Origin of the sequence: Snodgrassella sp. B3882 (assembly GCF_026535915.1) — a bacterium.
GTDB lineage: Bacteria > Pseudomonadota > Gammaproteobacteria > Burkholderiales > Neisseriaceae > Snodgrassella.
Genome location: NZ_JAFNPF010000001.1, coordinates 1 through 57671, shown reverse-complemented (window position 1 = coordinate 57671; position 57671 = coordinate 1). Strand labels below are relative to the sequence as shown.

The following is a 57671-nucleotide window of genomic DNA, read 5'->3' as shown; positions in this document are numbered from 1 at the left end:
CCAGAATCACGCCACTGGTCACAAAATACACCAGCACATACACCATCATATTCGCGACCGACATAACCGTATCGCGTACAGCCAGAGCAGTCTGCATCACCTTGGCTGACACCCGTCCGGCAAATTCATCCTGATAAAAGCCCATACTCTGACCGAGCATCAGCCGGTGAAAGTTCCAGCGCAAACGCATCGGGAAAGCGCCCTGCAAAGTCTGAAACTGCACGTTAGAAGACAAAAACGACCAGAAAATACTGAAAATCATCACTGCGGCCATTAAAAGCAATTCATGCCCTTTATCCGGCCATAATTGTGCAGGCGAATAAGTACCAAGCCAGTCAACAACTGAGCCCAGAAAACGGAAAACCAGAGCTTCCAGAATACCGGTTCCGACTGTCATGATTACCATCAATAACAACCAGCCTCGGGTACCGTCTAAACAACTCCAGATAAACGGCAACACCCCTTTTTTTGGTGGTTGTGGCAATGCTTCCGGATAAGCATCTATACGGCTTTCAAACCAGGAAAAAAAACGGTCAAGAAACATAACTTAAACTTTCTCGTAGGTCACACAGGTACTTAGGCAGCCAATATGCCTGATACAAGAATATGATAAAAGGAATCATTATACAACTTCTGACAAGTAAAACAGTTCGGACACGAGAATGTGATAAAATAAGCGCGGTACATCAGCATACCAGACAGTCGCTGTGCACTGCTTCAGTACATAGAGGAAAGTCCGGGCTCCACAGAGCAGAATGCCGGCTAACGGCCGGGCGCCGTGAGGCGACGGAAAGTGGCGCAGAAAGCATGACCGCCGATGGCTGTGATTACACAGCACAGGTAAGGGTGAAATGGTGCGGTAAGAGCGCACCGTACCGTTGGTAACAACGCGTAGCAGGCTAAACCCCATTCGGAGCAAGACCAAACAGGATGCCTTGAAGCTGCTCGCCGAGCATCCGGGTAGGTTGCTTGAGCGCTATAGTAATGTAGCGCCCAGATGAATGACTGTCCAAGACAGAACCCGGCTTATCGGTTGCCTGATGTACCTTTCCTGCATTTAATCTAGCCGCTCATTCAAGTTTTGCACAATAACAGGCACTTATCCAGACATTTGATTATTTGATGTCAACAGCTATTCTGTCACCGTATTGTCACCAACCATCAATAGAGATCTTTATCTGTGTCAATATCCCTGCTCAGTATATTGACATACGCCTGGGCTGCCGGAACAGTTGGCGCTTATTGAAATCAATCAGTCATGCCCTGTGTGGGGATACGATTGCAACAATTTGGCTCGCGCAGTTACCTCTGCCATGATTTGACGAGAATAAACCACTCTGCATCTAGTGATAATAAAAACTCAATCTCTCTCGACGGCAAAAGGTGTAGTACATTAGGTCATCGTTTGCCAATATTCGTAAAATAGTTTAAATTTAGAATAACTTATCTATCCCCTCAAAAACAGCATACTATAAGGTGTAATCGATAATGTGGCCAACTCCGATTCGAAGCATAAAAAACATGGCAGTATACCTACTTTTGGTTTTGCCATTCTTCAGCTACGCTAATTGCAGTAAACTGATTAACGATTTAACACTTAAATATCATCCTAATGTTTCTGATAAAGATTTTAGCTTCGAAGATTGTAAGGTTTGGCCTGAAGATCCATCTAAAACTATTGTGGTACTGGCAATCAGCAAAGACCAGGATATTAATTATGCCGGTTTTGATTTAGATGTTATTTTAGTCAATAATAAGAATAACAAAGTCATTGCACGCAACTTTGAAAAAAAAGCCATCACCAGTGATGCCATCAATTTTACTGGGTTAAGTATCGATACGGCACGCTATTATCCTACTGCTCAGTCAAGAGCTTTCGGCATCCGTCTAAACCGCTCAAACAATTCGGGGTATTTTCCCTACGAAGAACAGAATCTTAACTTATATCATTTCCACAATAATAAACTCACCCGCATCCTCTCCATGCTGAAGGTATATCTTTCTGGCGGGGAAGCGAATGATGGATGCATAGGTGAATTCAATAAAATAGAGAGTATCTTATCCATGAGTGCAAAAAAAACTAACGATTTTGCCGATATTAATGTGACAGATAAACGAACTAAAATCAAAATCATCAACTCTGAAATACCAAATGAGTGTGAAGATAAAATAATTAAACTCAAACCAAGAAAATTTACTTTGCGTTACAATGGTCAAAAATATGTGATTCCTAAAATTAACGATAGATAAAGTTATATTGATGCCATGCCAGTCATGCCCTGTGTGGGGATACGATTGCAACAATTTGGCTCGCGCAGTCACCTCTGTCATGATTTGATGAGAATAAACCACTTTTCATCGAGTGATAATAAAAACTCACTCTCTCGACAGCAAAAGGTGTAGTACATTAGGTCATCGTTTGCCAATATTCGTAAAATAGTTTAAATTTATAATAACTTATCTATCCTAATCTATATCCCCTCAAAAACAGCATACAGTAAGGCTTGAGCAATGATGTGGCCAACTCAGATTCGAAGCATAAAAAAACATGGCCGTATACTTTAGAAAAGCATTTTTAAAATTACAAGGATAAAACAATGAGTAGTACAAATGAATACTATCAATTTTCCAATAAATTTAATCTTGGTTCAACTATCTTGTTGACTTTGATTGGTATTTTTGTGGCTATTATACTCGGCGTAGTATATGCCATAATTTCTCATTTTTCTCCATTAATTCTTATTGATATCGGTCTTCTTGTGGGGATGTATTCTTTGATAGTCGTACTGCAAACTCATTTATCTCAAATAGCGAAGATCCGTAACGTTAAAATCAATATTTTAATGACTTTTTTAATCTGTTTGTTTGCCTATTATTCAAATTTGGTTACGTTCGAAGTTTTATTATTCGACACTAACTATCTGTCAAATTGGATTTCACTATTTTTATCGCCTATTGATACCATAACTATATTAATAAATGAAATTATACCTTATCGTGAAATCACCATTACAAAAGGTAGCTCAGAAGGTTCAATTTCAGGGTTGGGATTAGCTGGCGTTTATCTGGTTGAATTCATAGGCTTTCTTTGCCCAATTTTAGCGGCTTTATCTATAGAAGACGCCTTTTGTGAAGATTGCCAAACTTGGTACAAAAAATATTTTTTCTATTCTTTGTCCAATGAAGAATTAGAAAACAATATACATAGTAGCCGTGTAGGTAGTTATGCCGATGCATTAGCCAATGTAGAACTTCAAAAAGATATTCGGGATTTGCTCGTTCAAAAGACTGACGATCAAATGCCTATGCTAAATTATGAATACTGCCAATGTCCAAAATGTCAACATAAAAGTATTTTAACCATTACAAAAAAAATGTTAAAACAAACGAAAAAAGGGCCTGAAGTTGAAGATGTGAGTGATGGAATACTTGTCAATCAAGCTTATATTGACAATCAAACAGATCAGCTATTTTCAACAAAAATCTAGCATATAAACAATTAATTATTCTCTTTTAAATCAGGTACTCTCAAGAGTACCTGAAAACCATTATTTTAAAATAAAGTCTACTTTCTTTTGGATTTTCCATTTTTCAGCTACGCTGATTGCTGTAAATTGATAAAAGATTTAACACTTAAGTATCTATGTTAAAACTTCTTTGATGATCGTTACTATATCGTCGTTTTTAACTCAGATAAAATTCATAGAACAGAAGTACTAATAGACAGAACCAATGGGGAAATAGTTAAATCAGAAACACTTACATTCTCAGAATTTAGAATGAGAACATTAAAATATAAAGAAGAATATAGAAAAAAAATCAGTAGCCAAAGATAAAGATACTTCTCCTATTTATAAAACCTACAAGGGCAAAAACGATTATTTATTTAAGCAACAATATATGAGCTATTTTAATTATCACGCCAAAGCCAAGCAGCTAATCAAAGATGGTTTTCTCATTCGCTACGAATTTGTAGACAACTGGAACGGCATTAAACCGGCATTGGTATTGTATTTCACCAATTCCAAGCCGATGCCGATCCGAGAATATCGCTGGGAGGAGTATTTACCTTTGCTGCCATCTTTAGATTAAAATCATTGTGCCAACCTGATCTCGCTACCAATGAGTGTGAATCATTTTGTTGTCTACAACATTTATTACTCATATCAGCTCAACTGTAACCATTTTGGTGCAAAGATAATCATCTATACAGGATATAAGAGAATTGCAAGGATTGGGTAAATCAAATAACAAACTAAAAGAAAAGTTTTAATTGCATTAGGTTTCGTCACTTCTCCAAAACTAATGGAAGATATTTATTCCTTTTTCATCTACCAGAAAACTCTGACGCATTAGCGGTAATAATAAAAAAATATTTAACTGAATAATATTTTGAGAACAAGATAAACAAAAAGGTGGCTAGCTCGGATCAGATCAAAATGGGCCACCTTTCGATTGCAACAGCAGTCAATATTCAGCTGGGTTTCTTACTTCTTCAATATTGTCTTCTGTCCCCATCATCAAACTGAGATTCACGATTACTTGGGCGCATAATCTGCACCAAAATATTGCTGGCTGATTTTAGCCAATTTACCATTTTGGATAATTTTCTTGATTCCCTGATTGATGTCCTGCGTCAGCTCAGCACCCTGATTGCCTTTACTGACCAGCAAATAACTGTATGGCGAGCCAATACGATCATTATCTTCCTTACTTAATTCAATCACCTTGAGTTTCAACTGATATTGCTTGATAAATTGTTCCAGCATCGCCCGATCTATAAGCTGAAAATCATATTTGCCATTGGCGACATTTTGCAGCACTGGCAGCAGATCGGCTTCACTGTATTGAATATTAACTGGATTATCCTGATTACTTTGATTGAAGTTTTCCAAAGCCGTGGTGTAATTCAATCCAGGTGGTGTTTCTGTGGATTTACCTTTTAAATCCTGAAAACTTTTGATACTCTGATCGTCCTCTCTCACCGCAATCACATATTGATTGACAAAAATCGGATCGGTATAAAAGTACTTTTCCTTACGCTGTTCATTCATGGCAAAATTATTGGCGCCAACCTGATAACGATCTGAGTCCAGTCCGGCCAATACTGAAGGAAATTCAGTGATTTCAAAACTAATACTGTACTGCGGCAATTCAGCAAAAATCGCTTTGGCCACATCGATATCATAGCCGCTCAATTCCCCCTGATTATTAACCGTCACAAATGGGCTGGGTGAACCAGAAGTGGCAATCACCACATGTTTTTTGCCATCCGTTTCAACCTGTTTTTGCTGTGCATCACAGCCACTAACCATTAATATTGCGCTCAACAACAATGTATATATGCGTCGGATATGCATGATTTCTCCTTAATTACATCTCATAATTTTTGCTTTGAACACCTAAATAAAACCCATTTCGCGCATGGCTGCATGGTGATCATCGCCATAAAGCACCAACCCCGTTTTCATTAAGCTAAATCCCAGCCGTTGATAAAATTGCACCGTTTGCGGATGGGTATAAAGAATGATATTGCAATGTTTTACCTGATCCACCAGCTTTTCAATAATCAGACGACCATATTGCTGTCCATGTAAATGTTCCGCCAGTGCCACATTATAAATAGCGGCCTGACACACGCCGTCTGACAGTGCCCGCCCAACGCCCACAACCTGTTTTTGCTGCAATAGAAAAACCACCGCATAACTGCGGCTAAACACCAGTTGCTGCGTTTCTGCATCTAAATCACTCAAGCCGTAAAACTGCAAAAGTTCTGCTACCTGCTGCCAATTAATATCCTGACAATGTTGCTGCACAATAATATCCATCTCTCACCTCCATTTTTAATGGTTATATCTGATAATCGGCAGCTGATAAGCCATGGTAGCGCGCTAAAAAAGCCTTGGTACGCTGATGTTTAGGATGAACAAATACCTCCTCAGGTGTGCCATCTTCAATAATTTGTCCTTGATCCAGAAACAGCACCCGCGTAGCAATCTCATACACAAAACTCATTTCATGCGAGACCAGAATCATGGTATTTCCGGCTATAGCGGCTTGCTTAATGGTGGCCAATACCTCGCCAACCAACTCTGGATCCAAGGCCGAGGTTGGCTCGTCTAACAGCAACACTTTTGGATCCATCGCTAAGGCTCTGGCAATGGCTACCCGCTGCTGTTGTCCGCCAGACAATTGTTTCGGATAATGCCCAACCCGATCTTCCAACCCGACCTGACGCAGTTTTGCCAAAGCAATCTCCTGCGCCTCTTGGTGCTGATATTTTTTCACCACCAGCAATCCTTCCATGACATTTTCCAATGCCGTTTTTTGCTGAAAAAGATTAAATTGCTGGAACACCATTGCTGATTGCTGGCGAAATTGCACCAGTTCATTCTTTTTCACTCGTCGCGCATCTATCTGCACCTGATTTATGCTGATCAACCCTTGCTGAGGTTGCTCCAGTAAGTTGAGACAGCGTAATAAGGTTGATTTTCCTGCTCCGGATGCACCAATAATTGCAACAATTTCATGTTGTTTAACCGAAAAATTCAGTTGCTTTAGTACTTGATGTTGCTGATAAGCAAGACTGAGGTCATGCACATGAATCATATAAGCTTACCTTTACGATAACTGGGTATCCCCGGGCTATCTGGAATCGCCATGCGCTTTTCCCAGTATCTAACGCCCAGTTCGATGATGACCGTTAGCAGCCAATAAATTAAAGCCAGTGATATATAAACTTCAAAATAGCGATAATTATTGCCAGCCAAAATTTTGCCTCTGGCGGTCATCTCGACAACTGAACAGACAAACGCCAGCGATGTACCTTTCAACAGACCGATCAGTGCATTGCCCAAATTCGGTAATGCCATTACAAAAGCTTCTGGAATCACAATGCGCCGTAATACTTGCGTATAAGTCATGCCCAGTGATTGCGCCGCCTCAATCTGTCCTTTACTCACTGATTGCAAAGCAGCGCGTAACGTTTCCGAATTGTAGGCAGCCTCGTTAAGCGAAAAAGCCACCAGCACAAACAGCAGCGACGGTATGGCGTTGATATTGAAACTGGTGTGGCAGAATTCATTCAGATAGCGCAACAATACCGGCACACCGTAATAACTCAGATAAAGCTGTACCAATAATGGCGTGCCCCTGACAAAGGAAACAAACAACGTAGTTAACTGATAGAGCACCGCAACACGATTGATCCTGATGATGGCCAGCACTAACCCCAGCATCACCCCCAACACCATCGCCAGTACAGTGATCAACAATGTCACCGGCAGATAAGCCAACAAGGCTGGGATTTGAGTAAAAATTAATTTGATATCAATGATATTTGCCATCTTGACCTACCTTGCTGTGACCGCCTCATAACTGAAACTGCTTATCGCGTTGATGGGCAGTCTGCCAGATACTGACATCAGGACCTAAAGGCAGAATGTCATAAGGATTATTGCCATGACTGCCTAACCAATAACCCTGTTTAATCGCCTGAAAATCAGTACTTTCCGCAAAGGCCGGCATCTGATAGAGCTCACGAGCATATGCCCATAAATTAGGAAAATCGGTTAGCCGGTTGCGATTGGTTTTAAAAACCGAATAGTAGGCAACATCAAACCGTGCCAAAGTGACATACAAGCGGATATCCGCATCAGTTAGCTGATCACCAAACAGATAACGCGAACGACTTAACCGCTCTTCGAGCTGGTCGAGCCGGTTAAATACCAGATGATAAGCATCTTCATATGCCTGCTGTGATTGCGCAAAGCCCGCTTTATAAACCCCATTATTCAGCTCATCAAACAAAACCTGATTAAATTGCCGAATATCCTCGCGTAAATGCTCTGGAAATAAATCTGGAGCTTGGGGTTTATGCAATGGTTTAAACACCGTTTCCCAGTAATAAGTCAGATTGAAATAATCATTATTCACCACCTTACCCTGCTTAATATCCACCACAGCCGGCACCGTAGCGCGTCCGCTATACTCTGGATCGGAGCGGGCATAAATTTCTGGCAGATAGCGGATACCTAATACCGGATCAACCCCATTCGGATCCAAGGAAAATTCCCAACCATTGGCCGTTCGCACCGGACTGGCTTGACCAATACTGATCACCTCCTCCAGCCCCAGCAATTTAATGGCAATCACCGAACGATGCGCCCATGGGCACACCGCTGACCACAACAATCGATATCGTCCTGCTTCTACAGGTAACATGCCAGCGTCATTACCAAATGGTGTCGTAAAATGATTCTGCTGCCGGTTAAATTTTCCATCTTCCCCAATTTCTTTAACGTCCTCAGACGTGACAATTTTGCCTATAGACATACCTTCATTCCTTCTTATTAGACTTATTAATTAATGAAACTAAACTTTTCTTAGCTCAATCTATCACTAATTATTTGGTTCATTAAATACCAAAAAAACATATTGATATAATTGCCACTTATATAATGTTTTGGTGTTTCAATAGCTTATGCAGAAGAAAATATAGATGAAGGTTTTGCTGAGCAAAAGTTGCAATGCAGAGAAAACGCAAAGACAGATTTTAGACAGACCATAGACAAAATAAAGACAAACTCAGGTAACAACTATCATGCAAATCAGATGATGCAGCGCGAGGGGTGCTTTAAACCATAAGCATGATTTGCACAAGATCATCAATAAATAATGTTATTTTACACAATGATTTACCTCTGCACTGCTTTTCATTCTTTACATTATTACCTCTTTTATGTCAGGCTTAGCCATTCGGTTATTTGCTCAACTTTTTTAATATGCACACCCGCCAATTTTTATCTTTATACGGTTCGATTTTTTTCTTGTTTTCTGGCTATGGTCTGTTTCTAAATTCCGCCGGGGTCAAGCTTACCCAGATGGGCGTCAATAATATCACCATCGGGATTTTGAATGCTGCTTTCTTTATTGGCGGTACCGTATCCGCCATCGTTTCTCACCGCATTATTTCCCGCGTCGGGCATATTCGCAGCTTCAGTGTATTTGGCTCACTCTTTGCCATGGCTGCCTTAGCGCACCTCATGGTCGAACAATTATGGATGTGGGGAATATTACGTGCTGTGCTGGGTTTCTGTCATTACAGCTTACTGATGGTAGTAGAAAGCTGGTTCACCGCGCGCAGTGTGCCACAAACCCGTGCCAAAATTTTGGCTATCTATGAAGTCATCTATTACGCGTCTTCTGCCACCAGCGTGCTGTTGCTCAGCTTGAACATGTCCAGTAACAACATCTTTACTCTGGCCGCCATTTTGGTCATCACCGCTACATTACCGGTTGGATTGACCAAAATGCAGCAACCGGATATTCCCAGCCGCGAACGCATCAGCCTCCCCCATGTCTTATCCATCCTGCCACTGGCATGGATGTCCTGCTTTATGGCCGGTATCTTCATCAACGGTTTCTTTACCATGGGCTCAGTATTTATGCTGCGTCTGGGGTATAGCCTGCCTAAAGTATCGCTATTTTTAGGTTCTGCCATGATAGGTGGCTTCACCATCCAGCTATTTATAGCTTGGCTATCTAATACCTTTGGTCGAGCCCGTACTATCTTCGGCTGCGCCACCGTAGCAGCAATTGCCGCTGTCACCGGCATGATTTTACTCATCGTCCTGCCGGATAATATTTGGGCACAATGTGTGATTGCACTGGCTATCGGCTGCAGCGGGTTCCCACTGTATGCACTTGGATTGGCGCGCGCCAATGATGTTTTACCAACCAATATGAATACTGTAGAAGTTAACCGCTGTCTGTTATTTGTGTATGGTCTTGGCTCACTGGTGGCACCACTAATCATGGGCTTATTGATGCAACTGTTTAATCATTACGGCTTTTACAGCGTTTATGCCATTATTGCCACCATTCTGGCGGTTTATGCGTTTATGCAGCCTTCGGTGCCGATCACCGAACGCAGCATCTATGTTCCCGTATCCGGCAATGTAGGTCCCATGACCGCAGAACTGGATCCGCGCAACAATGAAGAAACCGATAAACCTTTTGACGTCCACCGTGCAGAACAGCATATTCAGCACGCCCAACATGAGGCAGAAGTTGGCCCGCAGCACACCGATAAAACCGAAGAATAAGCACAGTTGTTTATACTGCTGCTACTGCAATGTTGTTTAAAACATGAGCAACATCGGTTCAGATAGCAAATGAAAATATGTCTGCCATGCATGTGATGCAGCATGCATGGCAGATTATCTGGCATCAATGACTCATATTCAGTGATTAGCCGATTAATCCGCACCAAGGTTTAAAAAACCAAACATGATAAAATAAACAATCAGTAATTGGTTCATCCTAAATACACCGTTACTGACCACGAATACCGTTTATCATCCATTGCATATGGGGAAACATTGATGATCGCTTTGATCCAACGCGTTAAACAAGCCAGCGTTACCGTAGACGAACAAATTATCGGACAGATTAATCATGGACTGCTCATTTTACTTGGAGTAGAACAAAGTGATGATGAACAGTCAGCCAAACGTTTGTGCGACAAAGTCCTTAACTATCGAATATTCAGTGACCATGCTGGAAAAATGAATTTGAATGTACAGCAAGCACAAGGTGAGGTGCTGGTGGTATCTCAATTTACTTTAGCCGCCGATACCAACAAAGGTACTCGCCCAAGCTTCAGTAAAGGCGCTAAACCAGAAGAAGCCAACAGACTATATGAATTTTTTGTAGATCAATGCCGGCAACAGATCCATACTGAGACCGGTCAATTCGCTGCGGAAATGCAAGTGGCATTAATCAACGATGGACCAGTTACTTTCTGGTTGCAAGCTTAATTATTAAGCAGCAATAAATATTGCATTAGCATAATAAAACCACATTAATCTCACTTTTTTTGTCCGACACAACAAACCTAGTACCGATTAATTGCGGTATGTTGTACGTATTAAAATTAAAATAAGACTCTTTTCTGCTCAACCCATCGTGTAGGTTGATTAACATTGCTCCATACCGTTGAATGGCATATGGGTCAGCAGATGCAGGTAATCAGTCACGATGGCGCCAATAATGACATGGCATAATCATGCTGCTTAAGATCACTTTATGCTGGCTTACACCCTAAATATTTCGGTGGCGGCCGTGTTTAACTATTTGAAAGCACCGTCAGATAAAATCAGTCTACAGTACCCTCTATAGCGGATGTTTGCATGAAACAATCATTGAACCTCTAGTCTAAAATACCGCCTAATCATCTATGTAAATAATACCGCGTTGATACTATGGTTTACATTTCAGCGCCGGCATGCAGCATCTTGCCTTAGCGCTTTAATCCATTTGGATGGACGACGTCCCCAAGCCATACAAGGTTTTTCAATATAATAATAAGTTAAGCAACAAACAAGTAACAAAAGCAACAAAACGGCCGTGCTGCATACAGTGTATTGGGTACGGGATAAGGTTAATTGTTGAAGTTGGATATATTTATTTAAGCCAAACCAGGCAATTCCATGGAGCAAATAAATGCTGTAACTGGCAGCGCCTAAACGCACAAATGCTTTTGCGCGTAATAAACCAAAAATATCTCCACCCATGGCAATCAAGATAAATAATATCGCCATGACCGGCAAATAAACCATATTGTAGATATCGTCGGCAGCGGCAAACATAAATAAAATGGCCAGCACAATACCTAAATCACATCCCTTTTTGGAAATAACAATTTTTGGGGCTAACTCTTTGGCTACAGCGCCAATAGTAAAAAATGAAATTAACACAGACCAGAAACCGCGATGAAGCGAAACAAAATAGATGCAGATGAATAAAATAGCCAGAGCAAGCTTAATAATACCTATCTTATCGCGAATCAGAAAAAGAACCGGTAAAGAGAAATAAAATGCCCACTCCCAGAATAATGTCCATGTCACCCCAGCATTAATCAAGTAAGAATCAGGGAAGCCAAATAAAGTGGGTTTTTGACCAATAATCCCCAGATCAAACCATAAATAAATTTGATTTAATGTGGATTGAATATCCAAAGTCTGAATATGGTTTCTTTGTAAATAAAACGCAATAACAATACAACATATCGATGATAATAAAAATATTGGTGCAATGCGATAAAAACGCTTTTGATAAAACAGTAGCCATGATTTTGGCTGCACACTTGCAAAAAGATATCCGGAAATCATAAAGAAAAGCGCAACCCCAAAAGACCCCATTTTAATGAAGACCGGATATTCTGCTATCGATTCCCACGACCACACTTTGCCTTGAAAATAAGCGTAGCTATATGGATAGTGAGAAAATACCACTAATAAAGCCAAAAAACAGCGTAAACCATCCAAATGTTCATCTCTAAATTTGGCATTGCTTTTATGATCTAAAAATTGAAACAGTCTGGTTCTGAATAGGACCCAAATTAAACAGAGCAGCGCCAACACCCATAACATTAATTTATGTTGAACTAACATGTGTAAACATTCATTTTGTATAATAACTCTTTGTATTGTAAACTATAATTAATTTTTTTGACAAAATTTAAATTATTTTTCTGTTAAATGAGTTATTCACAAAATTCAACCCCACAAATATCGACTATTTGTAGGGTTGGTGTATAGCGCAAGGTATTTAAAATTTCATGCCAATGGAAGGGAACGAAGTACGCATAATTTCATGCAGTTTTTCAGCCGAAGCCGCCATCAATGCCTGTTCACGGGCATTTAAAGGGATTTCAATCACCTGTCGGATGCCTTGACGATCCAAAACGGCAGGGGTACCGATAAAAATATCCTTAATGCCATACTGACCATTAAGATACGCTGAAACAGGCAACACCACACCTTCATCATTGAGTAAGGCCTTACATAAGCGGGCCAGTGCCGTACCAATACCGTAATAAGTGGCCCCCTTCAAACGAATAATTTCATAAGCAGCATTAACCACATCATTCTGAATATTGTCTAGTTTTTCCTGAGTAATGGCACTATTGGTTTTCATCCATTCATCCATGGTTTTCCCGCCCACACTCAGATGCGACCAGCCAGCAAAACCAGAATCACCATGCTCGCCCAGCATGTAGCCATTCACGCTATTCGGACTGACATCGAGTAGCGCCGCTACCTGTTTGCACAGTCGGGATGAGTCTAGAGACGTGCCGGAACCAATCACCCGCTCAACCGGAAATCCAGACAATTTCCATGTTAAATAGGTCAAAATATCTACCGGATTAGAGGCGAGCAGAAAAATACCATTAAAACCAGATTCCATCACTTGAGTCACAATGCTTTTGGTAATTTGCAAATTGCGACTAATCAAATCAATCCGACTTTCTCCAGGCTTTTGCGCTGCTCCGGCCGTCAGCACCACAATATCCGCATCTGCCGCATCCTTATAATCACCTGCATAAATTTTTTTCGGATCAGTAAAGCGCAGCGCGTCAGTTAAATCCAATGCGTTGCCCTCTGCCCGATCTCTGGCCACATCAACAATCACCAGTTCCTGACCTACCCCCAGCAGAGTACTGGCGTAAGCAAAAGTTGCACCGACAGCACCGGTACCAATCAGTACAATTTTATGATGGTTTTTAGTATTCGTAGACTGTGACATCATCAACCTCATTTCTTAGCTTTGTAGAAGAAATCTAATCTAATTTATGCTAAAAATTGTACCAAAACAAATTAAATTATTTAAATTCAACTTCTTAATTTACAATATTTAATTTATCTTTATCATTAATAAACACTTTATCGGCATAGAAATTCCATTTTAAAGATTCTGCGTTGATGAAGCACAAAATGCACCTGTGAATGATTGACTAACTGGCCTAGCCCATTAAGTAGAATCAGCCTGAGGGAGCATCGAGATTTATTTCTGCATTGAATCAGCCCATCCAATTTCGATTTATTTCTGCAATATCAACATTTTTTTGGCATATTCATTAATAACGTTTATGCTGTTATGGTTTTCCTAACGATCTTCACTTCATCCCACCACTGCATACACATCTATTTCTCCCGATTTGCACTTTTTTATTAGCCATGGATCAATGCCCATTTCCGATAAATCGCTTGCTTCACCTCTTGCTGTGCTGCCAGTATTAAACCCGCATAGCTAGATACTGTTTGCATGTTAGACCAATTATGGATTAATGAGTGACCCATCATCGCGATATTAATCAAAGGATATTGATAAAAAAATGATGGTGATTAGTTTGAGAAAGTTTTGAAATTTCACGCGGAGTGAATTTAATACCTCATTTAAGCACCATTGGCTTGATGCTCAATCATTGAGGCAGTGATCAGCTTCAAGCACGGATCATCATTATTACTCAATTCAGCTATATTAGGTATTTTCTGATTGGCGCATGATGAGTCACTATTGACGACAAAACCGCTCTTGTGCTGTTTGGTTTGAGATCATTAATCGAGGCATACTTGCCTGTAGCGGAATGGATGATGAGCCATAGTTTGAACAGATTTTAGTTCCAACAATATCGCCTTGTTTTAAGGAGCAAAGCTTTATACTGATGGCTTGCTGAGACAGTGTAGATAGCCATTTTGCTGCCTAAAACTGTCTCAGCTTATCTATCCATGGATAGCGGTATTCAGGCTGTTTATGATCAGGCAGATTGATGTTCAGCTTGAGCAGTCTGAGCATAATTGGCTAATCCAATTTCTTCAATCAGATCCAGCTGTGTACCAAGCCAGTCCAGATACTCTTCATTGATGTGTTTTTGTTTTTCCAGTAAATCACGAGACACGAAATCCAGTTGTGCCTCACACACAGCAATGGCATCAGTTAAGGCTAGATGTTTGGCTTGCTCGGCTTGCTGATCACACTGCAGAATTTCTACAATATTTTCACCAACCAAAATTTTGCCGTATTCTTGTAAGTTGGGTAAGCCTTCTAGCAATAAAATGCGTTCGATCAAATCATCAGCCGTTTTCATGTCACGAATAGATTGTTTATACATGACTGCGCCCAGTTTACCGAATCCCCAATTTTTCAGAATACGAGCATGTAAAAAGTACTGATTGATTGAAACCAGTAACAGACCCAGATTTTTATTTAAAGCCTGTAAGGCCAGACGATCTCCCTGCATGGTCTATCCTTTCACAATTGGCTTTGCAAATAATTTTCCAAACCCATAACCTCAATTTGGTGCAATTGCTGTTCCAACCAATGGGCATGATCTTCTTCCGTATCCTGTAATTGTGTCACCAGAAATTGGCGGGTGACATAATCTTGTTCTTGTTCACACAATTTAATCGCTTGTTTGATATTTTCTCTGACCGCCAATTCGGTATCTAAATCATTTTGTAACATGCTGACTACATCGGTACCCACATTGATTGCTTCCGGTACAACAATTGGTCGACCATTTAACATCAGAATGCGATGTATAAATTGATGCGCATGCTCTGTTTCTTCCTGCATTTCGTGGTCAATGTGCTGATAAAGCTTCATATAACCCATATCTTCAAACATGCGCGAATGGGCAAAATACTGATCTCGCGCTGCCAGTTCCCCGGCGAGCAGTTTATTTAAACAATCGATGACAACTTTTTTGCCTTCCATGATCTTTCCCTTTTTAAAAACTGAAATAGACTACCTATTCAGCTTGTTTGTGCCATACTCAAATAATGAAATGGTCGATTATCTGCCCGTTGGTCTCTGTTTGAGCATATTGAAAGCAGATAATATTAAAATAAGCTATTTTTAAATTGTATGCCGACCGAATCAGGCTATTCAGTTACTGTTTCGATCGAATTTCTAAACTAGTTGTCCTGCTGAGCCAAGCGTTTATACCCCAAATGGTTCAATACATCGGCGTTAACCGCTTATTGATACTGAAATTTTGTGCCATGTTTTCTCTGTATCTTTCAGAACATAACTTGAATTTAGTTTATTTATACTACCATAAAAATATTCTTCTAATTCAATAGTTTAAATTATAATAAAAACAATTATCATCCTGATTTAGCTTTGAGTTAGCCCTTATTATATAAAGCTAAACAAAATCAAATTATTACAATAGGAATGATAATTAGTATTTGTTATCATAGACTTGAACCGATTTTCATTTATCGTGAATTAATCTTTTTTAACGTTTATTAACTTTATCAATGGTTATTTGCTGACAGAATCCTACTGCGCTGACATGATGACGTACGGGTGTGCATGCTATTGAACTTTAGTCAGGTAAGGAAGATATTTGATTCATCTTTGGGTTTATAGTTTACCTATAGCCATCATTATCTGCATCACCACCACAATAACAATATTAATCAGCGCAATGGTGATAGGTAACAACCATAACCAGCTCTTTTTTGCTCGGGTAAAATAGCCAAAATACGATGCGATTAAGACTATTACATTACATAGGGCATAAAAATGAAGGAGAACAACGCCAACAGGAGCATCAGGTGGAGCCTCTCTATTCATCCAAAGGTAAAATATCAATCCCAATATTTGTACTATTAATATCGTAGTGGGAATGAGAAGTTTATTCATATAAGTTGGCTGATTACTCATGTTCGGGTCGTGGTCATCCTTATGCGACCATTTTTCTCAGTCAGAAGCCAGAAGTTAAGCATTTAAAATGAGCTTATACTCCAATGCTTGTCATACCTTTGCTTTAAAAGTGATGTTCCTATCACTTAACCTTCCCCAATTTTATACTAAAATTATCAACTATTTAAGCACTTTTTCTTTCTGTGTATCAGCTTCTTTCTTAGCATGGCCATATGGAGCATGTTTTTATCAAGACCAGCCTATTTTTAATTTATTCTTTTACTCACTAGAGCGTAAAAAAGCCTGCACTGAATAAATCAGGTTACCGATACTTAGCAGCCTTGTTCTTTTGTTGATTACACTGGGCTTATTCTAAGCACCGGATCAACTCTGATAAATGGGTATAGTTGATTTGAGTTTAGAAGACACAATAAAAAACTGAATTCTGGATGAAATAGAATTCAGTTGATCAAATTGACTGAAATGCTGTGACAAATACCACTAGCCGAGCAGCAATTTGATTTGACTCAGATAATATTGATTATGTGCGTTACAGGACGATACCGCCTGTTATGCCATATACCTGTGCAGTGACATAGCTGGAATCCTCAGACATCAGGAATACATAGGTTGATGCCAATTCAGCCGGTTGTCCCGCACGACCTAACACAGATTCACTCTGACCAAATTTAGGAATTGCTTCTGGTGGCTGACCGCCAGTGATTTCCAAAGCTGTCCAGATTGGACCCGGAGCAACTGAATTGACGCGAATACCTTTGGCAGCCAGTTGTTTGGCCAAAGCTTGAGTGAATGCCACAATCGCCGCTTTGGTAGAAGCATAATCGACCAGATTAGGACTGGGTTCATAAGCTTGAACGGAGCTAGTGGTCACAATGGTGGCGCCTTCAGGTAAATGCGGCATTGCTGCTTGGATCACCCAGAATAAAGAGAACACATTAATTTCAAATGTTTTTCTTAGCTGCTCTGTTGAAATATCGCAGAATCGTTCTACCGCAGTTTGTTTGCCGGCCACCAAGGTGAGGCCATCAAGACCACCAAGTTCTTTGTGCGCTTTTTCTACGAGTTGTTTACAGAAATGTTCGCTGCTTAAATCACCCGGAATACAAACCACTTTGCGACCAGCTTGTTTAACCAGTTCGGCAACCTGTTTGGCATCTTCCTCTTCTTCTGGCAAATAAGTTAAAGCAACATCGGCTCCTTCACGCGCATAGGCAATGGCGGCGGCACGACCAATACCAGAATCCGCACCGGTCACCAATATTTTTCGTCCGTGCAGACGTTCATGTCCTTGATAGCTTTTTTCGCCACAGTCAGGCACCGGATCCATTTTGCATTGCAAGCCTGGCGCAGGTTGGTGTTGCTTGGAAAAATCTGCATGATAATATTTGGTTCTTGGATTTTCTAAACTTTGATGTTTCATATACATCTCCTTGCTTAACAGTGTGTTATATTTTTAAAACAGCAAAATCATCATACGACAGAAAATTTTCCAAGCAAAGCAAATTCACCTCATTTAATGACAAATGAGTGGTTAAAGTTTATTAATTTCATTGGCTTAGATATTATTAAACAAATTATGACATTTAATAATAAAAAGCAACTGAATTGATCGATAATATGCAAACAAGTTACAAAAATTAATCAAATACAATAATCATTAAAATTTATAATTGTAGGAAGCTCCGAATATATGCGCATAGGAACGATAGTTTGCTTCACCCAATACATTACTGGAGACATGCATGCCTTGATCCTGTTGCCGCATATGTGTTCTTTGAATATGCAGATAGGTGTAAGACAAAGCCCATGACTGATGCTTATCCACATCGTATTTCATGCCTGCGCCAAATAACCAGCGATTGCCATCCGGTATCGTAGACAGGCGCGTAGATGAGCTACGCACAGGAGATTGATCGTAATTTACCCCAAAACGCCATTGTAATTGCGAATTTTGCTGATAGGACGCGCCCACACCTACCGCTAGCGTATCACGCCAGTTGGTGAAAATATGGGTGGTATCGGAGGTGATGCCATGATGCTGGTCAATAGATTTATTATTTTCAAATTTAATATCCAGATCATGTAACCGGGAAGAACGTGTCCAACTCACGTTACCAAACACCTTCCATTGTGGATTCACTGTCCACATACCATGTAATGACACCACTTCTGGTGTGGTTATCTGTACGCCAGCAGCTTCGATTGGCTTATAACCAAACTGATCAAACAATGGGGCATATTTCTTGGCATAGGCACCCACCGGTTGCCAGCGAGCTGTACCGCGCAAGTGATGGTTAATTTTAGAACGGTAGCTTAAACCAACGCGCACATCCGGATTGATGTCCCATAACCAACCGGCATTGAAGCCGTAGCCCCAATCATTGCCTTTGACCGTTCCACGAGCATCAAACCCACCCGGGGCAGTCTGATGCAATATTGAGGTCGGCACACCGGCAATTGAACTTCCGACAGGGGTGAAGTCTGCATATTTTTGAATTTCCGCATGCAGGTATTGGGCGATTAACCCAACGCCGAAACGATGATGTTCATTTAATTTATAGGCCACTGTCGGATTGATGTCGATGGCTTTGACATTGGTTTTATTCACGTTATAGCGCATCACTGAATGACTGCTGTCGTTGGTTTTAGCAGCATAGGGAATATATAGACCCAGCCCTACTCCCCATTTTTCATTTAATCGGTGGGAAAAATATGCCTGAGGCACAGCCTGAACAGTATTGGAAATATTGCCACTTTGCGGTCCTTGTACGGCAGAGCCATCGCTAAAGGTGCCACGGGCATGGTTGTAATTGATGTCAGGTTTAATTAAAAACAAGTTTCCATTAATTTGCGTCCCCTCAAGATAAGCCAGACCGGCGGGATTTAGGACAATGGTGGTAGGATCTGCCGCTTCAGCTGCCGCGGCATTACCGGTTGATACAGCGGTCACCGATTGCAATCCTAGATGATAACCAGAAGCATACGCCGGAGCAGTTACCACCCAAACACCCAATTCAATCAAACACAGCTTTATCATAGCTGTTAAAGTTTTTGCCATTCTCTTGATTCTCAATATTCAGAAAATAAAAAATGACCATTCAGGTCTGAGACAATCAGAAATATATTTAATAAATCTGAAAATAGTAAAATTCGAGCTTTTATTCTAACTTAAAAAGACCTGTTCAGCGTATTATTATTCTTACAATTGTTCAGATAAATGAATTTATACAAATAGAAATACAACATAATTATGCATTTGAGGTGCCAAATAAGGAAATCTTATTTTTTTATCCAAAATTTTCTCATTTCAATTAAGCAGCATAATTTCCTTATTTAAATCAGTTTATTAAAAAATATTTTGCTTTAATAATGGCATCATTGGCGCTTAAAGTATTACATTAATTCAATTTAAATAATGATTAATAAAATGTGCTGTTTTTAGCTCACCTCATTAGCTATGCGGTAGATATGTGTTGACTTTAATGATGTGGCCAAAGAATCTTTATCGGATCCGATTTCAATATATTTATGAATTAAAATCAGCACATTCTTTTGCTCGACTTTGCTCTTTTTAATGCTTTTTAGGTAATTTAGTAAATTTGATTGCCAATAACCACGTATTGATTCATTTTTTAGCTACCGACTAAAAATGATGAATAATCAATCGCAATTAGATAATAACTTCCATTACAGGCATATGTTATTGGTATTCAGTATATTTGATGTTCAGCTAGTGTTAATGCCGTTTGAAACTCTGATTTGCGCTACATCATAGCAGTGGTTACACTTGAGACATTGTTATTGTCATCTTTCGAAAAAATGTTTCGCCGACTATTACGAACTTGGCCTATATATTTTCTGTGGTTTGATTTGGTCTATGGTTTTGTTTTGAATCTGATTGCCAGTATCAATCTGGATCATGCTCCTTTACCGACTAGTGGCTTACCGGTAGCGCCGGATATTGCCTTCAGTTGGCTGCAAGTCATCACTAACGGCGGAATGGTGTTGGTCATCAGCGTAGCTCTGTTTGTTTTGCTTCAATTAAATCGTGCGGTGATGGAACAAAAACCTTGGCCGTTTTCTCCGCTGAGAGTGGCGGCAATGATGATTATTCTGGTATTTAGTCTTCCAGCATGGTGGCAATGGGTTTGCGCTTTATGGGATTTAATGCATGGAAAATTGGTGGTAGATTGGAATAATCTTCGCTATTTGATTGTCGCTATTCTTTTGCTTTATCCGGGTTTATTATGTGTTTGGTTATTATTTGCCCGCCGGCGCCAGCCACAGCCGCCCACGCCCATTTTAGCCAACGAACTTAGCCATCATGGTAGCGACAGCGCCCATTGATAAATTCATCATTGCTTTGCTAAGTTGAGTTGGTTGCAGCCTGACGTCGACTTTAAGCAAAAAAATGAGCAATATTTTATCTATTCTTTCTAACCTAATATTTCGGCATACTGATTTGATCGTTATGTTGCGCTTTATTTGCTTTTGGCTGCTCATGATGGCGTTAGTTGGGCCGTGATTAGCCTATCAAAGGCAAAGAAATTTAGCTGCAAATATCCAATATAAACAATCAGATCACTATGCAGCAATTAAAAAAGTGCGCTGCTATTGCCCAACGGCTTTCAGATATTACCTCAAGCTATGCTGATCACAAAAAACAACCCATTTGTCCATCATTGAACATAATCGCCTGAACCATGTTCATGTCGTTTCTTCACAAGAGTCGCATAGGTTAGGTCGGGTACAAATGCGGATAAATCGTTGTGCGGATTTAAAAGCCCAGACGAGTTGCCAGCAATTGATGGAAAACAAACATTCACTGCGATGGATAAAGGGATAACAGATTCAGATGTTGAATCTGTTACTAAACCAATTAATGGTGGACTTAATCATATTGTAGCAAGAAAAAAATATACTAAACGGATCAAAGAATAGATAACATCGGATAAACAATGTTCTAATGGATAAGATAGAGAGATGAAAAATAAAATTATTTACTTTTTTATTGTTGTATTACTATCTAGTTGTAGTAATAAACAATTAAATACAGATAATGTGGAAGTTAGTTTCTTGAATGAAAAAAAGAATATTTATGAAACGGCTAAACCCATGTCACCCATCATAAAAGATGATTCCGAGAATACTTATATTTTAGATACGTTCAATGTTTTGTCTCATAAGTTAATTCTCCAATCCAAAGTTTATTTAAATCAACGAAATATCTATGAAAGAGAATTTGAAATCTCATTGATAAATAAATTGGATTATGTCATTGTCGAAATCCAAAACAGAATAGGCGTAAGCGCCTATCAACTATTTATTCGACAAAGAAATAATAAATTGGAAATTTTCCAACAAACTGGTTGGGATAGTATAGTCTTTACCATGGAAAGAGCAAAAGATGACTATAGTGCTGAAAGAGCGAATTTGATCTGCTTAAGTCAAGAGATAAAACCAATAAATGGCATCATAAAAATCCCTGATGATTTAAATTTTACCAATGAAAATACCAAAGACTGCTTTGCCTGCCCACAACAATATACTACTGAAGAATGTTTACAAACAAAACAATCGGGTGAAAAAATTTCGTTGGGAAAATAACTGATTATTGAATCATCAAACTAAAACGCAATGAAATCTATTTTAATCATATTGAACTTTTAATAATAGGATGTGCTCATCGCAACATTGCAGCTATTGATTCATTATCTGATAAAAGCGTTTGTAACAAACTTTTGATAAACTGAATTAATCAAGAATTTATTTTTTTTAGAAAGAGGTTAATTTAAATATAAAGGAACCGTTAAATTAATAGAAGATGAGGGTAATACCTCTTTGCAGATGGATTCACAAAGGACTTGATAAAAAAGATGCCAATGTTATACAGAATTATATTAATGCATTGCATGAATTCAAATTTTCAGAATGTGAGACAAGGTATTTATCCTTTATAAAGCCATAGTAAGCGAATCAAATTTGAAAAATAAGAGCTAAGAGATAGCACACATTTCTAATCCCTTATTAAGCAACAGTAAGTTAACAAAATTTGAGAAAATTAGAAAAAAATAAGAATAAATATGGTTGTTCAGGAGCAGTGAAATCTGTGGTGAAATCTGACCATTCGATTTTCAATAGCTAAATCAGGTAGAATATATGCCAGAATTTCGATTGCGGTTTTATTTTGCATGAATACACAATCCATCACTGAGCTGTTAAACCCTATTTCCATCCCGGACAGTACACGCACGCTGGGTACGGAAAAAGCTATCGATTCGGTGCGATGTGCTGAAGATGGCGTGCATCTGTCTTTGGTTTTTCCCTATCCAGTAGCGCATTTGATCGATCAGATACAACAACAGATAGACGCTGCGATAACGGCACAATTCGGTAATACACCGTTGTTTATCGATGTTCAGGTTAATGTTGCCCAACACAAGGTACAGCCGGGTGTACAAACTATTGCTGGGGTAAAAAATATTATTGCGGTTGCTTCTGGTAAAGGTGGCGTAGGCAAATCCACAACCAGCGCTAATTTGGCAATGGCCTTAAGCCGTATGGGTGCCCGTGTTGGTGTGCTCGATGCTGATATTTATGGTCCGAGTCAACCGACTATGTTGGGTGTCGCTGTGCATGAACCACGTCAACAAGATGGGAAACTGATTCCGGTTATGGCGGCTGGTGAAATTCAGGTTATGTCTGTTGGTTTTCTGGTTGATACTGATCAGGCCGTAATCTGGCGCGGTCCGATGGTCAGTCAGGCTTTGCAACAACTGTTATTTCAAAGCCAGTGGGACGACGTAGATTATTTAATCATTGATTTACCCCCAGGCACAGGCGATATTCAGCTGACTTTGGCACAGAAAATACCTGTCACCGGCGCAATCGTGGTGACCACTCCGCAGGATATAGCCCTGATTGATGCTCGCAAGGCAGTGAATATGTTTCAGAAGGTCAACATTCCTATCTTTGGCGTGCTGGAAAATATGTCGATACATATTTGTTCTGAGTGCGGTCATAGCGAAGCCATATTTGGGCAGGATGGTGGTCAACATCTGGCCGACAAACTGGGCGTACCCTTACTCGGTCAACTCCCCTTAACGCTTGGGGTGCGACAAGCCATGGATAAAGGTCATGTTAGCGAATTATTTAATCAACAACCTGCCATTGCCCACCTTTATCAACAAGCCGCATGGCAACTGGTGCAAGCCATTTCGGACACGGGCAAGGATTTCAGCCGGCGTTTTCCAAAAATCGTGGTTGAATAAATTTTTCTATCCATTGATTTGACATGAATAACTCCATGTTATCATTAACCCATCCCTGTAAGAATGTTCAGTTGATCACAGGTAAGCAAGCTCAACAGCCACTAGATCATATCATGCCGATACAATACAGCTCTCTACCACAATCTTTCCCATGTCAGCAGCCTTACGTGCATTTGTCCGTAGCAAATTATCTGCTGTCTGAATTATTTTGCTAATGACGTTACATGAACACATCCTTCTGGCCTCTCCTGGCTTTGCTTGCTGACGGTTTGCCACATCCGGTTCAAAAACTGGCCAAAGCCCTCAATAAAAAAGTGTCACAGCTCAATGCAGCATGGCAAGACATGCCTGCGCATATCAAAAGTTTGCTGCATCAGCAAAATGGCATTTGGCAATTAAGCAAGCCTTTATCGATAATTCCAGAGCAGATTTTCAGCGATAGTGCTCGCCAATATGGTTTTGCGCCCACTTTATTTTTACAGACGCATTCAACCAATACTTTTCTGCTTGATCAGGCGCGGCAAACAAAGGATGTGATGCCCGCTCAGGTATGTATGGCTTATCAGCAAACCGCCGGCCGCGGTCGTCAGGGTAAAACTTGGCACAATCGTGTCGGCGAATGCCTAATGTTTAGTTTAAGCTGGTCGTTTCAACGATCACAGTCTGAATTGGGTGGCTTGGCACTGGTGGTCGCGCTGGCAATCAGTCAGAGCTTAGCTGAATTGGGTGTGGCTGTTCAAATCAAATGGCCAAATGATTTGATGCTCCAGCACAACAAACTTGGTGGCATTCTGATTGAGACGGTGAGCAAACAAAACCAAACCATCGCCATTATCGGTATCGGATTGAATTTCACCATCCCCGAACAGATCTGCAACGCCTCTGCTATCCTGCCACAAACACCAAAAATACAGGCCAGCCAGATATTTAATGGCATTATGCATAAACTGAGCCAGTATTTACCACGATTTAATCAAAATGGTTTAGAGAGTTTTTTACCGCAATATAATCGCTTGCATCGTGACCACGGACAACTGGTTCATCTATATCACGATGGCAAAATCATTACCGAGGGAACCGTTACCGGCATTGCCACATCTGGAGCGATTATTTTAGAAACTGCTGACGGCGAACAGGAATTTGTTACTGGTGAAATCAGCTTACGCTCTGGTCGTGCCACCACGCGCAGCCAACTTATTGCACAACAACGTTATCTTTTGCTGGATGCAGGTAACAGTAAACTTAAATGGGCATGGGTCGAAAACGGTTTTATTTTGCATTATGGTAAAGCGGCGTATTATGACTTGCAGCCTTTACTCAAAGACTGGGCACAATATGGCTCTGGCGTAGAGCGCATTATCGGCTGTGCTGTCTGTGGTGAAGCTCGCTTACAACAGGTTGCCTCCATCTTACCTCTGCCGATTATGTGGCTGCCTTCGATGCCAGAAGCGTTAGGCATTGTTAATCATTATCGCAATCCTACTGAGCATGGCGCCGATCGCTGGTTCAACATTCTGGGGAGTCGCCGCTACACGCAACAAGCATGTGTTGTTGTCAGCTGTGGTACTGCCGTCACAGTAGATGCGTTAACTGATACTAACCACTATCTCGGTGGCAGTATTTTGCCGGGCTTTCATTTAATGAAAGAAGCTTTATCCAAACGCACCGCTAACCTAAACCGACCGCTGGGTAAGCCTTACGCGTTCGCCACCACCACACCGAATGCGCTGGCTAGTGGTATTATGGATGCTGTCTGTGGAGCCATAGTATTGATGCATGAACGCCTGCAACAAAAGGTTGGAATGGATAAACCCGTCGACATCATTATCACTGGAGGAGGAGCGAATAAAGTCGCTCAGGCCTTGCCACATTCTTTTGTCTTAGACAATCGGATTGAAATTGTGGATAATTTAGTGCTTTATGGTTTAATCAACTGGGTTGAATACGCATGAAATGGCTATTTGCAATATTAGTCGCATTGAATATCGTGGTTTTCGGCTGCATGGTAGCAGGTAAACTTGTACACCCTCCTACAGCGGCATCTACAGCTATGGCCAGCAGTGAAGTGGAAATTGCCGCCCCAGCAACTCCTGATATCAGCGTGCGTAATCCCAATGTAGTTAATACCCCCGCTAGCAATCAGGTTGACAATCCGTCAACTCCACCAAAAGTTGTGAACAAACCTGAACCTCCTTCCATTACTCCTCAGCCAAAACCTGAGCGTAAGCCTGATCCAGATTCAAGTACTCAGGTCGCCACGACTACGCCGGCTACATCGCCTAATGCCAATTGCAGTGCCACTGTAACCTTACCGGAAAATGATTTTCACCGCATTAAGGGTTTGCTCCGCCAATGGCCGTATTCGACCAAACGTTTTGTCGAACAGGTTACGCCAAGTGCCAAACCTAATCCGGTGACCAAACCTACCCGTTATATGGTGGCTTTGAACAATATTGATGAAGAAACCAGCAAACGTTTGCAGGAAAGTGGGTTTGATCATGGTTCAGCCCAAGGCAAAGTGAGTCTGGGAATATTTAACCGCCGTGAAGACGCAGAAGCTTTAATGGCTCGCGCCAAAATGAAAGGCTTCACTAATGTATACGTTAACACGCTGGAAAGCAGTCATAGTGAAACCTCAGCGAATGCCCCTACCAGCGTTGCCAAAATACGGGTTACTTTCTCTGGTGTAGACAATACCGCCATACAGGACATCAACAAAATTACCGGTCGCTATGGACAAATACAGCGAATCGGTACCTGTCGTTAACGTTGACCTCACTTCTAAACGTTAAATCATGAGCACCCGCGCGGTAATCCTGAAAAATATTTCTGCCAATCTGCTGTTACAGATCGTGACCGCAGTTGGCGGATTTATTTTACCCCCGCTGATTATTGTCACCTACGGCTCAGCAACCAACGGTATGCTGGCGTCGATCAAACAATTTATCGCCTATCTAACTTTGCTCGAAGCCGGTATTGGCGCCGCCGCTATCGTTGCGCTTTATCAGGCTTTGACCTCGCAAGACACCCAACTGCGTAATCGTATTCTCAACGCTACCCAACGCTTTTATCGCATTTCCGGCAGTCTTTTTGCTATTGGATTATTGATACTGGCTATCCTGTTTGCGTGGCTGACACAAAAGCAAATCAGTGCCACCCTCACTTTTTATATGGTCTTGGTGATGGGTGCCGTTAACATTATGGATTTCTTCTTTTTCGGTAGTTATCGTGCTTTACTGACTGCCGATCAGAAAACTTATATCATATCTAGCGTTCAGGCTGCCAGCATTCTGCTGAACATTGTTGTTTGTTATTATTTGATTCAATCCGGTTATAGCATTCTCACCGTACAAATCGCCTCCAGTGTCATACTGATCAGTAAATTTTGCATTTATCGCGGTTATGTCAAACATCAATACCCAGATTTAAAACAGCCAGCTGCAGATAACGAACCTTATCATCTACATCAGACTTGGGATGCCATGACGCATCAACTGACTGGTCTGCTGATATTCAGTTCACCACTGGTTCTGATCACCCTATTTTTATCATTAAAAGACGCCAGTATCTATGCTGTCTATGCCCTTATTTTTGGCGCCATCAAAATGGCGCTGCAATCGATATCTCAAGGCATGCAAGCGATTTTTGGCCACAGCCTGAAAACTGATTTTGACCACACCAAACAAAATTTCTGCCGTTATAACCGTCTTTTTATGTGCTTTCTGGGCTGGGTTTATACCTGTACCGGTTTACTGCTGGCACCATTTATTCAGCTTTATACCGTCAACATGACTGATGCCAACTACCACCAGCCTGTACTGGCCATATTGTTTTTATTGGTAGGCATCATCGAAAACAGTCGTATACCTTCCATGATCATGATCATGGCCGCTGGACGCTACAAACAAACCAAGCCACAAGCCTTAATCGAAGCTGGCATTAATCTTGTCTGCTCAATCTGCTTTATCCAGCTTTGGGGCATAAGCGGCATTTTACTGGCTGCATTGCTATCATTTGTATATCGCAGTAGTGAAATGCTGTATTACAACTGCAAACATATTCTATTTATGCCCGTTATTCGTCCGTATTTATTATGGCTACTGATCTTTATCGCTATTGCCGCCTGTATCAGCTTAGGCTGGCAACCGGTAAATCATGTTAAAATTGCGACTTATCTGGACTGGGTCAAACTGAGCTGCATCACTGCTGTAGTGGCAGCGATACCATTCAGCCTATTGCTATTACTGATTTATCGTCGGCCAATTCAATGATTCCCAAACTCATTCACTATTGCTGGTTTGGTCCTCATCCGTTGCCAGCATCGGCACAGCGTTATCTTGCCAGCTGGCAGGAAATGTTGCCCGATTACCAGATTAAACTCTGGAATGAGGAAAATTATGCCTATCAGAGCAACGCTTATGCCAGCGCTGCTTACGCTGCCGGGAAATATGCTTTCGTTGCCGACGTTTGTCGCATCGAGGTGTTATGCCAGTATGGTGGGATCTATTTGGATACCGATGTACAAATGCTTAAATCGTTTGATCCATTCCTGCATCACCATTGCTTTACTGGTTTTGAGCAAGGCATGAACCCGTATACCCGCGAACTTACCTGCAATCCGCAGGCTGGTGTCATGGGGTGTGAAGCCGGCAGTGCTTTGATGCAGGATATCCGGCAACTTTATCAGACAATGCACTTTGATCCCAAGCAGCCCGTCACCATCAATCAACTCTTTAAACAACTCTATCAGCAGCACAACATTCAATTGAACGATCAGCAACAGCTGATTACCGATTATGTCTGTGTCTATCCCAGTGATTATTTCATGGCCAAAAATGCTTATACCCATCAGCTCAACATTACGGCTAATACCGTGTGTATTCATCATTACGATGGCAGCTGGCTGAATGACAGCAAAAGCCTGAACCGTTTAAAACGTCTGCTCCTAAGTATATTGCAACGCACACTCGGTGCGAACAACAGTCAGAAACTGATCGCGTTACTCAAACGGAAACAATCATGAACCCTCGTCAGCCCCATCCGCCGATAGATTTCGTTTTGCCATGGGTAGATGGCAGCGATCCGGCCTGGCTGGCGGAAAAACAACGCTATCTGCCTGAGCACCTTGGTCGCCATGACGCCATCAGCACCAACCGCTACCAAGATTTCGGCACCTTGCGCTATGTGCTGCGTTCGATTGAGCAAAACTGCCCGTGGTACCACAAGATTTATCTGATTACAGCCAACCAATATCCACATTGGCTCGATACCAGTCATGCAAAAATTGAAGTCATCAGCCATGAGCAATTGTTCATACAGCCACACAATTTGCCTGTATTCAATTCTTCCGCTATTGAAATGAATCTGGTCAACCTTCAGGGCTTAAGCGAACACTTTGTTTATCTGAATGACGATACAGTTATCTTGCGTCCCACTTCACCCGAACGCTTCTTTCAACAAGGATTACCCGTTGATTTTTTGGTTCATGGCTGGTTACGTCGTGGCCAACTGTTTCAGCATTTACGCGGACACGATAGCTGGATCGATGCATTAAATAACAACATCGCCCTGATTAACCGTGTGCGGCAACCTGCCAGCCTGCCTAACCGTTTTCTGTTCGATTCGAGTTATAGCTCATTAGATAAATTAAGTAATACCTTATTAAAATACGCCTATCGGCACTACTTCTGGTTTGCCCACTGGCATTTGCCCCAACCCTATACCCGCCAAACACTGCATGCAGTGTATCAGCAATTTGAACCTGAAATCCTCACCTGTACCGCCAACCGCTTCCGCGCGGCCAACGATCTCACTGTCTACCTGAACCGCTATTGGCATCTAGCCAGCGGAGACTTCATACCACATAAATACAACGACGGTTTCGTCAGCAATATCAGCGATATCTCCCAACTCAATCAGGCAATAAATCACCTACAGCAGCATCCCGATATTCGCTTTATCTGCCTGAACGATACCTGTACCAGCACCGATCCGCAGCTTCTGGCACAATTACATTCCCGCCAGCACGCTTTTTATGAGCAACACCTACCACAACCCGCCTCATTCGAAAAAGATCGCGGTGCATACCAGCCCACCACGACCACCACAAAAACCACATCGTCAAGCATGAGCACACAGAGTTAAGTTATAATAACTTATTACTTCGGTACCCTTAATCCAAGCACAAACCACCCGCTAATGCATGAAGACTTGCCCATTTTCCGTACTCCTGTCATTGTATGACCGTGAACAGCCTGCCTGGCTCAGCGCTTGTCTGGACAGCCTGTGTGCGCAAAGTGTGCAGCCGCAAGAAATCGTTATCGTATTGGATGGTGCTATTCCATCTGCTTTACACCACATTCTTGTAAGTTATCAAGCCAAACTGCCTTTACAGATCATTGCCCTTAACGAACATGTGGGACTGGGCAATGCCTTAAATATAGGTCTGTCCCATTGTCAGTATGAATGGGTGCTGCGCATGGATACCGATGACATATGTGCTCCCGATCGCTTTGCGCGTCAGTGGGACTATATTCAAACCCACCCTGACGTGGCCTTGTTTAGCGGACAGATTGCCGAATTTAGCATCGATCCAGACCAAACCACCTCGGTAAGACAGGTCCCCCTTACCGACCCTGAAATTCGCCAGTATGCACAATGGCGCAATCCCATCAACCACATGGCTGTAGCTTATCGTAAAAGTGTCATACAGGCTGTTGGTGGCTATCAGCACCACCAGTGGATGGAAGATTACAACCTATGGTTACGGGTACTGGCTGCCGGCTATCAAGTTGCCAACTTGCCAGAAATTCTGGTCTATGCCCGCGCCGGCCGCGCCATGCATGCCCGGCGACGCGGTTTACAGTATTGCAGCAGTGAATGGCAACTCCTACGTTTAAAACATCGGCTCAACAGTCAGCCTTTACTTCCAGCGTTAACCTGCTTTATGCTTCGCGGTTTTAGCCGTCTGTTGCCAACCGGACTTTTGGGCACCCTCTACCATCACCTGCGCGAAAACAGATAAATTCCCAATTATGCAAAGATTACTTTCTTACAAAAGTCGTTTATTTTTTGGTACTTTGCTAGTGATGCTGGTGCCCATGGCCATTATGCAGCCAATTAAAGGCTTTCAGCAGGGACGCGCAGCGTTTATCACCAGCATCATCCTTGCGGGCATTGCCCACATCCTGAACACCAAATCACTGTCCGTATTCAGCAACTTTCCCGGTCGCAAATCAGCGGTCATCGCCCTGCCCCATACCTTTTTCTGGTTCTTCGGCATGTGGATGGCAGCCAAATTCTTTAATCTGCACTATACCGTCTGGTTTCTGTTTATCGCAGGCTGTCTGTCATTATTTTTGTGCGTATCTTATATCTACTATCGCAACAAATTCATCACCACTTATGCCTATATCCCCTTTGGTCGTGCCAGTACAGCCAATCAATTACCCAATGTCAACTGGATCAGACTAGACACCCCAACCCTACCTACAGACACAGTGATCAATGGCATCGTTGCCGACCTGTATGAGCCAATGCTGGATAAATACTGGCAAAAATTTCTGGCCAAGCAAACCCTTAACGGCATGCCTGTGTTCAACATTCGCCAAGTCGAAGAGTTTCTAACCGGTCGGGTAAAAATTCATCATCTGTACGAAAACGATCTTGGTTCCTTGCTCCCTTCCCCAACCTACGTCTTATTCAAACGCGTATGGGATATTGCCATGATCTTGCTTTCAGCGCCGCTCACCTTGCCGGTAATGGCACTCACCGCCATTGCCATCAAACTGGAAAGCCCCGGCAATATCCTTTTTGTGCAAAATCGCGTCGGTCGAAGCGGGCGCGAATTTCGCATATACAAATTTCGCAGCATGTGTGCAGATTCAGAAAAAAACGGCGCACAAATGGCTCAACCGGATGATCATCGCATTACCCGTATCGGCAACTTCATCCGCAAAACCCGCATTGATGAATTGCCACAATTTTGGAATATACTCAAAGGCGACATGAGCTTAATCGGACCACGACCGGAGCAAAAAATATTTGTTGACCAGTTCATTCAGGATATCCCTTTTTACGATTATCGTCACATCGTCAGACCAGGCATGTCTGGCTGGGCACAGGTTACCCAAGGCTACGCGGCCGATACCGAACAAACCCAAATCAAGATCGAACACGATTTTTATTACATCAAACACTTTTCCTTTTCATTGGATGTATTGATTCTGTTCAAAACCATCAAAACCATGGTTACTGGTTTCGGTGCCCGCTAAACACCCACCGGTTCATCAACCCTAAGCCAAACCACCAGCGTGCCAGCCTACATCAGTCCTTCTTCTTGCCTACCAAACTCATGTAGTGCCTGCAATGGACAACAACTTTAAACAAAATCATATTGCTATTGATCGCCACTTTATCTGATGTTTGATGACTTTATGGCTACTAAGCTGCCCGGATCCACTTCAAGCTCATCCTGAGCCAATCTGGCATACCAATCATTTAAGGCAGATATGCCCAACTGCCACATCAGCGAAAACTGAATAAATCACCAATAATCAAATACCTATTGAAAATTCACCCCCTAACCCCATTTGTATATTCCGATAACAGGAGATAATTATGGCTAGTGGCTGGGCATCCGATGATGCCGTGAATCAACAAATTGAAAGTACCATTGCAGATGCCATTGATCATGCTCGCAATCAGTTGGCATTGGGTGCTGAAAGTGCGGAATATTGTGAGGAATGTGGCGAAGAGATCCCTGAAGCGCGTCGCAAAGCCATTAATGGCGTTCGCTTTTGTGTGGCTTGTCAGACTGAGCGCGATAAAGAGATGCAGAAAACCTTTAGTCTGTATAATCGCCGTGGCAGCAAAGACAGTCAGCTACGCTAATGAGCATCACTGCGGCTCACCTTTGCCCCCCTGCTGACCAGCAGCAGCCAGCAAAAAATCGATGAAAACCCTCACCTTCAGCGGAACATGGCGGCTATAAGGATAAATCAACATAAATGGTCGCGTGGCTCCGCCATACTCCGCTAATACCTCAACTAACTCGCCAGAGCGCAACTCTTCTTCAACCGAAAACCGGTATACCTGCATCAGACCTGCTGCACATTTGGCCAACGTTTTAGTTGCTAAAAATTCATCCTGACACACAACACTACCTTGGGTTTCGAATTGAATCAGTTGATGCTGGGATTGAAATTGCCACGGTACTTTTTTACTGGTTCTGGGTAATTCATATTGGATACAGTTATGCTTTTGCAGATCATCCAGCGTGCGCGGATAACCATATTGGCTTAAATATTCTGGTGCAGCCACCACAATCAGTTCAGCTGACTCCAGTTTGCGTGCGATTAATCCCGAATCCGGCAAATAATTACCTCGAATGGCCAGATCATAATCGTCTTGTCCAAAATCAACATTCTGATTACTGATATGTAACTCCAGATTGATGGCCGGATAAAGGCGGTGAAACGCCGGTATCACAGGTAACAATCGATAATGTGCATACGGTGTGGGCGCGCTGATACGCAGAGTGCCAGATGGTTTATTTTGCCTGTCTAACGCTTGTTGTTGCGCATGCTGCATTTGCATTAACGCTTGCTGACACTGTTGATAATAGCCTTGCCCCACTTCGGTCAAACTCATATGCCGTGTTGTTCGAATAAACAAACGGATACCCAAACGCTGCTCTAGTCGAGCTACAGCACGGCTGACCGCGGCAGGGGTAACGCCGGCTTTCTGCGCAGCGACTGTAAAACTTTGCCATTGTGCCGCCAGACAAAACAAGCGAATAGTTCCTAACTGAATTTCATCCATAGCTTGCTGCATATCTGCTTTCATTCATTACACCATGTAATAACTGAATTAAACCATAATGCGTTTCTGCACACATCATTGGATCTTATACTGCCGGTGAAACTAACCATCAACTGAGGATTGATTATGTCAGAGCCTAAAACCGTCATCATCACCGGCGCATCCAGTGGCATTGGTTTTGCCTTGACAGCAGCTTACATCGCCCGTGGTTATCAAGTAGTCGCCAATGGACGTTCCTTAGCACGCTTACAACAAGCGGCAGAACAACTGGGCAACCCAGCAAACCTGCTTCTTGTCGCTGGTGATATCGGCAAAGCAGAAACAGCAGCCAGATTATTTGATCAGGCTATCCGTCACTTTGGCCAAGTGGATATCTTGATCAATAACGCTGGCATTTTTATCTCCAAACCAGCTATAGATTATCGTATCGAGGATATTGACAACATGCTGACCACGAATCTGCGCGGGTTTTTATATCCGACTCAGCAAGCGGCAAAACACATGTCTGCCCGTGGCAGTGGTCACATCATCACCATCACAGCAGCCATTGCCATGCAACCCAATACCGCCGTACCCGCCTTATTACCGGTTATGGTTAAAGGAGGGTTAAACAGTGCTATTCGTGCTCTGGCAGTGGAACTGGCCGCCAACAACGTGATGGTCAACGGCGTAGCACCTGGCGTTATTGCGACACCGATGCATCCTCAGCAAGCTGAGATTCAACAGCTGTTAGCCAATTTGGCACCGACAAAACGCATCGGTACGACAACTGATGTTGTTAATGCAGTGATGTATTTAAGCGATGCTAACTTTGTGACAGGAACCATCCTACCCGTTGATGGTGGCTCTACTGCGGGTATCTGGTCTGCTGGATAACTGCATATGTAGATCAAGTTTGCCTGAATACATGATTTCAATGCACAAGCCAACCAGCCGGCATATTGATCACTACCTTAAGACATAAAATCTTTCTTAAGCTCCAATACAATTTATATTTAGGTATACTAATTGCTTAACAAAGGTATTCTCTGAAATATCTACGGCGCATTGCCTGAAGAAAACCGATTCACGGTTAAGCTGTCAACATACGGCTGAAGCAAGCATTTAATCTTAAATCTATCATCTGGTTGAGGAGAAAAAAATATGGCTATTTTGGTAACGGGTGGTGCCGGCTTTATCGGCTCCCACACCACCGTACAATTATTAAATGCAGATCAACAAGTGGTGATCTTAGATAATCTAAGTAACTCTTCAGCAATCGTATTAGAGCGGATCAAGCAAATTACCGGTAAAGATGTCCAGTTTTATCAGGGTGACATTCGTGACCGAGAGCTGTTACAACATCTTTTTTCCGCGCACAACATTGAGCATGTTATGCACTTTGCCGGATTAAAAGCAGTGGGTGAAAGCGTTTGCGAACCCCTGAAATACTATGACATCAACGTTAGTGGTAGCTTGATTCTGGTTGAAGAAATGGCTAAAGCCGGAATCTTTAGTTTGGTATTCAGCTCTTCTGCTACCGTCTATGGCACCCCAGCCTCAGTGCCCATTAGCGAAAATGCCATCACTGGCGGCACCACCAACCCCCATGGCACGTCCAAACACATGGTAGAACGCATGCTCATGGATATTCAGGACGCTGATCCACGCTGGAGCATGGCACATTTGCGCTGTTTTAATAAGACATAAAATCTTTCTTGAGCTCCAATACAGTTAATATTCAGGTATACTTGTTGCTTAACAAAGATATTCTCTGAAATATCTACAGCGCATTGACTGAAGAAAATCGATTTTTGCTTAAGCTGTCAACACACGGCCGAAGCAAGCGTTCAATCTTAAATCTATCATCTGGCTGAAGAGAAAAAAATATGGCTATTTTGGTAACGGGTGGTGCCGGCTTTATCGGCTCCCACACCACCGTACAATTATTAAATGCAGATCACCAAGTGGTGATCTTAGATAATCTATGTAACTCTTCAGCAATCGTATTAGAGCGGATCAAGCAAATTACCGGTAAAGATGTCCAGTTTTATCAGGGTGACATACGTGACCGAGAGCTGTTACAACATCTTTTTTCCGCGCACAACATTGAGCATGTTTTGCACTTTGCCGGATTAAAAGCAGTGGGTGAAAGCGTTCGCGAACCCCTGAAATACTATGACAACAACGTTCGTGGTAGCTTGATTCTGGTTGAAGAAATGGCTAAAGCCGGAATCTTTAATCTGGTATTCAGTTCCTCGGCTACCGTCTATGGCACCCCAGCCTCAGTGCCCATTAGCGAAAACGCCATCACTGGCGGCACCACCAACCCCTATGGCACATCCAAACACATGGTAGAACACATGCTCATGGATATTCAGGCCGCTGATCCACGCTGGAGCATGACACTTTTGCGCTATTTTAATCCGATAGGTGCGCACGAATCAGGCTTAATCGGCGAAGATCCGAGTGGCATACCCAATAACCTACTCCCTTATATCTGTCAGGTAGCGGTTGGCAAATTGTCGCAACTATCCGTTTTTGGTAACGACTATCCAACACCAGATGGTACCGGCGTACGTGATTATATTCATGTGATGGATCTGGCAGACGGTCATCTGTGTGCCATGCGCGCAACTTATAACCAACCAGGCGTTCACATCTATAATTTGGGCACCGGACAAGGCTACTCCGTGCTGGACATCGTGCATGCTTTTGAACAAGCAAGTGGCATTACCATCCCTTATGAGATCGTACCCCGACGTGCTGGTGATATTGCCAGCTGCTATGCCAATCCCGATTTGGCCCGTGCTCAACTCGGCTGGCAGGCACAACGCAATCTGCCTGCCATGATGGCGGATGCATGGCGTTGGCAACAACAAAATCCAAATGGATATCACAGCGAATAAAAACTTATTCTCTGTACCTATCACCAAACAGCCATCCCACAGACAATGCTGTGGGATGGCTGTTTTTCGGTTTTGAGTTCTGATACTAAACTTAACGCTAATCGATAAAATTCGCTCCTGAAAGTGACAAAAATCAAAAATGAAGAAATCACTACTCAGCATTTCACCTGAGTAGTAAAGTTATTATAATATAATGATTATTATTATCAATAAAGAACCTAAAAAAAATTGACTTATTGTGGTATAAAACCTACTGTAGAACTATCTTCCTAAACCACAACCTGTTTACCCTTATGGCATTTCTCACCAGTAAGGACTGGATTTCGGTATAATTGGACCTATATCATTAGTCCGACAACCATTTTCAACACTGTGCACTCATCACAGTCTATTCACAGACGATCCATGACTCATACTCAAACTGTTCAACTTGTCCAGCAACAGCTACTGGCTGATAACGAACTGGCTATTAGCGATTTTAATCATGCATTATCGTTAATTGGCTCACATCACATTGATTATGCAGACATCTACTGTCAGCGTTCCACTTACGAAAGCTGGCATCTGGAAGAAAGCATGGTTAAATCCGGCAGTTTTCAGATTGAGCAGGGTGTAGGCATACGCGCGGTCAGTGGAGAAAAAACCGCTTTTGCCTACGCCGATAACCTCAATGCACAGGCATTAATCGATGCAGCAACCGCAGTCCGCGCAATTGGACAAAGCGCGCAGCATCGCACTATTGGACTCAATGCGTCTCCAGCAAGCAAAAATCTCTATAGTTTGACCAATCCCATGCACAGCTTAGATGCTGCGGCTAAAGTTGAGCTATTACAACGAGTAGAAACACTGGCCAAAGCTGCCGATCCGCGCATTGTCCAAGTCATGGCTGGACTGGTCTGTGAGCATGAACTGATTTATCTGGCTCGGCTGGATGGTCGCATTCATACTGATGTGCGGCCACTGATTCGTTTATCCGTTACCGTTATCGCCAAACAAGGCGACAGACGCGAACAGGGCAGCAGTGGTGGAGGTGGTCGCTTTGACCTGAACTACTTTGATGACACCTTAGTTCAGCAATATGTTGATACCGCCGTGGCACAGGCTCTGACCAATCTTGAGGCACGTCCAGCTCCAGCAGGCAGCATGACCGTGGTACTAGGTAACGGTTGGCCGGGTGTGTTATTGCATGAAGCAGTTGGTCACGGTTTAGAAGGTGATTTCAATCGCAAAGGCACCAGCGCCTTTGCCGGACATCTGGGAGAACGAGTGGCAGCAAAAGGTGTGACCGTAGTTGATCAAGGTGATATTGCTGGTCGGCGTGGTTCCCTAAACATAGACGATGAAGGTAATCCTACTCAACGTACTGTATTAATCGAAGACGGTATTCTGTGCGGATATCTACAAGATGAAACCAATGCACGACTCATGGGTATGTCCACTACCGGAAATGGGCGGCGTGAAAACTACGCCTCAGCACCAATGCCTCGCATGACCAACACCTACATGGAAAATGGTCAGATGACACCAGAAGAAATTATTGCTTCAGTTGACAAAGGTTTATATGCCGTCAATTTTGGAGGTGGGCAAGTAGACATCACCAGTGGCAAATTTGTATTTAGTGCTTCTGAAGCTTGGTGGGTTGAAAACGGCAAACTGCAATATCCGGTTAAAGGCGCTACCATTATCGGCAGCGGTCCAGAAGTATTGAAACATGTCAGCATGATTGGCAACAATACCAGTCTGGATAGTGGTGTCGGAGTCTGTGGTAAAGACGGTCAAAGCGTGCCAGTAGGAGTGGGTCAGCCAACATTACGAATCGATAGTGGTCTAACCGTTGGCGGCAGCCAAACCTAAAAACCTTTGCAGCAGCCCCTATTCCTACTCCCATACCCATACCAGCCAAAAAACCACCAGCACTTAAACCTTTACTCCAACCTGTTTTACAGCTTAAATCCTCATTTAATTTTTTTATCAATAATAGTAAGAAAGGCTCTATTTTCCTGATAAAATACCGAAACATTTCGTTTTTCTGAATCTGCTAATCATTCTCTGTAATCATTTCCTGTTTGATTAGTGCAAACTACCTACGTTTTTCTGGTAGATATGAGGACAAAATAATTAATCTTTTTTTGATATAATTATTGTTGAATTATGATTATTTTCTATCACTTCTTGTTTTGAATCAGTTTGTATTAAATAATCTTCAATAAAATATTTAACTTGAGTATTATATTTATAAAAATCATTTTTCTTATACATAAAATACCCGATTATCAAAACTATTTTTTTATTAGCATAAAATTGTAACGAGGAAGAATGATTTTTTTTACTCTGTAAAAATTTAATTTCTTTTACTTGTTCATAAGGTAAAGAATAGAGTATTGAGTTGTTTGAATAAATATACAATTCATGATTTTTAATTTCTATAGCATATTTTTTTACAAAAAATAAATACGAAATAATAAAAACAAACCCTAATGATAAAATAAAAGGCAGTCCAAAAGTTTTTAATTAGTGAAAACATCATATCTTTTTTCATTATAAAATAAATATTTATCCATCAAAAAATAAATTATAACGAATAGAGGGAGAATCATTAAAAATGAGAGAGCAAATAGTTTCTCATTAATTGCTTTAAACTGATATTGTTTATTATCTTGTTCCATACTATTAAGGCGTATAATTATGCAATCTTTTTAAACTAAACTCACAAGAATTCTCTATATCATCTGCTATTTCTTCTTTCAGACTTATTGAGCCCTTTTCTAATAATTTAGTCTCTTGCGCAAAGAATCCATCCAACACGAATAAGGCTCTCAACCCTGTCCTAAATATTAATGGCAGCATACATATTGTATCAAAGATCCTTAATGCCATTGCTCCCCAATCACCAGCATTTTAACTAAAAAACTGAGCCAACATCCATTTTTTAAATACTGCTTGCTACCAATCAGCTTCCTTCATCGTGATGAACATACCGCTTTGCGCTTAGAAACCTTAGTTTCGACAAACACTTATTCATCTAAACTGGATAAGTGAATAAATTAGGTTGAGCTTTTATCATCATCACTGCATGACATGCATTCATTGATCCGATATGAAAACTACCTGTATACTCATTCCAGATCTAGAATATAATCACATAATTAAATCCAAAAAGCCTGATTTATCATTACTTAAATAAATTAATCACCAAAAGGGGGTAATACCATGTCTAAATGTCGCAAAACCACCCGCACGAAACTCTTCAACATTTCCCTTTGCAGCTTTATATTGCTGATGGCTGATAACAGTCTGGCGCTAGACCTACCCGCCCCCATGCCAGAAGCGCGCGTGCGCCTATACGGACAAAATGGCAAGCCGACCAATATGAAATATTCTAATCAAGGTCGAACCGTCAAAAAATCTATCGGTGGATCACTCGGTGGATCTTTTTCTTCCATGATTGGCACCGCTCGCAACCGCAGCATTGGCATTCCAGCCACCAATACATTAGAAAACATTCGACAACACAACCGCAACCTATCCAAAATTTATTACGAAGAATTTACTATTCCCGCCAACGTGCCTATTGTTTTTTCCAATGCCATCATTGGTCTGACCAACATTAATAATCCACCCAATGGGACTAAAATCATCACCACTCAACCATCATGTGTGGGCAATAAAATGATCTTTCATGCTGAAGCCGGCAAAGATTATGAAGTTTTCCCCGCCTCCACCTCAGCACAATGCGGCATCATCATTCAGGAAATCAAACCAGATGGCAGCGTTGTGCCTTTAAAGGCTAACTAGCATTCACAAACCATCCTAATTGAAAACAATAAACTGGTAATTTTATTCGCTGGGCAATCTAGCTTGTTCTTTAGGCAAATAAAAAAATTTGCCTGGCCAAAACTGCATAACACTATCTTTGAGCGTCACGCTAGATTGCCTCCCATTCACATTTTCCTAAAAAAGAAATATTCAACGACACCTGAATCAGTCAGATCACCGCCACCATGCCTAAATCAACGCCAACATCATTCCAAATCTGTCGCCAAGCTGGGCTAAAAAAGTCTTCAAGATTGCGTCGACAAGACGAAAAAAATAAAAAATATTCAATTATGTTGGATGAAATCATGGCCAGCTAAAGAGTCTAAATAATCATTAAATAGCGTATGCGAGCTTAGAATCAATTATCCAATCCAACACCAATCCTATTAGCCTAAAATAAAAGCCTGATAAAAATCAGGCTCTATATTTATCTCAAGCGAATGTATCAATGGTGATTACTTTCATAGCCAGAGTTAACTTGACCATAAACTTCAGTATTTCCACCTTGAGATCCAGATGAAGCGCAACCAGACAAAAATACTACTGTTAACAACGTAACCACACTCAATATTTTTTTCATTAGTTTTCCTTAAAAAGCGCAACCAGATAAATATATCACGGCCAAAAAGGCAAACGTACTCAACACCTTATTCATTTACATTCCTAAATATAACTTAAAAAAACTTTAATATACCATATAAGTACAACGATGAACAAAATTGTGAATATTAAACGAATCAACATGCCACCCCCCCTTTTTAGGCACTCACCTCACACCCCATCACTATTTTATCTGACCTGACCGATGATGTTGCATTACTTCCACATAATGCCGAGCTGAATAGCGCAGAAATGCACGTTCCTTTTCCGTTAATGCCCTCACTTGCTGCACAGGCGACCCCATATACAGAAAGCCACTGAGTAACTTTTTACGCGGTGGTACCAGACTACCCGCACCAATCATCACCTCATCTTCAATCACCGCATCATCCAGCACAATCGAATTAATGCCCACCAAAACCCGATTGCCAATCTGGCAACCATGCAAATTGACATGATGTCCCACCGTCACATCATCACCAATGAGCAACGGTGAACCATCTGGCTTTTCTGCTGTTTTATGACTGACATGCAGCATACAATGATCCTGAATATTACTTCTGGCTCCGATTTCAATCCTATTTACATCTGCGCGTACCACCGCAAACGGCCATACTGAAACTTCCTCATGTAAAATCACATCACCAATTACCACCGCCATATCATCGATATAGCAACTGGTATCAACTTGTGGTTGCTTATCTAAATAAGAACGAATATTGTTTTTCATCAAATTGACCTTATCGTAGTAAAAGATGCACTAAAATAAATAGCAGAAGCAGCACCATTGCTCCTGATTCTTCCAATGATTTACCTGACAATACCCATCAACAGGTAATTTTTTCTGAGATAACTATGTCTGAAAATGTCTTATTAAATCTGGACAGTGAACCACGTTTTGACGCCATCACTGCATCGGATATCGAACCGGCTATGACCGAGGCGATGAACACTGCCAGCGCAGCCATTAGCGCACTTAAAACACAATCCCCAGCAAACTGGAATAATACCGTAGAAGCCCTGACCAACATAACCGAACGCGTCGGACGCATCTGGGGCGTCGTAGCCCATCTGAACAGCGTAGCTGATACTCCCGAACTACGCGCTGCTTATAATAGCATGATGCCCAAAGTCAGTGAGTTCTTCACTGCCATCAGTCAAGACATCGAATTATACGCACGTTTTAAAAACATCAAAGCCAGTGCCGAATACCAGCAACTCAATCAAGCACAAAAAACCAAACTGGAACATGATTTGCGGGATTTTGTCTTGAGTGGTGCCGAATTGTCTGCCGAGCAACAGGCTCAATTCGCTGCGCTACAAACTGAAGGTGCCCAGCTTTCAGCCTCTTTTAGCCAAAATGTTTTGGATGCCACTGATGCCTTTGCCCTATACTTTGCCAACGGGGCACAACTGGCGGGACAGCAAGATGCACCCAGCGATGAAAGTACTGCGGCCGATTTTGCTCATGACAGCGCAATCAGTGGTCTGACGGAAGAAGCTTTAGCCATGTTTGCCGCAGCTGCCGAAGCTGAAGGTAAAAAAGGCTATAAAGTCGGTTTACAAATGCCACATTATCTGGCTGTTATGCAGTATGCTCACAATCGTGAACTGCGGCGACAGCTCTACCATGCCTATTCAACCCGAGCCAGCGAATTAGGTGAAGCAAAATGGGACAACACCGCTAATATCAACCGTATTCTACAAATTGCAGCACATGAAGCCCATCTACTCGGCTTTAACAACTATGCTGAATTGTCACTGGCCACCAAAATGGCCGATACACCAGCACAAGTTCTGACATTTTTGCATGACTTAGCCAGTCGGGCGAAACCATTTGCTGAAAAAGATTTGGCTGAAGTCACCGCTTTTGCGCAGCAAGAGCTCGGTTTAAATGACATCCAGCCATGGGATCTTACTTATGCCAGCGAAAAACTTCGTCAGGCAAAATATGCATTCAGCCAGACTGAAGTTAAAAAATACTTCCCTGCCGACCGCGTACTAGCCGGTCTCTTTGCTCAGATCGATAAATTATATGGCGTGCATTTTATCGAGAAAAAAGTACCAGTATGGCATCCCGATGTGCGTTATTTTGAGCTGGAACAAAACGGCGCCACTATCGGCGGCGTCTACATGGATTTGTATGCTCGAACCGGCAAGCGTGGTGGCGCATGGATGAATGATTACCGTGGACGCCGGCGTTTTACCAGTGGCAACCACGCTGGTCAGCTGCAAACCCCAATTGCCTATCTTGTGTGCAACTTCACCCCTCCAGTAGCCGGCAAGACTGCGCGGCTAAGCCACGATGAAATCCTGACCCTGTTCCATGAGACCGGACACGGATTACATCACCTGTTAACGCAAGTTGATGAATTGGGCGTATCGGGCATCAACGGCGTAGAATGGGATGCAGTAGAAATGCCCAGCCAATTTATGGAAAACTTCGTGTGGGAATACGACGTGCTGGCTGGCATGAGTAGCCATCAGGATACCGGTGCACCTTTACCGAAAGAACTATACGAAAAAATGCTGGCAGCTAAAAACTTCCAAAGCGGAATGTGGATGGTCCGGCAAATGGAATTTGCCTTATTTGACATGGAAATCTACAGCCAGCCGGATAGCAACTGGCAGCAGATCCTGCAAAATGTTCGACGCGAAGTAGCGGTGATTGAGCAGCCTGAATTCAACCGCTTTGCCCATTCATTCAGTCATATTTTTGCCGGAGGCTATTCTGCTGGCTACTACAGCTATAGCTGGGCAGAAGTACTCTCTGCCGATATTTATGCGGCATTTGAAGAAGAAGCCAACGCTGAAGCCACCGGTCAACGCTTCTGGCGCGAAGTCCTGGCTGTAGGTGGTTCTCGTCCGGCAATGGAATCCTTTAAAGCCTTCCGTGGTCGCGAGCCCAATATCGATGCCTTATTGCGCCACTGCGGTTTCAATTAAATCATCGCCAAGCTTAAACACAAAAACAAACGCGGTGTCATCACCGCGTTTAAATTTATTAATAGTCTTAATTCTATTTGATCAATTTTAATGTCAACATTTAATTAATTTTCAAATCATTATCCATTGATATTTTATTATTTAAATAAACTAGACTTTATCATCTTCTACGTACCTTTTTACATTTATGACCTGGTGGAAGAGGCTTAAACTCATCATTATTAAGTTGTTCAGACTGAGATTGAAACTTTCTAAGTTTTTCTATATCCAAATGAGTAGTTAAAATACAAGCATTATCGCCTCCTTTAACATAAAGCATGGTTTTATTTTCCGTTTTCGTTGGACGTAAAACACAAGATCCTCCATACTGAGAAGTATTTGATAGAACGGTGTAACAATGTAGGTCTCTCACCGCTGATTCAAGGATATGTTGGTAATAATTGGTATCTTTATTCCAAACGCATGCGATTAATAAATCAATTTCTGATTTGAATAAAACCCTATGAGTTATATCCGCAAGCTCAAAACAATTGTAAGATGCAAACGAAACACCTCGCCATAAAACTTTATGATAGAAAGCATTTGAGCGGTTTTGTTCATTTCCTACTTTAAGATGCAACTTCTCAATATGTTCCTTCTCCTTTGGCGCATAATGATTTTTGATTCGGGCAGTTACCAGACAATTTTTATATTTAGAAGAGATTTTAAAGGGCAATGCTTCAATAATCAGATTATAAGCACGATTATTGATAACCCAGTGTTCCAACCCGAATATCAAACCAATTTGATGTCTACGGGCGAAAGAAACCATAAATGGAAGCCAGCTAACGGGTATAGAAACTTCTGGTAAAATAAAAATATCTGCTTTTTCTTTTAAAGCAGAATTCAACATTAAATATAGCTCTTCTTGCCTTTGAAAAGATAAATTAGGTTTTTGGTCTCTTCCAAAAGCTGACTTAATATCACTTTCATTTACTTTCAAATTTGCTATTGCGAGAGATAATGAATCAGTTTTAGTTAGTTTAGCTTTAATCTTTAAATTATGTTTTTTTATCTTACCTTTTTTATTTTTCGTTAATTTAATAATGGTTGACATACTATCCCTTTGTAAAATTTTTTCGTCATACCATTTAATAGTTTCTTTAATCCATTTGTATAATTCATTTTTTGAAACATATTCTTTTTGATTAAATAACTGAATTTCATCAAAATGTATAAATCGAGGAGAATACTCTAATTTTTTTTCATTCAAAAGATGATTATCAGTATTTAAAAACTCTTCTTCATTAGTCAAATCATCTTGATAATCCGTATAATTTATTAATGGCCACGCAACTAAGTGATGTCGGATAAAATTTGCTTGTCTAAACTGCCTGGCAAATTTTAAAATTTGAGTATCCTGTTGAAATTCTGAATTTTCAATATTAATAAGCCCCAAACTGATTCCTAATGAAAGTTGACTATATTGTCTTAAATCATCATGAATCTGTGATTGAATTAAATTTTTTTCTTTATCAGAAATATTAAAATTACATTCTATTTTAATTATTTCAGTCTTAATATATTGATAAAATAGATTAATAAATGATTTTTCTTTTATAACAATAGCATATTGAAATATCTTTTCCCACAACCTAAAAAAATGCAGTGCATTTTTGCCCTTAAAGAAAAGTTTAATTTGATTTAAAACTTTGTGTTTATCATCTATTTTACATAATCTATGTGCAGTAATATGACTAGCCAGATACTTAGCCAATTCAGTTTCATTTTCAGCAATGCCAACGATACTGCGTAATTTATTCGGGGACCCTTCATACAATATATCATATGCAAATTGTTCAAGCTCTTTATGAATATGTTCACTTGGCAAAAATTTAAATGCACTACTGCGTTCGTCTAATTCTTTTTTAAATATATCAAGCCCAGCCCGACTATGATTCCCATCATAAAATTGCAAAATCAATTTATTTTTTTGTATCGGCAAACAATTTTGGTTTATTTTGATATAGTAATTCGTATTGTCTTCTTTTGATTCATCCTGTTCATTTGCCTCATTCCCTTTAAATAAAATTCCCTCAAAATAGTCTTTAATAAATGTGTCGATAGTATCGTTTTCATTACTAACCGAAGCATTTTCTATCACAATTAATATATCATCAACATATCTACCATAATATATAGGATTAACTAATTCCCTAATAGCCGTATCAAAATCACATAAATACCAGTTAGCGATTATTGCGGAAGAGGCCAAGCCGATAGGTAGTCCTTTTTTAAAACGTCCTCCATCTGCTGGTATATGTAGATCTGGATGTGTTAATTGCAAATATTCAGAAATTTTAGCGAGATAGGTTGTATAAATTTTTTTTATTATTTGATTAAGAGTTAAAAATGTAGGTAAAGCAGTATTGTCTTTATAATACTCCATTATCTCTTGATCAATAGCATTCAAATCTAAATCTATATTATAAAAATAAGATGATAAATCTAAAGACAATAGAGCAACATCAGTACTATTTTCAGTTATGTTAGATGCAATTGAGATAGCCTGATCGCGCCATTGGTTATACTGGTTTATAAAATATTTAAAAAGAACTTGTTGCTTGGTATTTTCACTAAACCGCAACGCACTTTCAGACATTCGATTTCCATAATTATCCTTACTGATTTTGGACTCAAGTACCGGACCTACATAAAGACACCAAAGCATATCTACAATATGTAATTCCACAGGGGCACTAATGAAGTAATTAAGACTACTAACAGAGTAAGACTCTTCTTCTCTTATATTACTGATAAATAAACCTTCCTGTTGCTTGGGTTTATCCTTCAATTTAACATGCTTAGGTAATAAATGAAAATCAATAGCTTTAAGCCAGCATTGTAATATAGAGGAATTGTCCAAATCTATGGAACGGACACAATCCACAATTTCATCAAAATGAATTTCAAAGTTTTCTTCATTTTCAAACTGAGCAATGCGTTGTTTTAAAAATAAATTTAAATTATCATAATACGCATAATTTTTTAAATACAAATAAGCCTGTTTAACTATTTTTTTATCTTGTTCCATTTAACCCCCCCCTTAACAACAACCTATTGGTAAAAGAGTAAACTTTATTTGGTGCATTCAATCGAATTTAGGCTATTCTTATAATTTTGAAAATTTAAAATCTTTCAGTCAAATCTCTATAATTAATTCAATTAAAATGCTATAAATTTCTATTATTCTTAAATTGTAACTATCAACTTGAAATTTTCTACTACAACTGTGATAAATTAATATCAATTATATCTTATACACGTTCAAAATTTAATTTCAATCGTCATATTTTTTTAAGCTAATCTCTATATCTAAATATAAAAAAACTGGCAATCTAATATTGAAAGCCAGCTTATTATATAGCTTAGTCAATCATTCATCTTCAATCAACGCATCCACAAATGCTCTGGCATCAAACGGGCGTAAATCATCAATGCCTTCTCCTACACCGATAAAACGCACCGGAATTGGGCGTTTAGCAGCCAGAGCCGCTAAAATACCACCCTTAGCGGTACCATCTAGTTTGGAAACAATCAAACCAGTTAGACCAAGAGCATCATCAAAGGCAACGACCTGATTAATGGCATTCTGACCAACATTGGCATCCAACACCAGCATCACTTCATGTGGTGCTTCCGGCATAGATTTTTGAATAACCCGTTTTACTTTTTTAATTTCTTCCATTAAATGCAGCTGCGTAGGCAGTCGACCGGCAGTGTCAGCCAATACCACATCAATGCCACGCGCCTTGGCCGCTTCCATGGCATCAAAGCAAACAGCCGCCGAATCGCCAGATTCTTGCGCGATGACCGTCACGTTATTGCGTTCGCCCCATTGCTGCAATTGTTCACGCGCGGCAGCGCGGAAAGTATCACCTGCAGCCAAAAGCACGCTTTTGCCCTGACTTTGAAAGTATTTGGCCAACTTGCCGATACTGGTGGTTTTACCGGCGCCATTGACACCAGCCATCATAATCACAAATGGTTTAACTTCTGGGGTTAAAACTAAAGGTTGTTGCAACGGTAATAACAATTCATATAAAGCTTCTTTCAGGGCACTGCGCAATTGATCGCCATTTTTCAAACCCTTCAGACTCACACGCTGGCGCACCTGAGCGAGTAATTTTTCCGTGGCTTCAATACCCATATCACTGGTCAACAAAACTGTTTCCAGTTCTTCATACAAATCTTCATCAATTTGACCGCCACCAAACACCGAAGCCAGCGATTTGGCCATCTGATTGCGCGATTTGCTTAAACCTTGTTTCAACCGAGCAGCCCAACCCAACTTGCCGGCTGACATGCTTGATTGATCGGTTGAGTCTGTTGAAACAGGTGCAGATTCAGCACCATCCGCTTGCAAGATTTCGTTTAGTGGCTGTGCAGGGGTGACGGTTATCACCGGCTCTGCCACCACTTCAGTGGGGACGATTTCTACTGTGGATTCAGTCTCTTCTTCCTCGGACACTGGCGCAGAAACAGGTTTGGCGTGTTCAGTCGTCACCGTTGCGGTTACCTGTTGCTCAGATTCTGCCTGCTGTATTACCGTTGCATTATCTTCAACTACTGAATTTTGTTGTGTTGTCTGATTTTGCTCTTCTACTGTAGGTTCAGTATTTTTTTTGCGTTTAAAAAAACTAAACATGAATAATTCCTGATGCTGGATTGAATCCAATTACAATTAAATATTGCTGCTGGTCTTTGAAATAATTTCGCTATTGTACCCCAGCAAGTATTGATTTGATAATGTATTTATAATGATGCGATCTGATTAGTGACCACTTGCTTATAGCTGGCAAATGCTAAAAATACCCATTTCACCGCGCAGCTTTCAAAATGTTTAAGAAACTGATCTTCTACAGCATAAAGCTGTATTTATATTTACTTCACTAACTGATAACCTGTTAAATAAGAATCAATTTATATAAAACTTAGTCTCAACCTTCTCATAATACTTATATAGATGAGACAATGAGAATAAATATTGCCAATAACCATTGCGCCCAGCCTGACGTCTAAAACGAAAATTTGGTTACCATTTTTGCATCAGTCTCTTACCAGAAATGCGTAAAAATATCTTGATCCATTTGTCTCCGCCACGATTGCTATATCAAAAATACATCTAATTTATATCTATTGTGTGCCAGTCTTTATGCCAGACAACAGCTAAGGCAAACCACAATTCATTTCCATCAATCTGAGTATTTAAATCATTTCAGCTATGGTATTTGCCTGTTGAATTTTGATCGACATGATGACGAGATAGGTTGGTGAAGCGATGTGTTGAATTCTTCAGAATTAGCTAATTGGCTTTAGGTACGTAGTTAAAAATCAGATTAACAATTCTGCCCAAGTTTCCGGCTGAGTCCAGCTTACTCGATGGAGATGAGTTTCATTGCGATTATAGGGTTGATCATAAATCCAGTGTTGCCATTGTGGCAGCAGACTGCCGGTGATCTGCGGTTTGTCATCGATCAGAATATCACCCCGTACCCACGTTTTATCTTTGGCTAAAATAATTCGATTTACCCAGTCTTCACCTAGATGCTCACCGACCCAATCAAACTTTTCTGTGACACAGTAATGATATTCCTGAATGGGTGAAGTACAAATGCGTACATCATGACCAGCGGCCAACAAGCGCTTAGCAGCAGCAATCCCGCCTGCCAAAGGCGGTAAGGCGGCAAAAAAACCCTTAGTGGCATAAATTTGCGATAATTGTTGGTGAAATTGCGGCGCGATGTCCTGACGCAAATAAAAATGCCGCCGTTGCTGCATGGGAAAGGGTTGCTGAAAAGTTTGTAGCCACAATTGACGCACACCTTGTTCAAAATCGGCCAGCACACCATCTTGATCCAGCAGTATTAATTTTGGTGCCATAACATCATCCCAGATTGGCTTTATTCATAACCATACTTTTTTACAGCATATTTTTCAAAGCCAGACGCACACCTTCACTAACATCTGTACCTTCGGGCAGATTTTTACAGGCCTGACGGGCTTCTTTATCGTTATAACCGAGGGCAATCAGAGTATGAATTATAACGTCATGCTGGCTATTTTCCGCAATCGTTATTGCACCATCCGGCTGAGTTGAGCTCACAAGCTTACCTCTAAGCTCTAAAACCATACGTTCTGCGGTCTTTTTCCCAATGCCGGGGGCAGCAGTCAAGCGTTTTATGTCTTCATTTGCCACTGCTGAGGCCAGTTCATCACTGGTTAATGCAGATAAAATGCCTAAGGCAATTTTAGCACCAATTCCACTAACTTTGACCAATGCCTGAAAGGTTTCGCGTTCTTCTTTACTGCTGAAACCAAATAGCAGATGCGCATCTTCGCGCACGACCAGTTGCGTATACAACTGCACTTCCTCGCCAATCGCCGGAAGCGTATAAAAAGTTTGCATAGAGACCTGTGCTTCATAGCCTACGCCATGAACATCCACAATAACCGATGGTGGATTTTTTTCCAGCACAATTCCACGTAAACGACTGATCATCGAACTTTCCGCCTAAGATAAAAGATAATTATATCTCCCGTTCAAACAAACTGGGCAAATTATCATCTTTTGCGTATAACTTTTGCTTCTTGAGCTAGCCTACTGCTGGCTGTTTCAAAGGTTCTTCTGCTCAAATTTTTTACCGCCCGCCCAGAAATATCAGTAACAAAAATAGCAAATGAATTCACAAATTGAGTAAACGACTACATGATCTTTCGCTTGTCATCCATAAAATAGTCATAACATACTGACATAGTTGCCCTCATAAATCAGCGTTTTCATCCTGATCTTTTAGTTAGTGCCAGACTTACAGGTACTCTATTTTGACCCGAACCTAATAACACAAAAGCCCATGTTTAATAACATGGGCTTGAGGTCAATTTTTCTAGGTCATTACAGCGAAGTCAGTACAGACTTTTTCATTTCATCAGCACGTTGTTGCTGTTGGAAAGGACCCATACGGACGACATAACTTTGATTCACTTTGACTAACTTAGCCTGCTGCTGACTTTTAGCCTGCTGTAAATGCCGGCTGGTATTTTGCAAATAACGCTGCGCCGCTTCTCTATTATTAAAGCGTTGCAGATCTACATAGATATCAGCAGTTTTATTAGCTGGCTGAATACGCTCACCGGGTAAAATTTGTTCTACGCGTACCTGAGCGGTACCGGCACGAACAAAATCCAACTGACGCGCCGCAGCATAAGATAAGTCCATCACCCGATTACCATAAAAAGGACCTCGGTCATTAACACGCACTACCACACTTTTGCCATTGGATAAATTAGTCACCCGAGCATAACTGGGAATAGGCAAAGTCGGATGTGCTGCAGTCAACATATTGACATCAAAACGCTCACCAGATGAAGTACGTCGACCCTGAAAATTTTTGCCATAGTAGGAAGCACGTCCTACCTGATTGAAACTGGCTACTTTCTGGAGAGGATAGTAGCGTTTACCCGCTACCTGGTAGCTAAGATTAGCTGTTTTATGCAAGTTTTCGTTCGGTATTGAAGTGATACTGGTCACAGATTTTTTAGGGTGATAAACAGGCGCAGACAAATGTTTGTTTGCTTTAGCTGAAGCCACACCCAAGCTTAACGCCGCCATAAGACCAATAAAAATAACTTTAACCTTAATCAAACCGTCATTCCATTTCTTTGAGTAAAAGACGCAAAAAATCCAGAACATCAATATTCATAACAACATTCTGGAAAAAATTTACTGATAGAGTAAAACAAAAATGCAGCCATTCAATAGCTGAAGGAAAGGTAATAACCTTAATTGGCAAGAACACACATCTTTCGACACTTAACTCAGTGCCACAAGAAGCTGTTCAGAAAATAGCATATTGGCTGCCATAAAGTGTAAACAGTAACGTAGAAAATAATCAAATCAGTTACTTATCAGAGCGATACTATGCCAAAATATCTTTCTTCTGTCAAAAATTTTTACCTTGGATGAGCCAACGTCCACGCATAAATCTGCGCTGCGCCCCCATTCTTAAGGGTTTGCGCCAGTGCAGAAATTGTTGCGCCTGTGGTCGTAACATCGTCAATTAACAATAAGTTGCGATTTTTAAATGAATGGCGAAGCTGAAATACACCGCGTACATTATCCTGACGCTGTTTACTTTTCAAAGTAGATTGAGGTGGGCGATGACGACGATGAATCCCATGCATAGGTATCAATGGCAAAGCATAGTGGCGAGCAACAATAGCAGCCAGCATCTGGCTTTGATTAAAGCCTCGCTCAAACAACCTTTTCCTACTTAACGGCATCGCCACCACCCCGTCAAAAAGATCCGGTTGCATCCACTGCGGAGGTTGTGCCAGCATCAATGCAGCCAAAGTATCCAATATTGCCAACTGGCGCTGATGTTTGAATGCGCGCAATAATTGCTGTAAGGGCGCGGTATAGCTGTAACTGGCGTACAGCCCTTGTAATGGTTGACGCTTATACCGGCATGATTCACACACCACTGCATTGACACTAGTCGTCGTACAACGCGGACACAATTGCCCGCTGTCACGTTGCAGCGTTCGCAAATCAGCCCAACAAGCTCGACATAAACCAGATTGATGAGCGTTACCATGGCATAATAAACAATGTGGTACACCAATACACCCATGCCATAACGAAGTAAATAACGAAATTAATCCCATGACTACAACTCCGCATACCCTATTGATCCACGGTTGGGGGGCAAATCATCATATATTTGACCCACTACGCCCTCAAATACCAGCACCTTGGCAACAACACTGGTGGACACCAGACCTACCCGGCCATGGTACCGCTGCATTTTCTGGTCAGTTTAATCTTGAAGAGATAGCTGATCAGATGGCAGAACAAATCAGTACCCCGATTCATCTCGTTGGCTGGTCACTTGGTGGCATGGTGGCGCTACTGCTGGCTGCCCACCATCCGGATAAAGTAAAAAGCCTGTGTCTGACTGCCTCTCTGGTCAAACTATTAGCCAGCAGCGACTATCCGCAAGGTCTGCAACGCGTTAGCCTTGATATCATGGCTAAGCATTTTACAACTGATTATCCTAAATACATGCAGCAATTTCTACAACTGCAAATGCTGCATGCTCCAGCCGACGCGCAAAACAACATCAGTCAGCTGACAGCAAGCATCTGTCAATACGGCTCCCCTACCGCACTTAACGCAGCTTTACTTGCATTAAAACAGACTGACCTACGCCCACTCATAAGCAGCATAAACTGTCCGGTATTATTAATTTACGGCGGTCGTGATGCCATCACTCCGCCACGCATGGGTGAATATCTACATCAGCACCTACCGCAAAGTGAGTGGGTTTTGCTGCCACAGGCGGCACATGTCCCCTTTCTCAGCCACACTGCTGAATTTGCACAGGTTCTGAGTCAATTTTGGGAGAGACATAAATGATGATAACCTTGCCAAACCATCCGGATTGGTTTTTACAAGCACATTTGGCGGCCACACTAGATGAACGTCTGACCATACTCAAACAGCCACCGCACAAAATATTCCTCGCCGCTGCTGATGGCAATGAAAGTTACCGATTGCTGAAAATACGTTATCCGCACGCACAATTTCAGGAATTCGATAGTCGCACCGACTATCTGGCAGCAGCGCAAAGCCTTCGCAAAGCCAAACAAAACTGGTGGCAAAAAATCAGTGGTGATTTACCCGTACAAATCCATTCCGATCAATTACCAGACAATGCCATGGCTGATATGGTATGGAGTAATTTGGGGCTGGTGCATCAAGACAATCCCCGTCAAGTCATTAAAAATTGGGCAAGTGCCTTAAAGCCTGATGGTGTCTTATTTTTTAGTCACTTCGGACCAGACACACTAAAAGAAGTCATGACACTATGGCGCAAGCATGACATAATAGTGAAAGCTCAGCGCCTGCTGGATATGCACGATTTGGGTGATATGCTGTTGCACAACGGGTTTTACGATCCAGTCACTGACATGAATATGTTAACCCTGCAATACACCACCGTAGAACGATTCATTGATGACATGATTACTGCCGGAATATGGCAAACCCTGCAATTTGACAATGAGATCGAAGCGGTACGCATACTGGCCGATAGCTGGCAGCATCAACCCGTACATCATGTCACTCTCGAGCTATTATATGGACATGGCGTAAAAAAACAAACAATACCTGATCACACATCTACCATACAATTTTACTCACCCTCTCAATCGGTTAAATCGTGAAATTAAATATGAAGATCATATCTGGTTTACGCAATAGCATACTAACCCTGATTACAGCCATATCCATCAGTGCCTGTAACTTAACATCAACCAAACCAACTACACCCGCCACACCGGCCAAGCCGCAAGCCGTAATTGGATTGGCTTTAGGGGGTGGCGTGTCCAAAGGCTTTGCCCATATTGGCGTCATCAAAGTATTACAAGAAAATCATATTCCTGTACGAATCGTAACCGGTACCAGCGCCGGAGCCCTGGTGGGCAGTATGTATGCCTCCGGAATGAGTCCAGACAGATTAGAACTGGAAGCAGAAATTCTTAACAAAGCTGATCTAGTTGATCCAGTATTGTCCACTTCCGGTTTTATTAAAGGGCAAAAATTACAGGATTACATCAACAACAAAGTGCGCAACAAACCCATGCAACAATTTCCTATTCGTTTCGGTGCCGTTGCTACAGAATTTGGTACCGGACGCATGGCCGTTTTCACCAATGGTAACGCTGGACTCGCAGTACGCGCATCCGCCAGCATTCCTAATATCTTTCAGCCAGCTGTTATCGGCAACAAACGCTTTGTCGATGGTGGATTGGTGGCTCCTGTGCCAGTTACAGCAGCAAAACAGCTAGGAGCCAATGTGGTCATTGCCGTTGATATTTCCGCCAAACCAGCTACCCTGACCAGCACAGGCTTTTTTTCCTATTTTGATCAAAGCCTGAATATCATGAGTAGCTCCGCTCTGAATAGTGAATTGTCCAAAGCACAAGTAGTTATCCGTCCACAGGTACAAAAATTGGGCACCATAGGTGGCTTTGATCAAAAAGCACAGGCGATTAAACTGGGAGAAGACGCCGCCCGCGCTGCTTTACCTCAAATCAGAGCAGTTCTGTCTAAGTATCAGGTCAATTGATCCTCCTCATTTTTTATCACTTACAGGCTATCTCTAGATAGCCTGTTTGGTATTCTTAACTGCTGTAAAAAAAACAGTGTTTTCATTAACAACTGATCAACAATAGTCTCACCGTTCAACCAAATTTTTGCCGTGTTTCTGCCAAAATCGTGTATCAAAATTCTTACCAACATCCTGACCTGATTGAAACATTTAAAATGATTAACAGCATAAAAAATATTTTTCCCCTTCAGCAACCCGACCAAAAAAAATAATTATTGTTGAGTAAACATCCACTTGTCAGACAGCAGAAGAGCTCTTTTACCGCCAAAAAATCTACCAAAAAATACCTTTGGGCAAAAAGTGATGGTTTGGACAATAATACTTGACTATAATACTCAACTATTCAATCAAAGCGGGAAAACTGATGGACCTTCAAAACTTAGTTGCCTATAAAACACTTCCAATCTGGACGGCAGCCACCTTACCGGATGGATTTCGACAACAACATAATACCCAGCTAGGCACATGGGCAAAATTACATATAATCAGTGGGCAGCTCAACCTTGCCATGCTGGATGCCACAGGCAACGTCACCGCAGAATATCAATTTAGTGCAAACCAGCAACCCCCGCTGATTGAGCCTCAGCAATGGCATAAAATAAGCCATGTTTCGACAGATATTCAGTGCCAACTGACCTTTTATTGCCAAAAAGAAGACTACTGTGCCAAAAAATATGCCCTCACTCCTACTCACTCCGAAGTAATTGCTGCGGCGGCAAGATTAAAACCGGGAAGGGTGCTGGATCTAGGGTGTGGAGCTGGACGCAATGCACTGTATTTAAATATGCTTGGATTTGATGTGACCGCTGTGGACAAAAATGAAGCAAATATTGAGAAACTGAATCAAATCATCAATCAGGAACAGTTAAAAAACTTCCATGCCCAAGTTTATGACATTAATCAAGCAGACCTCACCGAAACTTATGATTTAATTATTAGTACTGTCGTTATGATGTTTTTACAGCCAGACCGCATACCAGCTATTATCAATAACATGCAATCAAACACGCGCTCAGGTGGCTACAACGTTATAGTCAGTGCCATGTCCACATCAGATTATCCGTGCCCCATGCCGTTTTCATTTACATTCAAAAACAATGAACTACGTGATTACTATCAAAACTGGGACATCATTAAATACAATGAAAATATAGGGACTTTGCATAAAACTGATAGCAACGGTAACCGGATACAATTACGCTTTGCCACCCTTCATGCGATCAAACCATAATACCTATTTATTGTACAACCCTATGGGAAATTTATAGACGTCCTATAGACATCCACAAATGATCGTTTAATCAGGTTTTATCAAGCATTTATACGCCTTAAATGGTGTTAATCCAAAGCTTAGCGGGCATTACTAAAAACAGTACCACGTTTGAGGCTTCATAACTTAGTCATAATGACCCGCTAAGTAAAAATAGTTTATATGATTATAGAATATTTTCTTAAACGGTTAGTCATCAAGCCAATTTGGTATACATGTTTCTACTTATTTATCTAAGCTTCATCCCGTAGCATCGTGCTCAGGGAAAACATCAAGCATGGATTTTAGTTTTCAGAGGGTAAACTGGATCCTGATACAACGATGTATCACCGATTCAGCAATATCCCATGAATTGATTACAGCTCCGAGGGGCAACATTAAAGTATTATTTTGATAGCAACCCTGCAAACATCGTATTATCGATGAGCAGATGACATACAATGGCTCGCAAGATTGAGCATACAGCTTCCGTTTTGCTGGCTTAGCAGCAGCCGATGCAAATAAAAAAACTAATGGCACCAATATGTATTAACATATTTTTTGTCCATCCAGAATTTTGGTCAGCTTTACTGGCTTTTGTCACCAAGGAATGAGAATATGACTGAAACAGAATTCGTAAATCATATTTATGCCGAAATGATTGAGTATAATGCGTATTATATTCAATCTTTGCAAAACCTGAAGCCAGAAAACATCAAAGATCCTGATTGGAAGAATATTAAAAATTTGTATGATCGTTTAGATGCCAAACAACGACTACAGCTTGAGCTATTCATGAAAATAATCAGCGCCAATACCATCGCCGGCATTTTTGCTAAACTTGATAATATTTCTGCTTTTGCTAATCAATCAGGTTGGTTCGAATTATATTCTGATGGCAAGAAAATAAGTGATAATCTACTGGATCTTTTTTGGGAAAAAATAGAGACCGATAATACATAAAACTTTGGTCATATTCAGTTACAGATGATCTAAATACCATGCCGATCAGTTTACTGCTTTCTAACTGACGATTATATAGAGCAAAAAAAGGCAGCATAGTTAAATGCTGCCTTTAGCTCAGATTTCTTGACCAAAATTAGAATGAATAATTCAAGCCTACTTTGGCACCTACATTTGAGTGACTGTTACTACCGAATTTTCCATCAAACTGTGCATAACCACTTACTGCTTTGCTGAAGTTTGCATTCAATCCTAGTTTCACTTCAAACTGGTTTTTACTGATATCTGATTTGACACGTGTACCATTAATCTTCGCTTCTGGAGTAGATGAATCATACAACCAGTTCGCTTCTACAAATGGCAACACCCCATAGCTATCTTTACC

Annotated in this window: 49 protein-coding genes, 1 other RNA gene and 1 pseudogene (1 of these 51 running past the window's edge); 28 read left to right on the top strand and 23 right to left on the bottom strand. The window is 41.3% G+C overall.

Going from position 1 to position 57671, the window contains the following annotated elements:
- Positions 1–544, bottom strand: the start of a protein-coding gene (locus J3U68_RS00255; RefSeq protein WP_267373206.1) for an ABC transporter ATP-binding protein. It extends 1298 nt beyond the left edge of the window; 544 of the gene's 1842 nt are visible here — the first part of the coding sequence; the start codon lies at positions 542–544; its stop codon lies beyond the left edge, outside the window.
- A gap of 142 nt (positions 545–686) precedes the next feature.
- Between J3U68_RS00255 and rnpB the strand changes: the two genes are divergently transcribed.
- The 4 genes from rnpB to J3U68_RS00235 all read left to right on the top strand — a co-directional run bounded on the left by rnpB (position 687) and on the right by J3U68_RS00235 (position 4092).
- Positions 687–1045, top strand: an RNA gene (gene rnpB, locus J3U68_RS00250) — RNase P RNA component class A.
- Between the two features lie 476 nt (positions 1046–1521).
- Positions 1522–2250, top strand: a complete 729-nt coding sequence (locus J3U68_RS00245) for a hypothetical protein (protein WP_267373204.1) — start codon at positions 1522–1524, stop codon at positions 2248–2250.
- Positions 2251–2597: 347 nt separating this feature from the next.
- Entirely contained in the window at positions 2598–3488 is an 891-nt protein-coding gene (locus tag J3U68_RS00240) for a hypothetical protein (RefSeq protein ID WP_267373202.1), read from the top strand.
- A 412-nt stretch (positions 3489–3900) separates the two neighbouring features.
- On the top strand, positions 3901–4092 hold the full coding sequence (locus J3U68_RS00235) for a hypothetical protein (RefSeq protein ID WP_267373200.1): 192 nt from the start codon (positions 3901–3903) through the stop codon (positions 4090–4092).
- A 446-nt stretch (positions 4093–4538) separates the two neighbouring features.
- Here J3U68_RS00235 and J3U68_RS00230 read toward each other — a convergent pair whose 3' ends face one another.
- Genes J3U68_RS00230 through J3U68_RS00210 form a run of 5 tightly spaced genes read right to left on the bottom strand, consistent with a single transcriptional unit; the run spans position 4539 to position 8334 of the window.
- The gene (locus J3U68_RS00230; protein ID WP_267373198.1) at positions 4539–5360 is read right to left on the bottom strand and encodes a transporter substrate-binding domain-containing protein; all 822 of its coding nucleotides are present in this window, start codon (positions 5358–5360) and stop codon (positions 4539–4541) included.
- 42 nt (positions 5361–5402) lie between these two features.
- Positions 5403–5828 carry a GNAT family N-acetyltransferase gene (locus J3U68_RS00225; RefSeq protein WP_267373196.1) on the bottom strand — a complete coding sequence of 142 codons (426 nt, stop codon included), beginning with the start codon at positions 5826–5828 and terminating at the stop codon, positions 5403–5405.
- A 22-nt stretch (positions 5829–5850) separates the two neighbouring features.
- Positions 5851–6609: an amino acid ABC transporter ATP-binding protein gene (locus J3U68_RS00220; protein WP_267373194.1), complete on the bottom strand. Its 759-nt coding sequence runs from the start codon at positions 6607–6609 to the stop codon at positions 5851–5853.
- On the bottom strand, positions 6606–7346 hold the full coding sequence (locus tag J3U68_RS00215; protein WP_267373192.1) for an amino acid ABC transporter permease: 741 nt from the start codon (positions 7344–7346) through the stop codon (positions 6606–6608). The genes J3U68_RS00220 and J3U68_RS00215 overlap by 4 nt, the downstream gene beginning before the upstream one ends.
- A 25-nt stretch (positions 7347–7371) precedes the next feature.
- The gene (locus J3U68_RS00210; RefSeq protein ID WP_267373190.1) at positions 7372–8334 is read right to left on the bottom strand and encodes a glutathione S-transferase family protein; all 963 of its coding nucleotides are present in this window, start codon (positions 8332–8334) and stop codon (positions 7372–7374) included.
- Positions 8335–8783: 449 nt separating this feature from the next.
- On the opposite strand from J3U68_RS00210, the gene J3U68_RS00205 reads away from it, so the two are divergent.
- Positions 8784–10106: an MFS transporter gene (locus J3U68_RS00205; RefSeq protein WP_267373188.1), complete on the top strand. Its 1323-nt coding sequence runs from the start codon at positions 8784–8786 to the stop codon at positions 10104–10106.
- 279 nt (positions 10107–10385) lie between these two features.
- Entirely contained in the window at positions 10386–10820 is a 435-nt protein-coding gene (gene dtd, locus J3U68_RS00200) for a D-aminoacyl-tRNA deacylase (protein ID WP_267373186.1), read from the top strand.
- 456 nt (positions 10821–11276) lie between these two features.
- Here dtd and J3U68_RS00195 read toward each other — a convergent pair whose 3' ends face one another.
- From J3U68_RS00195 to J3U68_RS00165, 7 genes are all read right to left on the bottom strand, one after another.
- Positions 11277–12455, bottom strand: a complete 1179-nt coding sequence (locus J3U68_RS00195; RefSeq protein WP_267373185.1) for an acyltransferase family protein — start codon at positions 12453–12455, stop codon at positions 11277–11279.
- Between the two features lie 157 nt (positions 12456–12612).
- Positions 12613–13590, bottom strand: coding sequence for an L-lactate dehydrogenase (locus tag J3U68_RS00190; RefSeq protein WP_267373183.1), 978 nt, complete (start codon positions 13588–13590; stop codon positions 12613–12615).
- 1012 nt (positions 13591–14602) lie between these two features.
- Positions 14603–15085 (bottom strand): bacterioferritin, encoded by a 483-nt coding sequence (bfr, locus tag J3U68_RS00185; RefSeq protein ID WP_267373181.1) that lies wholly within the window; start codon positions 15083–15085, stop codon positions 14603–14605.
- An 11-nt stretch (positions 15086–15096) separates the two neighbouring features.
- Complete coding sequence (gene bfr, locus J3U68_RS00180; protein WP_267373179.1) at positions 15097–15561, bottom strand: bacterioferritin; 465 nt, start codon at positions 15559–15561, stop codon at positions 15097–15099.
- A 654-nt stretch (positions 15562–16215) separates the two neighbouring features.
- Entirely contained in the window at positions 16216–16497 is a 282-nt protein-coding gene (locus J3U68_RS00175; protein WP_267373177.1) for a hypothetical protein, read from the bottom strand.
- Positions 16498–17047: 550 nt separating this feature from the next.
- The gene (locus tag J3U68_RS00170) at positions 17048–17938 is read right to left on the bottom strand and encodes an SDR family oxidoreductase (RefSeq protein ID WP_267373175.1); all 891 of its coding nucleotides are present in this window, start codon (positions 17936–17938) and stop codon (positions 17048–17050) included.
- 237 nt (positions 17939–18175) lie between these two features.
- Positions 18176–19576, bottom strand: coding sequence for an OmpP1/FadL family transporter (locus tag J3U68_RS00165; protein WP_267373173.1), 1401 nt, complete (start codon positions 19574–19576; stop codon positions 18176–18178).
- Positions 19577–20277: 701 nt separating this feature from the next.
- Between J3U68_RS00165 and J3U68_RS00160 the strand changes: the two genes are divergently transcribed.
- From J3U68_RS00160 to J3U68_RS00110, 11 genes are all read left to right on the top strand, one after another.
- Positions 20278–20865: a hypothetical protein gene (locus J3U68_RS00160; RefSeq protein ID WP_267373171.1), complete on the top strand. Its 588-nt coding sequence runs from the start codon at positions 20278–20280 to the stop codon at positions 20863–20865.
- A gap of 636 nt (positions 20866–21501) precedes the next feature.
- Entirely contained in the window at positions 21502–22125 is a 624-nt protein-coding gene (locus tag J3U68_RS00155) for a hypothetical protein (RefSeq protein WP_267373169.1), read from the top strand.
- Positions 22126–22709: 584 nt separating this feature from the next.
- Entirely contained in the window at positions 22710–23789 is a 1080-nt protein-coding gene (apbC, locus tag J3U68_RS00150) for an iron-sulfur cluster carrier protein ApbC (RefSeq protein ID WP_267373167.1), read from the top strand.
- A gap of 224 nt (positions 23790–24013) precedes the next feature.
- Complete coding sequence (locus tag J3U68_RS00145; protein WP_267373165.1) at positions 24014–25741, top strand: biotin--[acetyl-CoA-carboxylase] ligase; 1728 nt, start codon at positions 24014–24016, stop codon at positions 25739–25741.
- The gene (locus J3U68_RS00140) at positions 25738–26556 is read left to right on the top strand and encodes a hypothetical protein (protein ID WP_267373163.1); all 819 of its coding nucleotides are present in this window, start codon (positions 25738–25740) and stop codon (positions 26554–26556) included. The genes J3U68_RS00145 and J3U68_RS00140 overlap by 4 nt, the downstream gene beginning before the upstream one ends.
- Before the next feature lie 28 nt (positions 26557–26584).
- Positions 26585–28060, top strand: a complete 1476-nt coding sequence (locus tag J3U68_RS00135) for a lipopolysaccharide biosynthesis protein (protein ID WP_267373161.1) — start codon at positions 26585–26587, stop codon at positions 28058–28060.
- Positions 28057–28812 carry a glycosyltransferase family 32 protein gene (locus J3U68_RS00130; protein WP_267373159.1) on the top strand — a complete coding sequence of 252 codons (756 nt, stop codon included), beginning with the start codon at positions 28057–28059 and terminating at the stop codon, positions 28810–28812. The genes J3U68_RS00135 and J3U68_RS00130 overlap by 4 nt, the downstream gene beginning before the upstream one ends.
- Positions 28809–29933, top strand: a complete 1125-nt coding sequence (locus tag J3U68_RS00125; protein WP_267373157.1) for a stealth family protein — start codon at positions 28809–28811, stop codon at positions 29931–29933. The genes J3U68_RS00130 and J3U68_RS00125 overlap by 4 nt, the downstream gene beginning before the upstream one ends.
- A 58-nt stretch (positions 29934–29991) precedes the next feature.
- Positions 29992–30813: a glycosyltransferase gene (locus J3U68_RS00120; RefSeq protein ID WP_267373155.1), complete on the top strand. Its 822-nt coding sequence runs from the start codon at positions 29992–29994 to the stop codon at positions 30811–30813.
- 10 nt (positions 30814–30823) lie between these two features.
- Positions 30824–32062, top strand: coding sequence for an exopolysaccharide biosynthesis polyprenyl glycosylphosphotransferase (locus tag J3U68_RS00115; RefSeq protein ID WP_267373153.1), 1239 nt, complete (start codon positions 30824–30826; stop codon positions 32060–32062).
- A 346-nt stretch (positions 32063–32408) separates the two neighbouring features.
- Positions 32409–32681: a DksA/TraR family C4-type zinc finger protein gene (locus tag J3U68_RS00110; RefSeq protein WP_267373151.1), complete on the top strand. Its 273-nt coding sequence runs from the start codon at positions 32409–32411 to the stop codon at positions 32679–32681.
- A gap of 6 nt (positions 32682–32687) precedes the next feature.
- Here J3U68_RS00110 and J3U68_RS00105 read toward each other — a convergent pair whose 3' ends face one another.
- Positions 32688–33635 (bottom strand): LysR family transcriptional regulator, encoded by a 948-nt coding sequence (locus J3U68_RS00105; RefSeq protein ID WP_267373149.1) that lies wholly within the window; start codon positions 33633–33635, stop codon positions 32688–32690.
- A gap of 102 nt (positions 33636–33737) precedes the next feature.
- Between J3U68_RS00105 and J3U68_RS00100 the strand changes: the two genes are divergently transcribed.
- From J3U68_RS00100 to J3U68_RS00080, 5 genes and pseudogenes are all read left to right on the top strand, one after another.
- Positions 33738–34487, top strand: a complete 750-nt coding sequence (locus tag J3U68_RS00100) for an SDR family NAD(P)-dependent oxidoreductase (RefSeq protein ID WP_267373147.1) — start codon at positions 33738–33740, stop codon at positions 34485–34487.
- Positions 34488–34754: 267 nt separating this feature from the next.
- A pseudogene (locus J3U68_RS00095) lies at positions 34755–35291 on the top strand (SDR family NAD(P)-dependent oxidoreductase); the annotation flags it as partial.
- 188 nt (positions 35292–35479) lie between these two features.
- On the top strand, positions 35480–36499 hold the full coding sequence (gene galE / locus J3U68_RS00090) for a UDP-glucose 4-epimerase GalE (RefSeq protein ID WP_267373145.1): 1020 nt from the start codon (positions 35480–35482) through the stop codon (positions 36497–36499).
- Positions 36500–36904: 405 nt separating this feature from the next.
- On the top strand, positions 36905–38353 hold the full coding sequence (gene tldD, locus J3U68_RS00085) for a metalloprotease TldD (RefSeq protein ID WP_267373143.1): 1449 nt from the start codon (positions 36905–36907) through the stop codon (positions 38351–38353).
- Positions 38354–39709: 1356 nt separating this feature from the next.
- The gene (locus J3U68_RS00080) at positions 39710–40294 is read left to right on the top strand and encodes a hypothetical protein (protein WP_267373141.1); all 585 of its coding nucleotides are present in this window, start codon (positions 39710–39712) and stop codon (positions 40292–40294) included.
- A gap of 466 nt (positions 40295–40760) precedes the next feature.
- On the opposite strand, the gene J3U68_RS00075 is transcribed toward J3U68_RS00080, so the two are convergent.
- Both J3U68_RS00075 and J3U68_RS00070 read right to left on the bottom strand, forming a co-directional pair.
- Positions 40761–40895, bottom strand: coding sequence for a hypothetical protein (locus J3U68_RS00075; RefSeq protein ID WP_267373139.1), 135 nt, complete (start codon positions 40893–40895; stop codon positions 40761–40763).
- A 204-nt stretch (positions 40896–41099) separates the two neighbouring features.
- Complete coding sequence (locus J3U68_RS00070) at positions 41100–41645, bottom strand: gamma carbonic anhydrase family protein (RefSeq protein WP_267373137.1); 546 nt, start codon at positions 41643–41645, stop codon at positions 41100–41102.
- 125 nt (positions 41646–41770) lie between these two features.
- On the opposite strand from J3U68_RS00070, the gene J3U68_RS00065 reads away from it, so the two are divergent.
- Positions 41771–43861 carry a M3 family metallopeptidase gene (locus tag J3U68_RS00065; protein ID WP_267373135.1) on the top strand — a complete coding sequence of 697 codons (2091 nt, stop codon included), beginning with the start codon at positions 41771–41773 and terminating at the stop codon, positions 43859–43861.
- Between the two features lie 160 nt (positions 43862–44021).
- On the opposite strand, the gene J3U68_RS00060 is transcribed toward J3U68_RS00065, so the two are convergent.
- The 6 genes from J3U68_RS00060 to J3U68_RS00035 form a co-directional block, all read right to left on the bottom strand.
- Positions 44022–46934 carry a reverse transcriptase domain-containing protein gene (locus J3U68_RS00060; RefSeq protein ID WP_267373134.1) on the bottom strand — a complete coding sequence of 971 codons (2913 nt, stop codon included), beginning with the start codon at positions 46932–46934 and terminating at the stop codon, positions 44022–44024.
- Between the two features lie 342 nt (positions 46935–47276).
- Positions 47277–48548, bottom strand: coding sequence for a signal recognition particle-docking protein FtsY (ftsY, locus tag J3U68_RS00055; RefSeq protein ID WP_267373133.1), 1272 nt, complete (start codon positions 48546–48548; stop codon positions 47277–47279).
- Positions 48549–49234: 686 nt separating this feature from the next.
- Positions 49235–49783 (bottom strand): 5' nucleotidase, NT5C type, encoded by a 549-nt coding sequence (locus J3U68_RS00050; RefSeq protein ID WP_267373132.1) that lies wholly within the window; start codon positions 49781–49783, stop codon positions 49235–49237.
- A gap of 40 nt (positions 49784–49823) precedes the next feature.
- A complete protein-coding gene (ruvA, locus tag J3U68_RS00045; RefSeq protein WP_267373131.1) occupies positions 49824–50402 on the bottom strand; it encodes a Holliday junction branch migration protein RuvA in 579 nt (192 codons plus the stop codon).
- A gap of 393 nt (positions 50403–50795) precedes the next feature.
- Entirely contained in the window at positions 50796–51593 is a 798-nt protein-coding gene (locus J3U68_RS00040; protein ID WP_323811410.1) for a septal ring lytic transglycosylase RlpA family protein, read from the bottom strand.
- 260 nt (positions 51594–51853) lie between these two features.
- Positions 51854–52567 carry a ComF family protein gene (locus tag J3U68_RS00035; RefSeq protein WP_267373130.1) on the bottom strand — a complete coding sequence of 238 codons (714 nt, stop codon included), beginning with the start codon at positions 52565–52567 and terminating at the stop codon, positions 51854–51856.
- On the opposite strand from J3U68_RS00035, the gene bioH reads away from it, so the two are divergent.
- The 5 genes from bioH (at position 52566) to J3U68_RS00010 (ending at position 57286) form a co-directional block, all read left to right on the top strand.
- The gene (gene bioH / locus J3U68_RS00030) at positions 52566–53318 is read left to right on the top strand and encodes a pimeloyl-ACP methyl ester esterase BioH (RefSeq protein ID WP_267373129.1); all 753 of its coding nucleotides are present in this window, start codon (positions 52566–52568) and stop codon (positions 53316–53318) included. The genes J3U68_RS00035 and bioH overlap by 2 nt on opposite strands.
- Positions 53315–54127, top strand: a complete 813-nt coding sequence (locus tag J3U68_RS00025; protein WP_267373128.1) for a methyltransferase domain-containing protein — start codon at positions 53315–53317, stop codon at positions 54125–54127. The genes bioH and J3U68_RS00025 overlap by 4 nt, the downstream gene beginning before the upstream one ends.
- A gap of 8 nt (positions 54128–54135) precedes the next feature.
- Positions 54136–55032: a patatin-like phospholipase family protein gene (locus tag J3U68_RS00020; protein ID WP_267373127.1), complete on the top strand. Its 897-nt coding sequence runs from the start codon at positions 54136–54138 to the stop codon at positions 55030–55032.
- A gap of 406 nt (positions 55033–55438) precedes the next feature.
- Complete coding sequence (gene tehB / locus J3U68_RS00015; RefSeq protein ID WP_267373126.1) at positions 55439–56305, top strand: SAM-dependent methyltransferase TehB; 867 nt, start codon at positions 55439–55441, stop codon at positions 56303–56305.
- A 636-nt stretch (positions 56306–56941) separates the two neighbouring features.
- Positions 56942–57286 (top strand): hypothetical protein, encoded by a 345-nt coding sequence (locus J3U68_RS00010; RefSeq protein WP_267373125.1) that lies wholly within the window; start codon positions 56942–56944, stop codon positions 57284–57286.
- A 136-nt stretch (positions 57287–57422) separates the two neighbouring features.
- On the opposite strand, the gene J3U68_RS00005 is transcribed toward J3U68_RS00010, so the two are convergent.
- The coding region (locus tag J3U68_RS00005) for an autotransporter outer membrane beta-barrel domain-containing protein (protein WP_267373124.1) at positions 57423–57671 on the bottom strand (249 nt) is incomplete at its 5' end.

Bases quoted from the DNA above. Each gene is read 5' to 3' on its own strand.
- J3U68_RS00040 (WP_323811410.1), bottom strand. From the start codon at position 51,593: ATGTTCTGGATTTTTTGCGTCTTTTACTCAAAGAAATGGAATGACGGT.
- J3U68_RS00145 (WP_267373165.1), top strand. From the start codon at position 24,014: ATGAACACATCCTTCTGGCCTCTCCTGGCTTTGCTTGCTGACGGTTTG.
- J3U68_RS00240 (WP_267373202.1), top strand. From the start codon at position 2,598: ATGAGTAGTACAAATGAATACTATCAATTTTCCAATAAATTTAATCTT.
- J3U68_RS00225 (WP_267373196.1), bottom strand. From the start codon at position 5,828: ATGGATATTATTGTGCAGCAACATTGTCAGGATATTAATTGGCAGCAG.
- J3U68_RS00050 (WP_267373132.1), bottom strand. From the start codon at position 49,783: ATGGCACCAAAATTAATACTGCTGGATCAAGATGGTGTGCTGGCCGAT.
- J3U68_RS00065 (WP_267373135.1), top strand. From the start codon at position 41,771: ATGTCTGAAAATGTCTTATTAAATCTGGACAGTGAACCACGTTTTGAC.
- J3U68_RS00100 (WP_267373147.1), top strand. From the start codon at position 33,738: ATGTCAGAGCCTAAAACCGTCATCATCACCGGCGCATCCAGTGGCATT.
- J3U68_RS00210 (WP_267373190.1), bottom strand. From the start codon at position 8,334: ATGTCTATAGGCAAAATTGTCACGTCTGAGGACGTTAAAGAAATTGGG.
- bioH (WP_267373129.1), top strand. From the start codon at position 52,566: ATGACTACAACTCCGCATACCCTATTGATCCACGGTTGGGGGGCAAAT.
- apbC (WP_267373167.1), top strand. From the start codon at position 22,710: ATGAATACACAATCCATCACTGAGCTGTTAAACCCTATTTCCATCCCG.
- J3U68_RS00120 (WP_267373155.1), top strand. From the start codon at position 29,992: ATGAAGACTTGCCCATTTTCCGTACTCCTGTCATTGTATGACCGTGAA.
- J3U68_RS00205 (WP_267373188.1), top strand. From the start codon at position 8,784: ATGCACACCCGCCAATTTTTATCTTTATACGGTTCGATTTTTTTCTTG.
- J3U68_RS00170 (WP_267373175.1), bottom strand. From the start codon at position 17,938: ATGAAACATCAAAGTTTAGAAAATCCAAGAACCAAATATTATCATGCA.
- J3U68_RS00025 (WP_267373128.1), top strand. From the start codon at position 53,315: ATGATGATAACCTTGCCAAACCATCCGGATTGGTTTTTACAAGCACAT.
- J3U68_RS00135 (WP_267373161.1), top strand. From the start codon at position 26,585: ATGAGCACCCGCGCGGTAATCCTGAAAAATATTTCTGCCAATCTGCTG.
- J3U68_RS00155 (WP_267373169.1), top strand. From the start codon at position 21,502: ATGAAAAATAAAATTATTTACTTTTTTATTGTTGTATTACTATCTAGT.
- J3U68_RS00075 (WP_267373139.1), bottom strand. From the start codon at position 40,895: ATGAAAAAAATATTGAGTGTGGTTACGTTGTTAACAGTAGTATTTTTG.
- tldD (WP_267373143.1), top strand. From the start codon at position 36,905: ATGACTCATACTCAAACTGTTCAACTTGTCCAGCAACAGCTACTGGCT.
- ruvA (WP_267373131.1), bottom strand. From the start codon at position 50,402: ATGATCAGTCGTTTACGTGGAATTGTGCTGGAAAAAAATCCACCATCG.
- J3U68_RS00190 (WP_267373183.1), bottom strand. From the start codon at position 13,590: ATGTCACAGTCTACGAATACTAAAAACCATCATAAAATTGTACTGATT.
- J3U68_RS00070 (WP_267373137.1), bottom strand. From the start codon at position 41,645: ATGAAAAACAATATTCGTTCTTATTTAGATAAGCAACCACAAGTTGAT.
- J3U68_RS00035 (WP_267373130.1), bottom strand. From the start codon at position 52,567: ATGGGATTAATTTCGTTATTTACTTCGTTATGGCATGGGTGTATTGGT.
- J3U68_RS00215 (WP_267373192.1), bottom strand. From the start codon at position 7,346: ATGGCAAATATCATTGATATCAAATTAATTTTTACTCAAATCCCAGCC.
- J3U68_RS00175 (WP_267373177.1), bottom strand. From the start codon at position 16,497: ATGAATAAACTTCTCATTCCCACTACGATATTAATAGTACAAATATTG.
- J3U68_RS00080 (WP_267373141.1), top strand. From the start codon at position 39,710: ATGTCTAAATGTCGCAAAACCACCCGCACGAAACTCTTCAACATTTCC.
- J3U68_RS00060 (WP_267373134.1), bottom strand. From the start codon at position 46,934: ATGGAACAAGATAAAAAAATAGTTAAACAGGCTTATTTGTATTTAAAA.
- J3U68_RS00165 (WP_267373173.1), bottom strand. From the start codon at position 19,576: ATGGCAAAAACTTTAACAGCTATGATAAAGCTGTGTTTGATTGAATTG.
- J3U68_RS00130 (WP_267373159.1), top strand. From the start codon at position 28,057: ATGATTCCCAAACTCATTCACTATTGCTGGTTTGGTCCTCATCCGTTG.
- J3U68_RS00235 (WP_267373200.1), top strand. From the start codon at position 3,901: ATGAGCTATTTTAATTATCACGCCAAAGCCAAGCAGCTAATCAAAGAT.
- J3U68_RS00140 (WP_267373163.1), top strand. From the start codon at position 25,738: ATGAAATGGCTATTTGCAATATTAGTCGCATTGAATATCGTGGTTTTC.
- tehB (WP_267373126.1), top strand. From the start codon at position 55,439: ATGGACCTTCAAAACTTAGTTGCCTATAAAACACTTCCAATCTGGACG.
- bfr (WP_267373181.1), bottom strand. From the start codon at position 15,085: ATGCAGGGAGATCGTCTGGCCTTACAGGCTTTAAATAAAAATCTGGGT.
- J3U68_RS00010 (WP_267373125.1), top strand. From the start codon at position 56,942: ATGACTGAAACAGAATTCGTAAATCATATTTATGCCGAAATGATTGAG.
- bfr (WP_267373179.1), bottom strand. From the start codon at position 15,561: ATGGAAGGCAAAAAAGTTGTCATCGATTGTTTAAATAAACTGCTCGCC.
- dtd (WP_267373186.1), top strand. From the start codon at position 10,386: ATGATCGCTTTGATCCAACGCGTTAAACAAGCCAGCGTTACCGTAGAC.
- J3U68_RS00195 (WP_267373185.1), bottom strand. From the start codon at position 12,455: ATGTTAGTTCAACATAAATTAATGTTATGGGTGTTGGCGCTGCTCTGT.
- J3U68_RS00105 (WP_267373149.1), bottom strand. From the start codon at position 33,635: ATGAAAGCAGATATGCAGCAAGCTATGGATGAAATTCAGTTAGGAACT.
- J3U68_RS00125 (WP_267373157.1), top strand. From the start codon at position 28,809: ATGAACCCTCGTCAGCCCCATCCGCCGATAGATTTCGTTTTGCCATGG.
- J3U68_RS00020 (WP_267373127.1), top strand. From the start codon at position 54,136: ATGAAGATCATATCTGGTTTACGCAATAGCATACTAACCCTGATTACA.
- J3U68_RS00230 (WP_267373198.1), bottom strand. From the start codon at position 5,360: ATGCATATCCGACGCATATATACATTGTTGTTGAGCGCAATATTAATG.
- J3U68_RS00220 (WP_267373194.1), bottom strand. From the start codon at position 6,609: ATGATTCATGTGCATGACCTCAGTCTTGCTTATCAGCAACATCAAGTA.
- ftsY (WP_267373133.1), bottom strand. From the start codon at position 48,548: ATGTTTAGTTTTTTTAAACGCAAAAAAAATACTGAACCTACAGTAGAA.
- J3U68_RS00245 (WP_267373204.1), top strand. From the start codon at position 1,522: ATGGCAGTATACCTACTTTTGGTTTTGCCATTCTTCAGCTACGCTAAT.
- J3U68_RS00110 (WP_267373151.1), top strand. From the start codon at position 32,409: ATGGCTAGTGGCTGGGCATCCGATGATGCCGTGAATCAACAAATTGAA.
- J3U68_RS00115 (WP_267373153.1), top strand. From the start codon at position 30,824: ATGCAAAGATTACTTTCTTACAAAAGTCGTTTATTTTTTGGTACTTTG.
- galE (WP_267373145.1), top strand. From the start codon at position 35,480: ATGGCTATTTTGGTAACGGGTGGTGCCGGCTTTATCGGCTCCCACACC.